Here is a 57,178-nt window from a genome sequence, read left to right on the forward strand (position 1 = left end):
GATGGCTCCGCAACTCCAACGACCTCATGGAGCGGGCCGCCGGCGAACTGCAGTTCTTCGCGTTCCACGACGACGTCGTCGCACCGACCTACGTCGAACGGCTCGTCGGCGCACTCGCGGCGGCCGATGACGCCGTGCTCGCGTTCAGCGACATGCGCGTGCACGAACTCGACGGCCACGTCGAGTTGCACGTGTTCGACGAGCTCGACGGGCTCCGGACGCCCGTCGAGCGCGGCCGGGTCATGGTGCGCAGGCCGGGCTTCTGGTGGGTGCCGAATCGCGGGCTCTTCCGGACGACGGCCTTCCGCGAGGTCGGCGGCATCCACCCGAACGAGCAGGGCGAGTATTCGGCCGATTGGACGTGGCTGCTCGGCCTGTCCCTCGTCGGCGGGTTCGTCCGGGTCCCCGAGGTGCTCTGCACGAAGTACTACACGTCCGGCAGCCTGTCGAAGACGTGGCCGCACGACCTCGACCAGGTCGCGGCACTCCGGAGGTCAGGGGTCGCGGAGATCCGGCGGAGCTCGCTTCCGGCCGGCCGGAAGGCGGTACTGGCCGGCTACCTGATGCGGCGGGTCTACGGGCGGCGCCTCCCCGGGAGCGTGAAGCGCGCCTTCCGCCGACTGGGGCTCTGAGCCCCGCCGAGCGACGATGGCGTCGCCGTCGCGGCCCTGGAGACCTATCGGCCGCGCGAACAATAGCGGATTCCGGCCCCCTCGGGAATGGCTGGACGTCCCTCTGATTTCCGCGGAATGCTGGTCATGTGATCGCGGACAAGGGAACGACCGCTTCGCGGGCGATCACAACCGGGGGGACGACCCCGGGGAGCTGCAGCTCCCCGGGGCCCGAGGGTTCCCGACCCGTCGTGCGCCGCACGGCGTCATCGCCCATCAGAAAGGCACTTCCGTGAACACCCTGCTCATCATCGTCGGCATCATCGCCATCATCCTGCTGTTCACCGGCGGCTTCGTGCAGTCGCTGAACTTCCTGCTCTGGGTCGGCATCGTCCTGCTCGTGCTTGCGGTGATCGTCTGGCTCGTCCGGATGCTCACCGGCAACCGGAGCGTCTGATCCCGGCGCCGGACCGCGTGAGCGGTCCGGCGCTCAGGCTTCGTCCCAAGCCGACCCGCCGCCCGCACCGTCCCGGTGCCGGGCGGCGTCGTCGTTCCCGGGCGGCGCTGCAGCCGCACCGTCGGCCGACTCGCCGGACGTCCCCGACTGCTCGGCGGCGCCCTCCGCCTCGTCGTGCGGGTCGACGAGTTCCAGGGCCTCGATCATCCCGGCGAGGAACCGCGCGACCACGGCCAGCTCCCGTTGGTCGAGCCCGTCCGCGACCGCGATCATCGCCTGGTGCATCCGGCCGAGCGTGGCTCGCACCTCCGCGTCGCTGTCGGTCGTGCTCGCGACCACGAGCGAACGACGATCCGTCGGGTGCGGCCGTCGCACGAGGTGCCCGCTGCGCTCCAGCCGATCGATGAGCACGGTCGTCGACGCGGTCGAGATGCCGAGCAGCTTCGCCAGCGCCCCGGGGGTGAGCATCTCACCGTCGCGCTCGGCGCGAAGCACGTACCGCAGGGCGAGCAGGTCGGTCTCGCCCATGCCCATCGAGTCGCGGGTCCGCCGACGCATCTCCTGGTCGGCCGACCGGTACCGCCGGAGCAGGTTGAGCACGTCGACGCTGCCGAGCCGGGTGTCGTCCGGCCCGTACCAGTAGCCGCTCGACTCGAATCCGCTGGGACGACTGGACACCCTGACACCCTAGCCCCGGCCCCGCGCGGTTCGTGCGCCCACGTCCAAGCGCGCCGCGCGCACGGGCAACGGCGCCGACCGGGCCGCTGCCTACCGTGGAACCCCGACTCAACGTGGAGGTGCCATGAACAGCCCGATCCCAGTCCTCGAGGACACGCGCCCCGATCTGCTCGCCGAGATCACGCCCCAGCACGGCGAACGCCGCGAGATCCTCGACCCGGCGACGGGCGGTCTCGTCGGACACGCCCCGGTGCACACCGTCGAGGACCTCGAGCGGGCGATCGCCCGCGCGAAGGACGCGCAGCCCGCCTGGGTGGCGCTCGGGCACGAGCGTCGGAGCGAGCTGCTCATGCTCGCCGCCGACGCCATCGACGCCGAGGCGGAGGCCCTCGCGCACGTGCTGTCGCGCGAGCAGGGCAAGCCGTTGAACGGTCCCAACGCGCGATTCGAGGTCGGCGCGGCATCCGGTTGGATGCGGGCTGCCGCGGCGACCCCGCTCGAGGCGGAGGTCGTCGTCGACGACGGCGAGACGCGCGCCGAGCTCCACTACCGGCCGATCGGCGTCGTCGGTGCGATCGGTCCGTGGAACTGGCCGCAGATGATCACCGTCTGGCAGGTCGCGCCCGCGCTGCGCATGGGCAACACCGTCGTGGTGAAGCCCTCGGAGTACACGCCGCTCAGCGTGCTCGCGCTCATCGAGGTCATCAACCGCGTGCTGCCCGAGGGCGTCGTCCAGGTCGTCTCCGGGGGCCGCGACGTCGGCGCCGCGCTGGCGTCGCACCCGGCCGTCGGCAAGGTAATGTTCACGGGCTCGACGGCGACCGGCAAGGCGATCATCCGCAGCTCGGCCGACACGGTGAAGCGCCTCACGCTCGAGCTCGGCGGCAACGACGCCGGCATCGTGCTCCCGGACGTCGACCCGAGGGCGATCGCCGAGGGCGTCTTCTGGGGCGCGTTCATCAACACCGGCCAGACCTGCGCGGCGCTGAAGCGCCTGTACGTGCACGACACCGTCTACGACGCCGTGTGCGAGGCGCTCGTCGACATCGCCGGCGCGATGCCGATGGGCGTCGGGCTCGACGAGGCGAACGTGCTCGGGCCGCTGCAGAACCGGCAGCAGTTCGACATCGTCGACGGGCTCGTGGAGTCGGCGAAGGCCGGCGGGGCACGCGTCCTGCTCGGGGGCGACCCGGATCGCACGCAGCCCGGCAACTTCTACCCGACGACGCTGGTGGCCGACATCGACGACCGCGCCCCGCTCGTGCAGGAGGAGCAGTTCGGTCCCGCGCTGCCGATCATCCGCTACCACGACCTCGACGAGGCGATCGCGATGGCGAACGGGGTCGAGGTCGGGCTCGGCGCTTCGGTGTGGTCGACCGATCGCGACGAGGCGCGCCGCATCGCCGCACGCCTCGAGGCCGGCACGGTGTGGATCAACGCGCACGGCGCGGTCCACCCGATGGCGCCGTTCGGCGGCGCGAAGCAGTCCGGCTACGGGCTCGAGTTCGGCGTCGAGGGCCTCAAGGCGCTCGGCGTGCCGCAGGTCGTCAACGGCTGACCCGCGGAACGTCCGCGGGGGCGGGCAGGGGACGGGCCGGGAGCGCGATCGCGCTTCCGGCCCCTCGCCGTGCCGTGGCTGCGCCGCGGCGGCGCCGCGCCTCGGGTCGGAGGGGCGCGACGCGTATCGTTGACCCCGACGCCGCGGCGTCGCGAGAGGGGACCATGCCGAAGATCGTCGACCACGACGCGCGCCGCCTCGAGATCGTGCACGCGACCTGGCGCCTCATCGCGGAGAAGGGCTTCCGCGCGACCACGATGCGCGAGATCGCCAAGGCGTCCGGCGTCGCGAACGGCGGGCTCTTCCCCTACTTCCGCAACAAGGAGGAGCTGATCGGGGCGACGTTCGAGCACGTGTTCGCCGCCACGAACGAGCGCTTCGCGGCCGTGCGCGCCGACCTCGAGGGCATGGCGGCCCTCCGCGAGCTGATGCTGCAGATCTTCCCCCTCGACGACGAGCGGATCCTCGAGGCGCGCATCGTCATCCCGTTCTGGGAGTACGCGGCCAACGAGCCCGAGCTGCTGGCGCTGCACGAGCGCACCATGGACCAGTGGCGCGTCGAGATCGGCGGGCACCTCGACGACGCGAAGCGCCTCGGCGAGATCCGCGACGACGTCGACATCCCGGTCGTCGTCGACCACTTCATGGCGATGCTCGACGGCGTGCAGGTCATCGCCGTCGTCGCTCCGGCGAGCGCCGCCGCCGACCGGCTGACACGATTGCTCGACGGGTACCTCGACCTGCTGCGCTGAGCGCCGACGACGACGGATACCGCGCACACCCCGACCCGGTCGCCGCTACCGGCGTCGAGGCCGCGGACTACGCTGACACCGAACCAGCCCACCGGGTACCCGGCTGCGGAAGGGGACATGCGCCGTGAGCACCTCACAACCGACGTCACGAGAGATCTCCCGCAGGGTCGCGACGCTCTTCACAGGCGCGACCGTCTTCGGCGCCCTGATCGTGTTCCTCTACTTCTCGCTCATCGATCCGATACCGGTGGACGAATCGGCGGTCCGCTCGCTCGACAGCGACGGGATCCTGACCTTCGCCGTCGTGGGAGTCGTGGTCCTCGTCGGCGCGATCGCGATGGTCATCTGGCTCGGGCGACCGATCCGGAGATGGCTGCGCTTGATCGAGGACGGCACGCCCGCCTCGGAGATGCCGCCGAACGTCGCGCGCCTGGTCCTCATCTGGCCCCTCATCGGCGCTTCGCTCGTCGCCGCGGGCAGCCTCGTCGTGGCGGTGTTCTTCTCGATCCTGTACGGCGACCCGGGCAACTTCGTCGGCATCGCCATCGGCGGCGCCGTCGGGACGACCATCGTCTACTTCGGGACCGACCTGATCTGGCGACAGCAGATCCCCACCTTCTTCCCCGACGGCGACCTGAGCGCCGTCCCGGCCTTCCGCCTCCTCGTGCGGAGGCGCTTGCTGGTGGCCTTCGCACTCATCGGCGGGCTCACGCCGACCCTGCTCGTGGTCCTGTCGCAGGTGCGGACCCGAGCCGTGCTCGACGCCGAGAATCCGCGGGCGATCGTGGACAACCTCATCCTGATGCAACTGTTCATCCTCGGCGTCGGCCTGGTCACGGGGGTCATCACGGCCGCGCTCGTCGCGCGGGCCATCATGGGTCCGCTCGAGGCCCTGCAGGCGGCGATGGGGCGCGTGGAGGACCGCGACCTCGACGCGAGAACCGTCGTGACCACCAACGACGAGCTCGGATACCTCGGCGAGCGATTCAACGACATGACGGACGGGTTGCGCCAGGGCGAGCGGCTCCGGGAGCTCTTCGGCCTCTACGTGAGCGCCGAGGTGGCTCAGGCGGCCGTGGAGACCGGGGCCGGCCTCGGCGGCACGCTCGTCGAGTGCTCGGTGATCTTCTCCGACATCCGCGACTTCACGACGCTCAGCGAGCAGATGCCGCCCGAGCAACTGGTCGAGGTGATCAACCGCTACATGACGGCCATGGTGTCGGTCATCGTCGACCACGGGGGTGTGGTCACCCGCTTCGGAGGGGACTCGATCCTGGGGGTCTTCGGCACCCCCCTCAACCCCATGGCCGATCATGCCGGCCGAGCGGTGCGGACGGCCGTCGGGATGCGTCGAGCCCTGGCAGCGTTCAACGACGAGGAGGCCGTCGACCGCCTCCCGATACTCCGGTCGGGGATCGGGATCGCGACCGGACCGGTCATCGCCGGCAACATCGGCGGCAGGGAGCGCATCGAGTACACAGTGATGGGCGATGCCGTGAACCTGGCCGCTCGGTTGGAGGAGAAGACCAAGGATGCCGGCGCGCCCATCCTCATGAGCGCCGAGACCTACCGGGCGTTCGACGGCGTCGACGACTCGCGCGCCTTGGCGCTGACCGACCTGGAGATCAAGGGCAAGCGGGACCGGGTGACCGCCTACGCCCTCTCCGAGCCCTGAACGGGTGCAGGAGCGGAGCGACGTCAACGGGACGTTCACCGTCACCCGATCTCCTCAGCCACACCGGACCGCGCCGGATCGGATCGCTCAGGCGTCGTCGCGGCCCGCAGCCGAGGCGCCACCCGAGTTGCGACCGGGCCCGCTCGAGTCGTCGGCGCCCCGCCCGATGACCTCGAGTGGACACTCGTCGGCGGTCGGCGGCTCGAACTGGTCGAAGTACGCGGTCGCGACTTCCTCTGACAAGGTGAAGTCGTCCCCGTGCTCGAGTCGACGTCTACGCACACGGGCCAGGGCCACCTCCCTCGCGGTGGCGAGGTAGACCGTCTCCGGCTCGATGCCGAACGGCCTGAGCAGCGAGCGATACTCCTCGCGCGCGCGCCGCGACCAGAACGAGAAGTCGAGCACGACGTCCCTTCCTGAATCCACGAGCTCGAGCAGTCGGGCCCTGAGCCCCTGCTCGATCTCGGCGCGGACCTCGTCAGCGAGCGGCATCGAGCGGATTCCCCGGGCCCACGCCACCTCGTCGTAGGAGAGGCGCACCATCCCTCCCCGTTCGAGCCGGCGGGCGACGGTGGACTTCCCGGCGCCCGCCGGCCCGCACATGAAGATCACTCGCGGCGGGTTCGAACTCGACCGGTCGTTCCGTCTCCCCATTCCGCAGATGCTATCCCGCGGCCCGCGCCCGCCACCGCCGCCGCCGCCGGATGCCGCCGCCGCGACATCCGCCCGCCCGCTTCGACACCCCGGGCGTCAGGCCCCGTGCCCGTGCCCCGAGCACGTGCACTCGCCCGCCTCGCAGTGGCATCCGCCGGCCGCGGCATCCGTGTGGCACGCCATGCCGAGCGACTCGGAGGAGGGCACGTTGAGGGTGGGGTTCCGCCCGAAGAAGCCGTAGGGCTTCAGCGTGAACTTGGCGTAGTCGACGGGCATGACGGGCCAGTCCTCCACGCGCGGGAAGTGCGTGGGGCCGAACGTGTGCCAGAGCACGATGTCCTCGCCGTCGATCGAGCGGTCGGCCTCGGTGTAGCGCGGGAGGCCGTCGCCGCCGGGGTTCTGGTTCACGAGGTCGCCCGCCGGATAGCGCTCGCCCTGGTCGTAGCGCGTGACCCAGAGGTGCTTGCGCGTGAAGCCGGCGCGCTTGGCGATGACCGACTCGGGGTCGGCGAGCAGCGTCGGCGAGCCCTGCGCGAGCAGCTCGTAGGCGACGGGGCGACCGAGACGATTCTGCTTCTCGGTGTTGACGATGTGCCAGGCACGGCCGGCGACGGGGTCGGCGTCGCGCGCGCCCTCGGCCTCGGTGCGCAGGCGCGTCGTGCGCTTCGTGAACGCGTTGCCGTAGGCGTTGCCCTCCCCCATCGGCACGCGCACCGCGTCGACCTCCTCGACCGCGTTCGCGACGCCGTCGACCATCATGTCGAGCCGGGCGCTGAACAGGTGCTGGTGGTACGGCGCCCCCAGGCCGGGCGCGACCTCGCTCGCGTGGTCGCCCGCCTCCGGGTCGTACGCCGACGAGAACAGCACGCCCGTGAGCTTCGCCTCGCACTCGATGGTGCCGTCGAGGTAGAGGTACCAGTAGAAGCCGTAGTCGTAGTTGCCGACCGTGGTGAAGAAGCTGATCACGAGTCGCCGCTGGCGGCGCACCTCGTTCGACCCGGTGTAGATGTCGGTGTGCTTCCAGAGGGTGCCGAAGTCCTCCTCGTGCATGCAGATCGCGTTCGGGATGACGCGGGGGTGGCCGAACTCGTCGGCGATCGTCGCGTCGAAGTAGTGGATCTCGCCGAGGCAGTCGCAGCCGAGCTGCAGCGAGTTCGCGTAGCGGCCGAACACGTACTCGCCGGTGTCGAAGTAGTTCTGCCAGAACCGAGCGGGCGACGGGTCGCCATAGGGCACGACCATCTCGGCGATCGAGGCGCGGTAGACGATGTCGCGCTCGGCACCGCCCTGGTCGGCGTCGACGTAGCGGATGCGGCGGAGCACGAGCCCCTCGCGCGCATCGAACGCGAGCGAGAAGCGCCAGTTCGCCCAGCTCACCCGGTCCTCCTCGACGGTGAAGCTCGGCCCCTCGGGCTGAGTGATGCTGATCGGCTTCAGCGTGTCGAGGGGCGCGCCCTGCACCTCGGGGTCGTCGAAGTTCCCCGACTCCGCCGGGATCTCGTAGACCTTGTGGTCGACGAGCTCGAACATGCGGCCCTCGATCATGTCGACGTAGGCGCAGAGGCCGTCGACGGGGTGCGCCCAGCAGTGGTCCTGCTCGTCGTGCCGCATGAAGGCGAGCACGCGGATGACGCGACGCCCGCGCTCGGCCTCGAACCCGTACTCCCCCGCGGAGAGCGGTGCGAGCGCGACCTGCTCGTGGGTGATGCCGCGCTTGGCGAGGGCCTCGTGCCACTCGGGCTCGGCGCCCAGCAGGTCGTAGATCGCCTCGAACTCCACGTCGAGGATGGGCACCTGGCCGTTCGCGCCGTCGATCTCGGTCCGGCCGACGATCTCGCGCGCGGTGATCGACACGCGAACGTCGGCGGACGCCCCCGTGGCACGGTCGAGCAGCAGGACGCGCGCGATGCGGGGCAGTTCGACCCCTGCGAGGATGTCGGGCTTGGCCGGCTCGTCGAGTCCGACGTAGACGAAGCGGGTCTGCTCGGCGAGCAGGCCGGCCTCGGCCAGGATCTCGCGCGTCGCGTCGATCTCGTCGGCCGTGAGGCCGCGCAGCGGATCGGCCGCCGAGTGGCCTTGATCGGGCGACTGGTGCCGCTCAGCGGCTCGGGTGGTCGACATCGTCGTCATGGTGCACCTCGTTTTTCTCTACGTTTGTCGAGTAATATAACCGGACTCGCCGGAACAGGGAAGATTCGGGGAACGAATGGCCGAGATCGCACACGGAGTCATGCTCGCGGGCGCACTCGCCGGCACCGGCGCGACGCTCGCCCGGGGTCGTCGGCTCCGGGCGCTCGACGCCTTCGCCGCGCTCGCGATGCTCGCCGCCATGCTCGACACCGCGTTCGCCGGCATCCTGCCCGGCGTCGCGTGGGCGGGCATCCTCGTCGTCCTGAGCCTCGGGATCGGCTTCCGATCGCGCATCGACCGGTCGCGCCGATCCGGCTCGGGCGCGCCAGGAGCCACCCGGCCGGTCTGCGTCGGCGGCCGCCCGCTGGGCGAGCTGTTCCACGCCCTGTCCCTGATCGCGACCGGATGGCTCGTGGCCGCCGCCGGCCGCCACGACGTCGAGGCGGCGACGGCGGCGCACGGGCACTCGGGCCCGCTGCTCGCCGGCGAGGCGGTCGGCGTGCTCACGGTGGTCGCGCTCGGGGCGTGGGTCGCGGCCCGCGCGATGCGCGACGGCCGCGACGGGATCGGACACGGCGTCGCGGCGGCGAGCATGACCGTCATGCTCGCCGCCATGGCCGCGCCCGGCCTCGTCACCGGGCTCGGCGCCTAGACGCCTCGGTGCGCCGGGGCCTCGACGACGGCCGCCTCGGCCTCCTCGATGCCGTGGCCGACCCGGGCGTACAGCTCCGGGTTCCGGCGACGGATGACGAGGCCCCACACGACGCCGGCGATGCCCGGCACGATGAGCAGTGCGGGCAGCACGAAGGTCACCGCGGTGGTCTCGGCCTGCCCGAGCAGGACGTTGAAGTTCGCGACGATGAGCACGAACACCGCGAACAGCACGACCGCCGAGATCGCCGGCGCGATGAGCGTCTGCCAGGCTCCGAGCCCACGGCGGTCGCGGCGGAAGAACCCGATGACCGCGATGGCGATGATGCCCATCAGCAGCACGAGCCCCATCGCGCCCGTGTTCGTGAGCCAGGTGAACATGGTGAGGACCGGGTAGAGGAACTCGACGGGCGCGAAGTCGGCTTTCAGACCCATGGCCTCGCCTGCGACAACGAAGCCGAGGGTGACCACGATCGCGATCACACTCTGGGCGACCGAGCCGGCCCACGGCGCACGCGAGGCCGCACGCACCGAACCGAGGCTGCGGTGCAGCACGCCCTCGCGCCCGAGCGAGAAGAGGTACCGCGCGACCGCGTTGTGGAAGGACTGCAGCGCCGCGAAGAGGCTCGTGAGGAACAGCACTTGCATGAGGTCGCTCACGATGACCGGCGCGTGCTCGCCCATGAAGACGAACATCAGGTCGGGACCGTAGGTCGCCGAGGCCTCCACGATCTGCGACGGCCCGACGCCGACCGTGAACGCCCACGCGCTGAACGCGTAGAACAGGCCGATGATCGCCACGGCGGCGTACGTCGCGCGCGCGACCGTGCGCTTCGGGTCCTTCGACTCCTCGCCGTAGATCGCCGCCGACTCGAAGCCCATGAACGCGGCGACGCCGAACGACAGGACCGCACCGACACCGGGAACGAGGAACGCGGCCGGCTGGAGCGCGGCGGTGCTGACGCCCTCGGGCGCCACGGCGAACGCGACCAGGTCGAACACGAGCACCGCCGCGAACTCGAGGGTCACGAGGATGCCGAGGACCTTCGCCGACAGGTCGACGCGGTTCACGCCGAGCGCGCCCACGACGACGATGCAGGCGAAGATCCAGAGCCACCACGGCGTGACGATGCCGAGCTTCGCCTCGAGGAACATCGACATCTGGAAGCCGAACAGGCCGTAGATGCCGACCTGCATGGCGTTGTACGCCACCAGCGCGACGAGCGAGGCGCCCACGCCGAACGGGCGCCCGATGCCCTGCGCGATGTAGGCGTAGAACGCTCCGGCGTTCGTGACGTAGCGGCTCATCGCGGCGTAGCCGACGGCGAACACCGCGAGCGCCGCGGCGAGCACGAGGAAGCCGACCGGCACCCCGATCACGCCGGTCACGGCGAAGGTCGTGGTCACGCCGCCGGCGACGACGGTGAGCGGCGCCGATGCCGCGATGATCATGAGGGTGACGGATGGCACGCCGAGGCGCCGGTGGCCGAGCGCACCGGTCGTCGCGGGCGTCGACGTCGTCGTCGTTGAGGAGGTCATGGCTGGGGATCCCTTGGTCGACGGAGGGCGAGCCACGGCGGCATCGCCCGGTTCCGGCCCATGGTTCCGTGTGCGGCCGGCCCGGGCTTGTCGCAGAGCGTATGCCGGTTGACCTCGACCGCAGACCCGCCCTGTCCAATTTCACTCAACGAGCGTAGAGTTTCCTCTCGACCCGGACATCGACGTCCCGCCCAGAGATGAGGTGCATCCCGTGCCCCACGGATCCTCCCCCTCCCCCGCGCTCGCCTCGGACGCGCCCGCCATCGACGCCTCCGCACTCCCACTCGACTTCGCCGAGTTCAGCGCGCTCGCCTCGCAGTCCTTCGTGCCGCTGCGCGTGCGCTCCGACGACCCGGACGCGTTCCGCGGCGAGATCCGCGCCTCGGTCGGCGACGACATCCACCTCTCGGTGGTCACGGCCACCGGACACGAGATCCACCGCACGCCCGAACTCGTCGCGCGGTCCGAGCACCGGTCCTTCAAGCTCGGACTCCAGCTCTCGGGGACGGGCCTGCTCATCCAGGACTCGCGCGAAGCCGTGCTCCGCCCCGGCGACCTCACGATCTACGACACCGATTCCCCGTACACGCTCGTGTTCGAGGAGGCCTTCAGCACGCTGGTGCTGATGGTGCCGCACCGGATGCTCGAACTGCCCACCGGTGCCGTGCAGGGCATGACCGCGGCTCGGATCGCGGGGGACCAGGGTCTCGGCCGCGTCGTCGCGCGGTTCCTCGCCGAACTCGCCGACGACCTCGACCAGCTCGACGGTCCCGTCGGCGGCCGGCTCGCCCGCAACGCCGTCGACCTCGTGACGACCCTCTACGCCCGCGAGCTCGATGTCGCGCGCGATGCCGATCGCCCCCACCGGGCCATGCTCCGCGGCATCCAGGCCTGGCTGGAGGACCGGCTGGGCGACCCCGACCTCACGCCGGCGAGCATCGCCGCGGCGCACTTCATCTCGACGCGCCACCTGCACGCCCTCTTCCACGAGGAGGGCCTCACCGTCTCGAGCTGGATCCGATCACGGCGACTCGACCGGTGCCGCCGTGAGCTGCTGGACCCGCTCGCGGCACGCCGCCCGGTCGGCCAGGTCGCCGGCCGCTGGGGCTTCGCCGACGCCGCGCACTTCAGTCGCGCCTTCCGCGCCGAGTTCGGCGAACCGCCGAGCGCCGTCAGGGCGCGCGCGACGGCCGCGTGACGCGGGCGCGGCACCCGGCGGCCCCGGTCAGACGAGGAAGTCGATCGCCGCGTCCTTGAACGTCCGCGACGTGAGCGTCGAGACGTGGTCGCGGCCCCGGATCGTGATGAGGTCGCTCCCCCAGTCGAGCGCGAGCTGCTGCACGCCCACGGGCACCGGGTCATCCTCGCCGGCGACGAACAGCACCGGGATCCCGCCGGGGATCGCGAGCGGGGCGCCCGAGACGCCCTCGATGCACGCGAGGAGCGCGTCGCGGTCGGCACCGGCCCGGATCGCCGGACCGAGCACCTGGGCGATCACGGGGTTGCGCGGTGGCGTGCCGTCGACGAGGTACCCGCGCGCATCCTCGACGTCCCACGTCGCGAAGAGCTCCGTCGGACCCGCACCGCCCACCACGACGCGGCGCACCCGATCGGGCGCGAGCTCGCAGAGTCCGGAGATGACCCGGTTGCCCATGGAGTAGCCGACCGCGTCGCAGCGTGTCGCGCCGGCGGAGTCGAGCACCGCGACGAGGTCGGCACCGAGCCGGTCCGGCGCGTACGCATCGGCCGTGGCCGGCTTGTCGCTCGAGCCGTGCCCCCGGAGGTCGGTCGTGATCACGCGGCGCCCCGACTCGACGAGCGAGCGCACCCACCCCGTGCCGTCCCACGTGAAGGTCGAGTCCGACGCGAAGCCGTGCACGAGGAGCACGGGCGGGCGGCCCGACTCGGCGTCGTCGCCGTGCACGCGGTAGGCGATGAGCACGCCGTCGGGGGCCTCCGCGTGCAGGACCGGGGCCGACGACCTCGGCGCGATCACGCGCGGTCCGCCTCGTCGTCGGCCGGGGCGCCGGCGGCATCCGCCTCGTCGCCCGCGGCCGCGTCGGCCGCCTCCTCCGCCTCGACGACCTCGCCGGGCGGCAGTTCCGACGAGTCCACGATCGCGGCCCCCGCGTGGCCGAGCTCGGCGATCGCGGCCTCGGACGACTCCGGCGCGACGCCCGCCACCAGGTCGCGGAGCACGCGCACGTGCCGCCCGTGTTCGATGGCGTCGAGCGCACTCGCACGAACGCAGTAGTCGGTCGCGATCCCGGCCACGTCGACATCGGTGATGCCGTGGTGCTCGAGCACCTCGGAGATCGACGCGCCCGAGTCATCCGTGCCCTCGAAGATCGAGTACGCCGGCACCCCCTGGCCCTTGCGGATGTGCACGTCGACGCCGCTCGTGTCGAGCGCGGGGTGGTACTCGGCGCCCGGCGTGCCGGCCATGCAGTGCTGCGGCCACGTGGTCACGAAGTCGGGCGCGGCGTCCGTCGCGAAGTGCCCGCCGTTGTCGTCGTCCGGGTTGTGCCAGTCGCGGGATGCGACGACGAGGTCGTAGCGTTCGCCGTGCTCGGCGAGGTACGCCGTGATGCCGGCGGCCACGGCCGCACCGCCGTCGACGCCGAGGGCGCCGCCCTCGGTGAAGTCGTTCTGCACGTCGATGATGAACAGGGCCCGACTCATGATCGGCTCCTTCGCTCCTCGGGTCTGGGGCGGGGTTCCTCCGGCCGCCGCTTCCATTCTGTCGCGATTCGCGGAGGTCGCGGCGGGCCCTCGGTCACTCGTTCGAGAGTTCGTCGCCGCAGCGGTAGAAGCCGGTCGTGAGGGTGTCGATCGCGACCTTCGCATCGGCCGTGATCTGCGAGACGTCGCCGAGCGCGTAGATCGCGAACGTGAGGGTCGTGCCGTCCTGGGCGTGGATGATGCCCCCGAGGGTGTAGCCCGTGTCGATCCACCCGGTCTTGGCGAACACCGCGCCGTGGGCGGCCGCGTTGTCGCCGGCGAACCGGTCGGCGTACGACAGCGACCCGCGCTGGCCTGCGATCGGAAGCCCGTCGCGGATGACGCCGAGGTTCCCCTCGCGCGCCTCGACCTTCGCGAACAGCCGCGTGAGGTACGCAGGCGGCACCGCGTTGTCGGGCGAGAGCCCCGATCCGTCGACGACGTGGATGCCGCCGCGCGCGATCCCGTACGACTCGAGCGCCTGCCGCACCGCCGGGTCGATCGCCTCGAACGTGTTGCCCGTGCCGACGGCGATCGCGACCTGCCGGGCGAGCATCTCGGCGACGGTGTTGTCGGAGACGACGAGCGACTTGTCGATGAGCTGGGCGACGGTCGGCGACCACACGCGGCCGAGCTCCGTCGCGCCGCCGGGGGCGGTGCCGCGCTCGATGGCCGACACGCCGCCGAGCGCGGCCGCGAACGCATCGCCCGCGCGACCGACCGCGTCGGCGCCGCGGCGCGAGGTGTTCGCGTACGGGTCGTCGCGGTCGCCGTCGACCATGAGCGCGGTGATCTCCGGCATGTAGCCGAGGTCGCGCTCGGTCGGCGCCCAGCTCGCATGCCAGGTCTCCCCGCCGAAGTACGACGCGTCGAGGACGAGCTTCGTGAGGGGCGGGTTCGACGGATCGGCGTCCCACGCCGCGCGCACCTGGGCGGCGAGGTCGTCGAGGTGCGCGGCACCGGGGTAGACGGTCTCGTTGCCGGTCGCGGTGCGCGAGAGCGTCAGGTCGCCGCCGCCGACGAGCACGACCGAGCCCGGTTCGGCGCCCTTCACGACGGTCGTCGCGAAGCGGTCGTCGGGCGAGAAGACGGCGAGCGCGGCCGCAGCCGTGACGACCTTCATGACGCTCGCGGTGCGCGAGGCCTCGAGCCCACCGCGGTCCAAGAGCACCTCCCCTGTCTCGGCGTTCATGACCTGCGCCTGGAGGTTCGCCAGGCGCGGATCGGCGGCGAGGCCCGCGACCGAGCACGTGCGCACGCGTGCCGCCGGTTCCGGCGTCGGGGTCGGCGTCGCGGTGGGGGTCGGCGTGGGCGTGTCGGTCGGGGTCGGTGTCGGGGTGGCCGACGGCGTCGGCGACGCCTCACCGCCCGTCATGGTCGCGGCGAACGCGACGGCCCCTCCGAGCAGTCCGACGGCGGCGACCGCGGCGACGGCGGCGAGCACCCGATGCTCGGCGATCAGCGAGCGGATGCCCCGTGGCCGGCCGGGCGTCGTCGCGGCGTCCGGGTCGCGTGGCGATCGGGCCGCCGCGGGGTCGCCCGGCGACGCGGGCTCCCCCTGCGCGGACGTCGCGCCCACGGCATCCGTCTCGTCACTCACCCGGGCATTGTACGGACGCCGTCCGGGCGCCTCCCGAGTGCCGGCGCCCGGGCGGCGTCGACGGAGGCCGGCTCAGGGCGCGGATGCCCCGGAGCAGAACTCCCGGATGACCTGCGCGATCACGCCCGCCAGCGTGCGCAGCGACGCGATCGAGACCCACTCCAGGTCGGCGTGCGCGCCGCCGCCGACGGGACCGATGAGCACGACGGGGATGCCCGCTTCGGCGATGAGGCCGGCGTCGGTCCACCACGGGTCGCCCCGGAGGACGGCGGGTACGCCCGTGACGCCCTCGACCGCGCCGACCACGGCGCGCGCGATGCGCGCCTCGGCCGACGCCTCCATGGCGGGCCGCACCACGAGCGGCACGATGCGGCCCGGTTCCGATGCCGCGAGCACGCGCTCGAGCTCGGCGCCCGGGTCCGGGTCGCCGGGCAGCGTACGCCGCTCGACCACCAGGACGCAGCGGTCGGCGACCGTCGCGGCGTCCGTCCCGCCGTCGACGGTGGCCACGCGCACGCTCCCCGATCCGAGCAGCGGATGCGCCCGGCGCGCGGCGAGCTCGGCGCCGAGTCCTCGCAGGGCGACCAGCCCGTCGAGGGCGCGATCGATCGCATCGACGCCGAGCCCCGGTTGCGAGCCGTGCGCCGCCACGCCGTCGTACTCGACGCGGTACCAGGCGAAGCCGCGATGGGCGAGCGTCACCTGGAGGTCCGTCGGCTCGAGCACGACCGCGCCGTCGGGACGCCGCCGGGCCGGGCCGGAGCGCCCGTCCGCATCGATCGCCGCGAGCAGCTCCTCCATCCCGCGCGAGCCGAACTCCTCGTCGGCGGCGAACGCCAGCACGATGTCGCCGGCGAGGTCGTCGGGTGCCGTCGCAGCGGCGATCATCGCCGCGGCGAGCCCACCGGCCATGTCGTACGCGCCGCGGCCCACGATGCGATCGGGCTCGGCGCCGGACGCGTCGTCCGCTCCGCTCCCGGCGCCGCCGACCGTGTCGAGGTGTCCGGCGAGGAGGAGGGTCCGGCCGCCGCCTCGACCGCGCCGGCGAGCGAGGACGCTCGGGCGCGCGGGGTCGGCGCCCACGTGGCGCACCTCGAAGCCGCGTTCGTCGAGCCAGGTCGCGATGACGCCCGCGAGCTCGCGCTCCCCCGCACCGCCGACGACCAGCGACGGGTTCGTCGCGTCGATCACGACGAGTCGCCGCGCCAGGGCGGCGACGTCACCGTCGAGGGACACCTCGTTCCCGTTCGCGCCGACCGGCTCAGCCCTCGCCCGGGTAGCGCAGGCCGATCTCCGCCCGGATGCGGTCGAGCGTGCCCATGATCGCGACGGACTCCTCGGTCGGCAGGACGTCGCCGCCGTCGAGCCGACCGTCGGCGACGAGCTGCTCGAGCGCGGCCGCCTGGTAGTGCATGCCGCGGCCGTTCACGTCGGAGGCGAACTCCTCGATCACCGTGTCGTCGTGCCCGATGACGCGGAAGCTCGTGGGCGTGTACCAGACCCCGTCGATCTCGATGCGCGCCTCGGTGCCGAGGACGAGCGCGCGATTCGGCCCGCGCGCGTCGCTCGCGGAGAACGTCGAGGCGATCCGGCCCTCGGCGTAGCCGAACTGCACGGCGATCTGGGCATCCGCGCCGGTCTCCTTGAAGATCGCGGTGGACTGGATGACGGCCGGTGCGCCGAAGAGGTCCCACGCGAACGAGACCGGGTAGATGCCGAGGTCGAGCAGCGCGCCGCCGCCGAGGTCGAGGGCGTTGAGGCGATGGCCCGGATCGTCGGAGAGCTTCTGCGTGTGGTCCGCGATCATCGAGCGCACCTCGCCGATGGCGCCCGACGCGATGACCTCGCGGATGCGCACCATGTGCGGGAGGTACCTCGTCCACATCGCCTCGAGCACGAGCACGCCGCGTTCGCGGGCCGCATCGGCCACGACGCGGGCCTCCGCCTCGTTGAGCGTGAACGGCTTCTCGACGAGGACGTGCTTGCCGGCCTCGATCGCCGCGAGGGCCGACGCCGCGTGCCACGGATGCGGCGTGGCGACGTAGATCGCGTCGACCTCGGGGTCGGCGAGCAGTGCGTCGTAGCTGCCGTGCGCGGTGGCGATGCCGTACTCGTCGGCGAACGCCCGCGCCGACTCGGTCGACCTGGACCCCACGGCCCGGACGTCGAAGCCGTTCAGTCGGAGGTCGGAGGTGAAGAGGCGGGCGATGCCGCCGGTCGCGAGGATTCCCCATCGCAGTCGTGCCGTCATGCGCGCCAGCCTATCGACGACGCCCATCCGGCGGATCCGGAGTCGCGTGTCCAGATGACACCTGTTCTGGGATATGCGGGAACCTCGCCATCTCGCTAGGTTTCGGCCATGTCGGCACATTCGAACCGAAGGAGCCGCATCGTCGGCTCGATCGCCGGGGCCACCGTCGCCCTCGTCGCCGTCTTCTTCGGCGCCGCACCATCCGCCCTCGCCGCCAAACCCGATCCGGTCAACAGGTACGTCGCGCTCGGCGATTCGTATGCCGCAGGGCAGGGCGCCGGGATCCCGCTCGACTCGTGCCTCAGGTCGGATGCCGCGTATCCGGTCCTGCTCGACGCGGTTCCGCGGACCAACCTCCTCCGCCAGGCCGCGTGCAGTGGTGCGACGATCTCGGATGTCGCGACGACGCAACTCTCGCAGGTGAACCGCGGAACGACCCTCGTGACGCTGACCGTCGGGGGCAACGACCTCGGCGCCGGCGAGGTCTTCGCGATCTGCGCACCCGACCCGGAATCACTCGCCTGTGCGATGGCCGTCGCCGAGGCGGAGCAGCTCCTCGCCTCCGGAGTCATCGGTCAGCAGCTCGGTGCGCTGTTGCTCGCGATCGCCGAGCGCGCACCCAACGCGCGCATCGTCGTGACCGACTACCCGGTGCCGTTCGTGAGCGGGTTCAGCGCCCTGACCGACACCGTGAACGCCGCGACCCTCGCGCTCGACGCCCAGATCGGCGCCGCGGCGACCGGGGCGGCCGCCGCCGGCGCGAACGTCCACTACACGAGCTTGGAGCTCGCCTACCTCGGCCACCAGGTCGGCGATCTCGACCCGTGGCTCGGCGCCGACCAGTTCGACCCGCTGACCTTCCTGCACCCGACGGTGGTCGGCCAGGGCGTCTACCGCGACGCGATCCTCGTCACGCTCGGATGAGTCGGACGATGACCTCGCACACGCGGCACGATGCCGCCGTTCCGGCCCACGCGCGACGCGTCGCGCTCCTCGCCGCCGGCCTGCTCGCGGCGCTCGCCCTGCTCCTCGGCTCGGCGCTCGCCGGGCCGGCGGACACCGCCCACGCCGCGGTCCCCATGGCCAAGCCCGACAAGCCGGGCAAGCCCGGCGGAGGGAGCGGGGGCGGTGGCGGCGGCACGACCGAGCTCGAGTACGCCGCACTCGGCGACTCGTTCGCCGCCGGCGTCGGCGCCGGCAGCTACATCGAACGGACGTGCTACACGAGCTCGAAGAGCTATCCCAAGCTGCTCGACGGCGACGCGGACAAGGCACTCGTCGCGTTCCCCGCCTGCTCGGGCACGGACACCGTCGACGTGCTCGACCGGCAGATCGCGGCGATCCCGACCACGGCGAAGCTCGTCACGCTCACCGTCGGCGGCAACGACGTCGGCTTCGCCGACGTGATGCAGAACTGCTTCGTGCTCGTGAGTTCGTCGTGCTCGTCGAAGATCGCCGCAGGCGCGGCCATCGCGGCCTCTCCGGAGTTCACCGCGAGCATCGTCGCGGTCGTCGACGGGATCCAGGAGCGGGCACCGGGCGCGAAGGTCATCGTCGCCGGCTACCCGCTGCTCTTCTGGGAGAACAGTTCGGGCGTGAACCCGAAGTACGCCTGGGCCGACGAGGTGAACGACGAGACGGTCGAGCTCAACGACGTGGTCGAGGCGGCCGCGACGTCCGCCGGTGCCGTGTTCGTCGACGTCGAGGACGACTTCGCGGGGCACGGCATCGGCAGCTCGAGCCCGTGGATCAACGACTGGAAGTGGCTGACGACCACGACGGTCAACGCCTTCCACCCGAACGCCACCGGGCACGCCGCCTACGCGAAGGCGATCCGGTCGGTTCCGCTCTCGTAGTCCGCCACCTGGACGGAGGGCCCGGACGTCGTCCGGGCCCTCCGCATTCCCGGCTCGGGCACCGATCGGGGCGGGCCGGGCCGAGTCAGCGGTCGGTCAGGGCGCTGCGGCAGCGCCGACCGAGGGCGTCTCGCTTCGATCGTCGGCTGCGGCCTCGAGCACCGTCGTCCATGCGCCCGACCCACCGCGCAGCACCGCCACCGCCGCGCCGGTGAACGCGATCAGCCCGAGCACGAGCGAGGCGTACCCGATCCAGGCGCCGGAGAGGAAGTTGGGCAGCACGAACTCCGTCACCGTCCAGGCGAGCAGCGCGATCGCGACCCAGCGCGGCGCGACGGCCGAGCGGAGCAGGGCGACCGCGACGAGGATCACGCCGAGCACCGTGCCGCCGAGCCCGGCGAGGAGGTACGGGATGAAATCGCCGCCCTGCGTGGCCGCGAACGCGGCCTGCGCCGCGTCGAGGTCGCCCGACTCGACGGCGTACCGCGCCATGCCGAGCGTGACGAGGCTCGCCCCGCCGTAGGCGGCGTGGCCGAACGCGCCGAGCCCGCTGAACACCGCGCCGAGCGTGGCGAGCGCGGGTGAGCGGTGACTCGCCGCGTGCGCGAGCCCGACCAGGCCGATCGCCCAGAACACCTGGGACCACAGGAAGAGCTGGAGCCCGATCGCGGCGGACGTCGAGCCGGCGAGGAGCTCGACGTACCGGGACGGGTCGTCGGGGAACTCGGGTTGCAGCAGGATCCCGGCGACGGCGGTGGCGATGGCGACGACGAGCGATCCGGCGACGAGCACGCGGCGGACGGACGGCAGTGCACGGGACGTGGACATGGGCGGATTCCCCCTCGGTTCGGCCGCGGCCCTTCCGCGGCGACGGCTCGACGGTACGAGCGGCGCGACGTCGGGGGCATCCGTCGTGGGTGCCGTCGCCGATCACCGGAAGTCGATTCGCCGATCACCCGACGGTGATTCCCCCGGCGGCGTGCGGACCGCTAGCCTGCGGTCGTGGACCGCCGCACGCGCTGGCATCTCGCCCAGGACATCGCCGTCGCCGCGCTCATCGCAGCGCTGGGCCTCGCCGAGGTCTGGGTGCCGTTCGAGTCCGTGCAGGGCACGGGCTCCCCGGTGCTGAGCACGGCGGCGATCCTCGCCTGCGCGGTCCTGCTCGCGCTGCGCCGAGTCGCCCCGCTCGTCCTCGTCGCGGTCCCGCTGACGTGGGTCCTGTGCTTCGTCGCGACCGGCGGCGACGCCCAGGTGCTGTTCTTCGGGGGATTCCTCCCCCTCGCACTCGCCCTCTACACGGGCGCGCGGCACGGCGGCGTCCGGGCCTCGGCGGCCATCTGCGGTTCGGTGTTCGCGGCCGTGATCCTGGCCGACGTCTTCGTTCCCGAACTCCAAGGTCCGAGCGAGGTGTTCTTCCACTGGGGCGTGCTCCTCACGATCTTCCTCATCGGCATCGGCATGCGCGTCTCCGAACGCCGGGCGGCGGATGCCGCGACGCGGGCCGCGGTCGCGGAGACCGAGGCCCGCGAGGCCGCCCTCCGCGCGGTCGCGGAGGAACGTGCCCGGATCGCCCGAGAGCTGCACGACATCCTCGGGCACTCGGTGAGCGTCATGGTCGTCCAGGCCGGTGCGGCAGCAGAGGTCGTCGACGTCGACCCGGGTGCCGCCCGGCAGGCCCTGGAGGCGATCCGGACGACGGGCACCGAGGCACTGGCCGAGGTGCGCCGGGTCGTCGAGCTGCTGCGCGACGACGACCCGGAATCGCTGTCGCCGCAGCCCGGCATCGCCCGCATTCCCGAGCTGATCGAGCAGGCACGCGGTACTGGGCTCGTCGTGGACTTCCGGGCCGACGATACGAGCGACCTGTCGGCGGGTCGACAGCTCGCCGTCTACCGGGTCGTGCAGGAGTCGCTGACCAACGTGCGCCGTCACGCGCGTGCCGCGTCGGCGTCCGTCGCCATCGATCGCTCGGCCGACCGAGTCGACATCACCGTGACGGACGACGGCGATGCCGCGGGCGACGCGCATCCGGCCGGACACGGGCTGCTCGGCATGCGCGAGCGCGTCACGCTGTACGGCGGCACGCTCGACGCCGGTCCGGGTCCGAGCGGTTGGCGCGTCCACGCGTCGCTCCCGACCGGGGCGGGATCGTGACCGCATCGACCGCGACCCGGGTCCTGCTCGTCGACGACCAGGAACTCGTCCGCGTCGGGTTCCGGCTCATCCTCGAGCGCGCAGGGCTCGACGTCGTCGGCGAGGCGGGCGACGGAGCCGCCGGCGTGGCGGCGGCCGCCCAACTCGCCCCCGACGTCGTGCTCATGGACATCCGCATGCCGGTCATGGACGGCATCGAGGCGACACGGCTCATCCTCGAGGCGGACCCCTCCCGTCGCGTGCTCGCGCTGACGACCTTCGACCTCGACGAGATCGTCTTCGCCGCGGTCCGGGCCGGGGCATCCGGGTTCCTGCTCAAGGACGTGCCGCCCGCCGACCTCGTGCACGCGGTCGGGGTCGTGTCCCGCGGCGAGGCGATGCTCGCACCGGCGGTGACGGCACGCATGCTCGAGCGCTTCGCCTCGTCCCCCTCCCCCGATTCCGCCCTGCCGCCCGGCGTCGAACTCACCGAGCGGGACGTCGAGATCGTCCGGCTCGTCGCGCGCGGCCGGTCGAACGCCGAGATCGGCGCCACGCTCTTCCTGAGCGAGTCGACGGTGAAGACGTACGTGTCGCGCCTGCTCACCAGGCTCGGCGCCCACGACCGCGTGCAGATCGCGATCCTCGCCTACGAGTCCGGCCTCGTCCGGCCCGGCGAGCGGACGGACTGACGGGCCGGGTCCCGGACCACCCCGATCGGCCGCGACCACCGTCCGAAGGCGCGCGAACCTCCATCATCGTCCGGTTCACCGTCGTCGCCGGACGCGAAGCCGCCTCGACGACCTGTGCGGGTTGAGGCCGTCTGCCTTCGAAGGTTCCCTCGATCGCTCGCGAGGCGTACGATGGTGCTAATTACAATAGCGCCATTACGTCAGGAGGCGAACATGTCGATCTCCGCCCCGCCCCGCAAGCCGGACGCCACACCGCGGACCGACGTCGACGACCCACCGCCGATCGAACACGAGGCGGAGTTCCGTCCGGAAGCGTCCCGCTCCGTGCGAACCAGCAGGGTGCGAGCGCTGATCGAGGAGGCGTGGCGGCGCACCGGCCGCCGTCGAGTCCTGATCGCGTCGGCCGCGATCGCCCTGTCGGTCGGCGTGGTCGCGCTCGCGCTCGGAGCCCTCAGCCCGACCGAGCTCCCCGACGGAGTTCCCGAGCGATCCATCAGCCTGGGCGGCCGATCGGCCGCGGCGCCGGCGACGACGGGGGAGAACGGTACCCTCGCAACCGTGGCAACGTCGACGGCAGACGCGCCGAGCGACATCTACCTCCTCGAGTCCGGAAGCACGGTTCCGCGGCAGCTGACCTCGACGCCGGAGTTCGACGAGTACGCGCCGGCGTGGTCGCCGGACGGCACCATGCTCGCGTACATCCGGTCGGACCCGCCCGACGACGAGCAGGCAGACGCCTCGATCGGGTCCCTCGGGTTCGCGCAGGCAGCGGCGTGCGTGGACGTCTGCGAGCTGGTCATCGCGGACGGCGCGACTGGCGTGCCGGTCCTCTCGTCGGGCATCGGGCATGCGTATCCGCGCGCGCAGGATGGCTTCGACCGTTCCATGGTGCCCTCCTCGATCGCATGGGCGCCGGACGGCAAGTCGATCATCGTCAACCGGAGCTTCTGCGGGATCGGGGGCTGCGGCGGCACCGCGGCCGTCGGATCGGTGCTCGTGGACGTGGAGACCGCACGCACCGTCGAGATCGCGCCGGGGCTCTCCGTCCTCGGCTGGTCGCCCGACGGACGCTGGCTCGCAGTCGCCGAAGAGCGTGGCGTGAACGGCCACTCGGTCGTGGCGGTGCCGACCGGCGCCCTGGATGAGTCGGCCCTCGCCGATCCGCCGGAGCGAGACGGATGGATCGTGCTCTCCGACACCCTGTGGTGGGCGAACGACATCGGCTGGGCGGCGGACTCCTCGACGGTCTTCCTCAACGAGGGGCGGATCTTCGGGCCCGGGTCCGGCGAGCAGTGGCGGCCCGCCACGATCGACGCGGTCACGGTTCCGGACCGGATCCGGCACACGGTCATCGCCGACGGGGCGGGTCCATTGGTCTCACCCGACGGTCGGCACCTCGCGTACCACACCGACTACGGGCTCGAGGGGGACGACGGGATCCTGACCGACATCTGGGTCGCCGACATCGACGGTGCAGGCGCCCTCCGGATCGCCGAGAACGCCACTGCGGACTCCTGGTCACCGGACGGCCGTCTCCTGGTCGCCCACGACGACCGATCCTGGTTCACCATCGCCTCGGACGGCACCAGCCGGACCGACCTGGCGGTCCGGGCCACCGGAGACGGGGTGCCGTGGGGCCCCACCGCATCGTGGCAACGTCTCCCGGCCACCGAGTGACCGACGGACGCGTCCCGGCGCGAATCCCGGGTCGGCGGTTCGAGACGCCGAAGGCCCCCTCCGTGTGGAGGGGGCCTTCCGAGTGGAGCCGCCTGAGGGAATCGAACCCTCGACCTATTCATTACGAGTGAATCGCTCTGCCGACTGAGCTAAGGCGGCGTGGCATCCGTTGCGAATCGCACCGAACGGCACGAGAGACCATGTTAGCGGGTTTTCGGAGCGCTCATGACCACTCGGCGGGCCGCGTCAGCACCGGGGATCGGCGGAGGGGACGATGCCGTCGACGAGGAAGTCCTCGACGGTGTCGTCGATGCACGCGTTCGACTTCCGGTATGCCGTGTGGCCCTCTCCGTCGTAGCTGACGAGGAACCCGGAGTCGAGTTGCTCGGCGAGCGCCTCGGCCCACTGGTACGGCGTCGCGGGGTCGCCGGTGGTGCCGATGACCATGATCGGGGCCGCCCCTGCGGCCGTGATCGCACTGCGGTCCGCCTCGCTCACGACCGGCCACTGCGCACACCCGATGTCGCCGTAGCCGAAGTACGGGCCGATGATCGGCGCGGCCTCGGCGAGCTCGGTCGCATCGGCGCGCATGCTCGCGGGGTCGTCGTCGTACGTGTAGTCGAGGCAGTTCACCGCCCGGAACGCCTCGGTCGAGTTGTCGCGGTAGGTGCCGTCCTGGTCGCGGCCGTTGTAGAGGTCGGCGAAGGCGAGCGCAGTTCCGGCCTCGCCGAACATCACGGACTCGAACATGTCGCTGAGGTACGGCCAGCTCTCCGCGCTGTACAGCGGGTAGATGATCGCCGTGACGAGTGCGTCGGCCCCCAGCATCCGCCCGTCGGTCGCGCGCAGCGGACTCGCCTCGACCGAGGCGAGGAGTCGCGACACCTCGGCCGCAGCGGAGTCGACCGACCCCGAGAAGGGGCACGCATCGCCCGCGAGGCAGTCCGCGAGGTAGGCCTTGAGGGCGTCCTCGAAGCCCACCGACTGCGCGACGTTGACCTCCTGGTTGCTCGCCGTCGGGTCGATCGCGCCGTCGAGCACGAGGCGCCCGACCTTCTCGGGGTAGAGCCCGGCGTAGGTCGCGCCGAGGTACGTCCCGTAGGAGTACCCCAGGTAGTTCAAGCGCTCGTCGCCGAGGATCGCGCGCAGGAGGTCGAGGTCGCGCGCGGCGCTCTCGGTGTCGACGTTGGCGAGCAGTTCGCCGGTCTCGTCGGCGCATGCTTGGCCGAACTCGCGGTTCGCCTCGGTGACGTCGGCGATCCACTCGTCGCTGCCGCGCTCGGCCGGCGCGATGCCGTAGAGGAACTCGTCCATCCGCGCCGCGTCCAAGCAGGTCACCGCGCTCGATCGGCCGACGCCGCGCGGATCGAACCCCACCACGTCGAACCGCTCCTGCAGCCGCGGCCCCGCCGCGTAGTCGACGGAATCGGCGATGAAGTCGTACCCGGAGCCGCCCGGCCCGCCGGGATTCACGAGCAGCGACCCGACCTTCTCCCCGCTCGCCGGTCGGCGGACGAGGGCGAGCTCGATCTCGCCCGCCCCCGGGTCGCTCCAGTCGAGCGGGGCGGTGGCCGTCGCGCACAGCTTGTCGTCGCATCGATCCCACTCGAGCACCTGCGCGTAGAACGGCTCGAGCTCGGGCGCGACGGTCTCGCCGGTCGGCTCGGACCGCTCGGCGCCGCCGCCGAAGAAGGAGGGCACGGTGCAGCCTGCGAGCAGCAGCACCGAGGCGACCACGACGGATGCCGCCGCGGTGAGCCGCCGCCGACCCATCACGAGCGGACTCCGCGGACCGGTTCCGGCCGGCGGATCGCCGAGACGAGCATCGCCTCGAGGGCGAGCGCGGGCTGGACGTTGGCGTCGATTCGGATGCGGGCCTCCTGGATGGCGTCGAGCGTCGCGAGCGACTGCGACGGAGTGGCGGATGCCGCGGCGCGGGCGATGTCGGCGGCGATCTCGACGTTCACGAGCTCGACCTCGGCGCCGAGCTGGGTGACGAGGATGTCGCGGTACAGCGATGCGAGGTCGACGAGGATCCGGTCGATCCCGTCGCGGAGGCTGCGCGTCGCACGTCGCTTCTGATCCTCCTCGAGCGCGCGGAGCTGCGACCGGAGCGCGGCGGGCACCGCCTGGCCGGGTGCGACGCCGAGCGAGCGGAGCGTGTGCTCGCGCTCCTCGGCGTCGCGGAGTTCGGTGATCGCCTTCGCGTCGTCGCCGGCGATCTCGAGCAGCCGCGCCGCGGTCAGCACCGCACTCGGCGTCGATCGCACCTGGAGCGCGAGTCGGAGGGTCTCGTCGCGGCGGTCACGGGCCTCGACGCTCGTCGCGAGTCGGTGCGCCATGCCGATGTGGCTCTGCGCTTCGCGCGCCGCGCGCTCGGCGAGGGCGGCGTCGACGCCGTCGCGGCGGACGAGGAGGTCGGCCACGGCCGCGATGTCGGGGACCTGGAGGCGGACCGACCGCACCCGGGAGCGGATGGTGGGGATCAGGTCGGCCTCGCTCGGGGCGCAGAGGATCCAGACGGTGCGCGCTGGGGGTTCCTCCAGCTCCTTCAAGAGCACGTTCGACGTCTGCTCGGTCATGCGGTCGGCGTCCTCGACGACGATGACGCGGTGGTGGCCGACGGATGGCGCGTAGTGCGACCGCTCCACGATCTTGCGCACGTCGGCGACCTTGATGATCACGCCCTCGGTCGCGAGGACGTGCAGGTCGGGGTGGCTGCGCGCGCTCACCTGCGCCCGCGTAGCCTCTTCGCCGTCGGGTCGGCCCGAGAGCAGCGCCTCGGCGAACGCGTAGGCGAGGTTCGACCGCCCCGAACCGGGCGGGCCGGTGATCAGCCACGAGTGGGTCATGTCTGCGGAGGCGCGCCCGTCGGCCGCCGCCTCCGCGGCGGAGCGCAGCACCGCGATCGCGGCATCCTGACCCGTCAGGTCGCTCCACACGGTCACGATTCCACGCTACCTTCGGCCGCGGACAGCGGCGCTGTGAGGCCCCTGACCATGTGCCGAGCGGACGCCCCGGGGCGGGCGAACGGCACGCTCACGCGAGTGTCTCGACCCGCGCCCGGATTCTGGCGTGGATGTCGTCGATCGGCAGCGTCGCGTCGACGACGAGGAAGCGGTCGGGCTCGGCATCGGCGAGCGCGAGGTAGGCCTCCCGGACCCGACCGTGGAACTCCGCCGCCTCGGCCTCCAGCCGGTCGTAGCGCGTCCGGGCGCCGTCGAGGCGGCGTCGGGCGACGTCGGAGGGGAGGTCGAGGAGGATCGTGAGGTCGGGCACGAGCCCCTCGGTCGCCCACTCGGAGATCGAGCGGACCTCGTCGGCGTTGAGCACGCGCCCGGCGCCCTGGTAGGCGACCGACGAGTCGATGTATCGGTCCTGCACGACGACCTCGCCGCGCGCGAGGGCCGGTCGCACGACCGTCGCCACGTGGTGGGCGCGGTCGGCCGCGTAGAGCAGTGCCTCGGCGCGCGGCGCGATGTCGCCGCGGTGGTGCAGCACGATCTCGCGCACCTCGACGCCGACCTCGGTGCCGCCGGGCTCGCGCGTGCGCACCACCGTGCGGCCCGCGGCCGTGAACCACTGCTCGAGCAGCTCCGCCTGGGTGGTCTTGCCCGATCCGTCGCCGCCCTCGAGGGTGAGGAACAGCCCCCGGCTCACGAGGACTTCTTCGCCGTACGCGTGGTCGTGCGCTTCGCCGGCGCCTTCGCGCCCGACTTCGCGGCGGTCGTGCGCGTGCCGCGCGCGGGCGCCGGGCCCTTGTCCCGCTTGATCTGGAGCAGTTCGACCGCACGCTCGAACGTGATGTCCTCGACCGACTCGGCGCGCGGGATCGTGGCGTTCGTCGTGCCGTCGGTCACGTACGGCCCGAAGCGGCCGTCCTTGACCTTGATGGGCTTGCCGCTCACCGGGTCCTCCGCGAACTCCTTGAGCGCGCTCGACGCGCGACGCGCACCGTACTTCGGCTGCGCGAAGAGCTCCTGCGCGCCCGCGAGGTCGATGTCGAAGATCGCGTCCTCGCTCGGCAGGGTCCGGGTGTCGGTGCCCTTCTTCAGGTACGGGCCGTAGCGCCCGTTCTGGGCCGTGATCTCGTCGCCCGACTCGGGGTCGAGCCCGACGACGCGGGGCAGGTCGAGCAGTTGGAGGGCCGTCGCGAGGTCGACCTCCTCGATCTGCATGCTCTTGAACAGCGACGCGGTGCGCGGCTTCGGCGCGGCGGCCTTCTTGGTGCCGCGCTTCGCCGGCTTCGCCGGCTTCGCCTCGACGACCTCGCCCGTGGCCGGGTCGACGGACGCCTCCGGCTCGGGCTCGAGCTCGGTCACGTACGGACCGAACCGGCCGTCCTTCACGACGACCTGCTTGCCGTTGTCGGGGTTGACGCCGAGGACGCGGTCGGTCTGCACGGGCGCGTCGATGAGCTCCTGCGCCTTCTCGGCGGTGAGCTCGTCGGGTGCGAGGCCCTCCGGGAGGTTGACGCGGCGCGGCGGCGCGTCGGCGGCCGCCTCGGGGTCGACGGTCTCGAGGTACGGGCCGTACCGTCCGATCCGGAGCGTCACGCCGGGGCCGATCACGATCGAGTTGATCTCGCGCGCGTCGATGTCGCCGAGGTTGTCGACGACCTGGCGGAGGCCCGTGTGGCGGTCGCTGCCGAAGTAGAACTCGTTCAGCCAGTCGACGCGGTCGGCCTCGCCCGAGGCGATGCGGTCGAGGTCGTCCTCCATCTCGGCAGTGAAGTCGTACTCGACGAGGTCGCCGAAGTGCTCCTCCAGGAGTCGCACGACGGAGAACGCGACCCAACTCGGCACGAGCGCCTGGCCGCGCTGCGTGACGTACCCGCGGTCGAGGATCGTGGAGATGATCGACGCGAAGGTCGACGGGCGGCCGATGCCGAGCTCCTCGAGTCGCTTGACGAGGCTCGCCTCGGTGTAGCGCGGCGGCGGGCTGGTCTCGTGGCCCTTGGCCTCGAGCTCGGCGAGCCCGACGGCCTCGCCCTCGGCGAGCTGCGGCAGCTTCGCCTCACCCGGCGCCTCCTCGGCGTTGCGCTCCTCGTCGCGGCTCTCCTCGTACGCGGCGAGGAAGCCGCGGAAGGTGATCACGGTGCCGCTCGCGGTGAACTCGGCGGTCGTGCCGGCGACCGCGGCCGTCGGCGACTCGGGCGCCGGAGCATCCGTCGCCGTCGGACCGACCTCGATGGTGACGGTCGCGGTCTGCCCCTTGGCATCGGCCATCTGCGAGGCGACCGTGCGCTTCCAGATGAGGTCGTACAGCTTGAACTCGCTGCCGCGGAGCACGCTCTGCAGCTCGGCGGGCGTGCGGAAGACCTCGCCCGACGGGCGGATCGCCTCGTGCGCCTCCTGCGCGTTCTTCGACTTGCCGGCGTAGGCGCGGGGCTTCTCGGGCACGCTGTCGGCGCCGTACAGCTTCACGGCCTGGGTGCGCGCGGCCTGGATCGCCTGCTGCGAGAGCGACACCGAGTCGGTGCGCATATAGGTGATGTACCCGTTCTCGTACAGCGACTGCGCGACGCGCATGGTGTCGCGCGCCGACAGCCGGAGCTTGCGCGCCGATTCCTGCTGCAGCGTCGAGGTCGTGAACGGCGCGGCCGGGCGGCGCGAGTACGGCTTCGACTCGACGCGGCTCACGCGCCGGGCCACGGTGTCGTCGCGGAGCGCCGCGGTCAGCGACTGCGCGGTCGCCTCGTCGAGCACGACGGCCTTGCCGGTGAGCCGGCCCGAGTCGTCGAAGTCGCGACCGGTGGCGATGCGGTCGCCGCCGACCCGCACGAGCCTGGCCTCGAACGACGAGGACTCCTTGGTGAAGCGGCCGATCAGGTCCCAGTAGGAGGCGGCGACGAAGGCGAGGCGCTCGCGCTCCCGGTCGACCACCAGTCGCGTCGCGGCCGACTGCACGCGGCCGGCCGACAGGCCGGGCCCGACCTTGCGCCAGAGCACCGGCGAGACCTCGTAGCCGTAGAGCCGGTCGAGGATGCGACGGGTCTCCTGCGCGTCGACGAGGGCGGTGTCGAGCTCGCGGGTCTGGTCCTTGGCCTTGAGGATCGCGTCCTTCGTGATCTCGTGGAACACCATGCGCCGCACGGGCACCTTGGGCTTGAGCTCCTGCAGCAGGTGCCACGCGATGGCTTCGCCCTCGCGGTCCTCATCGGTGGCGAGCAGGAGTTCGTCGGCGCCCTTCAGTGCGCGCTTGAGTTCGGCGACCGTCTTCTTCTTCGCGTCGGAGACGACGTAGTACGGCTCGAACCCGTTCTCGACGTCGACGGAGAACTTGCCGAGCGAGCCCTTCTTCAGCTCGGGCGGCAGGTTCTTGGGCTCGACGAGGTCGCGGATGTGCCCGACCGAGGAGAGCACCTCATAGCCGTCGCCGAGGTATTGGGCGATCGACTTCATCTTGGTCGGCGACTCCACGATCACGAGTTTCTTCGCGCCAGACACCGGACTCCTCTTGCTCATGGACGGTAACGGGGGACGCACATCATCGCCGCGCCCCCGAGCGGTGTGCCATCGGCCGGCTGGTGACGCCGACATGGCACACCATACACATATCGACCGTGAGGACACCCCTCATGGCGCGGTGCGACGCGGGGAGGAAAGTCCCTTGCGGCCGTGCAGGACGAGTGGAGAATGGCCGCATGGACACGTCATCCGGCACCTACACCGCCAAGCTGATCGACGGACCACTCGAGGGGAAGACGGTCTCGACCGGCTTCCTCGACACCGGCGATCCGCAGCCGAGGATCAGCTTCCCCGGCGACGGCGGCAAGCACTACGTCTACTCCCGCGGCGCGGGGCTCGAGTTCGACGCACCGGGCGACGACCGGCCGTCGGCGGTCGAGTACCGCTTCATCGAGACCGTCTTCGACTGAGGCGGATGACCGAGGCGTGACGCACCACGTCGGTGCGCCACGCCTCGGCTCCACGTGCCGTCGCGGCTACACGTGCCGCTCGTCGACGCCGTCGTAGTGCGAGAGCGGGCGGATGAGCGCGTTCGACGCGGCCTGCTCGATGATGTGCGCGGTCCAGCCCGTGACCCGCGACGCGACGAACAGCGGCGTGAACGTCTCGGTGTCGTACCCCATCAGGTGGTAGGCGGGGCCCGACGGATAGTCGAGGTTCGGGTGGATGCCCTTGCGCTCGACGAACTCGCCCGACAGCGTGTCGTACAGTTCGGCGAGGTCGGGCCGCTCGTAGTGCGCGATGAGGGTGTCGAGCGAGGCCTTCATCGTCGGCACGCGCGAGTCGCCGTTCTTGTACACGCGGTGGCCGAATCCCATGATCTTGCGCTTCTCGGCGAGCGCGGCGTCGAGCCACGGCACGACGTTGCCCGCGTCCCCGATCTCGTCGAAGATGCGCATGACCGCCTCGTTCGCCCCGCCGTGCAGCGGGCCCTTGAGCGCGCCGATCGCGCCGGTCACCGCCGAGTACAGGTCGGACAATGTCGAGGTGATGACGCGGGCCGTGAAGGTCGACGCGTTGAAGGAGTGCTCCGCGTACAGGATCATCGACACGTCGAACGCGTCGACGACGACCTGGTCCGGGACCTCGCCGAACGACATGTGCAGGAAGTTCGCGGAGTAGCCGAGGTCGTCGCGCGGCGGAACGAGGTCCTGGCCGCGCCGCCGACGCTGGTCGTACGCGACGATCGCGGGCAGCGCCGAGAACAGCGCCATCGACTTGGCGAGGTTCGCCTCGCGGCTGGCGTCATCGGTCGTCGGGTCCGAGGCGCCGATGACGCTGACGGCCGTGCGGACGACGTCCATCGGGTGCGCGGTCGTCGGAAGCAGGTCGATCGCGGCCTTCACGTTCGGCTGCAGCGCCCGCCCGGCGCGCTCGGCGGCCCGGAACTCCGCGAGCTCCGCGGCATCCGGCAGCTCGCCGTGCCAGAGCAGGTACGCGACCTCCTCGAAGCGCTTCGTCGCGGCGAGCTGCTGCACCGGGTACCCGCGGTAGAGCAGCGAGTTCGTCTCGGGGTTCACCTTCGAGATCGCGGTCGTGTCGACCACGACGCCCGCGAGGCCCTTGCGGATCTCGGGTACGGGCGCCGGAGCGGTCATCGTGTCGGTCATGTCGTGCTCCTCTCCGGACCGCGCCTCAGCGCGCGACCGTGAAGTTGAAGATGGACGTGTCGAAGTGGTTGTAGCCCTCGTAGTCGATGAGCTCGTAGAGCTCGGCCCGGTGCTGCATCTGCGGGAGGAGGCCGGTGAGGGCGCCGGCATCCGTCAGCTCGTCGAGGCCGCGCTCGGCCGCGCCCATCGCGAGGCGCAGGAGCGAGACGGGCCAGATGACGAGGTTCATGCCGACGTCGGCGAGCTGCTGCACGGTGAAGAGCTCGCTCTTGCCGAACTCGGTCATGTTGGCCAGGAGCGGCACGTCGACCGCGGCGCGCATGGCCGCGAACTCCTCGAGCGAGCGCATCGCCTCGGGGAAGATCGCGTCGGCGCCCGCGTCGACGAGCGCCTTCGCGCGGTCGATCGCCGCGTCGAGGCCGTCGACCGCCGCGATGTCGGTGCGCGCCATGATCAGGAAGTTCGGGTCGCGACGGGCGTCGACCGCGGCGCGGATGCGCTGCAGCGCCGTGTGCTCGTCGACGACCTGCTTGCCGTCGAGGTGGCCGCACCGCTTCGGGTTGACCTGGTCCTCGATGTGGAGGCCGGCGAGACCCGCGTCCTCCATCTCCTGGACGGTGCGGGCGACGTTCATGGGCTCGCCGAAGCCGGTGTCGGCGTCGACGATCGCGGGCAGTTCCGTCGTCCGCGCGATCTGCTTCGCGCGGCCGGCGACCTCGGTGAGGGTCGTCAGGCCGATGTCGGGCAGGCCGAGGTCGGCGGAGAGCACGGCGCCCGAGATGTAGACGCCGTCGAAGCCCTTGCGCTCGATGAGTCGGGCGGAGAGCGGGTTGAACGCACCGGGGAAGCGGAGCAGCTCGCCGCTCGCGAGACGCTCGCGGAAGCCGGCTCGCTTGTCGGCCGGGGTGGTCTGGGCGTACAGCATGGGTCCTCCTAGAAGATGCCGCGGGGCGTCTCGAACTGGGCGAGCACGCCGGGTGCGGCGACGATCGTGAGTTGGCCGAGCTCGTCGGGGCCGAGCTGCGGGAGCCGCTGGGCGACGTCGAGGAAGCGCTCGATCTCGGCCGCCTCGAGCACGCCATCGGCGAGCGTGCGGAACTTCTCGACGTACTGCTCCCGGCCGAACGGCCGGGCGCCGAGCGGGTGCGCGTCGGCCACCGCGATCTCGTCGACGATGGTCTCGCCGCCGTCGAGCGTGATGACGACGCGGCCGCCGAAGGCCTTCTCGGCGATGTCGAGCGAGTGGTAGCGACGCGTCCACTCCGGGTCCTCGACCGTGGTGACCTTGCGCCACAGCTCGACGGTGTCGGGTCGGCCGGCGCGCTCCGGGGCGTACGAGTCGACGTGGTGCCACGTGCCGTCCTGCAGGGCGACCGTGAAGATGTACGGGATCGAGTGGTCGAGCGTCTCGCGCGAGGCGGTCGGGTCGTACTTCTGCGGGTCGTTCGCACCGGAGCCGATCACGTAGTGCGTGTGGTGCGACGTGTGGATGACGACGCTCGCGATGCGCGACGGGTCGCCGACGAGCTCGGGGTGCTCGCGGTGGAGCTTGCGGGCGAGGTCGATCCACGCCTGCGCCTGGTACTCGGCCGAGTGCTCCTTCGTGTAGGTGTCGAGGATGGCGCGCTTCGCCTCGCCGGCCACGGGCAGCGGCACCTCGTACGAGGCGTCGGGCCCGTCGAGGAGCCACGCGATGACGCCGTCCTCGCCCTCGTAGATCGGCACCGGGCTCGTCTGCCCGCGCATCGCGCGGTCCACGGCCTCGACGGCCATCTTCCCGGCGAAGGCGGGCGCGTGCGCTTTCCACGTCGAGATCTCGCCCTTGCGGGACTGGCGGGTCGCGGTGGTGGTGTGCAGCGCCTGGCCGACGGCCTGGAAGATCGTCTCGGGGTCGAGGCCGAGCAGCGTGCCGATGCCCGCGGCGGCCGACGGGCCGAGGTGGGCGACGTGGTCGATCTTGTGCTTGTGCAGCGAGATGGCCTTAACGAGGTCGACCTGGATCTCGTAGCCCGTCGCGATGCCGCGCACGACCTCGCGGCCCGTGAGGCCGCGCTGCGATGCGAGGTGCTGCGCGACGGCGACGATCGCGGGGATGTTGTCGCCCGGGTGCGAGTACTCGGCCGCGAGGAAGGTGTCGTGGAAGTCGAGTTCGCGGACCGCGACCCCGTTCGCCCACGCCGCCCACTCGGGGCTCGTGCGGCGTGCCGGCTCGAGTCCGAACACGGTCGCACCGTCGCCGCCGACCGACACCGGGTGCGCGGTCGCCTGCGAGCGGGCCGCGACGATCGGCGCGCGCGTGAGCGACGCCGCGGCGACCGAGGCGTTGTCGATGACGCGGTTGACGACCATCTCGGCGACCTCGTCGGTCACCTCGACGGGGTCGGCGGCGACCTCGGCGATCTTCCAGGCGAGCTGGTCGGGGCGGGCGAGGTTCTCCTCGCTGCGGTGGACGCGCACGTGGTGGAGCTGCACGGTTCGGCCTTTCGGTTCGGTGTTCGCTTCGGTCGTTCGAGTGGTCGCCTGGCCCGGCGCGGGCCGGGCCGCGTCGACCGGGTGGTCGTGGGGGCGAGCGGATGCCTCGCTCACGCGACTCGCGGACCGTCGCCGACGTCGGCCGGCGGGGCGACCTCGTCGACGGGGGCGCTCGCGAGCGCGTTGGTGAGGCTCCGGTGGAGGTGGACGTGGGTCGCGTGCGACGCGAGTTCGGCGTCGCCCGCGAGGATCGCGTCGACGATGAGCTCGTGCTCGCCGGCGGCCGCCCGGAGTCGGTCGGGGTTGTGCCGGGAGAGACGGCGCATGCGCGCGGAGTGGAGCTGGACGCTTCGGAGCGCTCCACCGAGGAACGGGTTCGCGGCCGCCTCCTCGATGGCCCGGTCGAGGTCGTCGACGATCTCGAAGTAGCGCGTGAGTCCGGCCTCGCCCTCGGCGAGGAGTCGGGGCGCGTCGTGGAGCCGGTCGCGGATCGCGAGGAACGGGGCATCCGCTCGCCGTCTCGCCGCGAGGCCGGCAGCGCGGGCCTCGAGCGCCTCGCGGAGCTCGTAGAGCGCGACGATGTCCGAACGCGAGATCGCGGTGACGATGGTGCCGCGTGCGGTCGGCTCGACGAGGCCGTCGGCGGCGAGCCGGCGCAGCGCCTCGCGCACCGGCGTGCGGCTGACGCCGAGGCGGACCGACTGCTCGACCTCCTGGAGCACCGTGCCCGGGCCCAGCACGCCGTCGAGGATCTCGCCGCGGAGGGTGCCGTATGCCCGCTCACCAGCTCGCATGCGTTCCTCCCGTCTTCGTCGGCGACGACTCATGTATACACGGATCCCACTTCAGCCGCAATGCGCGGCGATATTCCTGCGAAGTTCCCGAGCGAGTCTCGACGATTCGGCGTTTCGTGTATACATTGGGCGCAAGTCCGTACCAGAGCCGGCACGGGCACGACCGCACGTCCCGAGGGCCCGCACCGGTGCCGACCTCGAGGGAGGAACGCGATGAGCACGACGACGAGCTACGCCGACGAGTACCGCCGCAGCATGGAGGACCCCGAGGGGTTCTGGTTGGACGCGGCCGACCTCGTCGACTGGATGCGCGCTCCCGCCCGTGCGCTCGACGCCGGCGCCGCCCCGCTCTACCGCTGGTTCCCGGACGGCACGCTGAACGTCAGCGCCAACGCGCTGGACCGCTGGGTCGCGGCCGGGCGAGGCGACCAGGTCGCACTCGCGTACGACTCCGCGATGACGGGTTCGAAGCGCAGCTTCACCTACTCGGAACTGCTCCACGAGGTCGAGCTGTTCGCGGGTGTGCTCGGGCGCAACGGCATCGAGCAGGGCGATCGCGTCGCGATCTACCTCCCCATGACGCCCGAAGCCGTCATCGCGATGCTCGCGTGCGCCCGGATCGGCGCGGTGCACTCGGTGATCTTCGGCGGGTTCGCCGCGAACGAGCTGGCCGTGCGCATCCAGGACGCGGCGCCGAAGCTCATCGTCACCTCCTCCGGCGGCCTGGAGCCCGGCCGGGTCGTCGAGTACCTCCCGATCGTCGAGAAGGCGCTCGCGATGATCGTCGGCGACCGATCCGTCGCGGGCACGCCGACGAGCTCGATCACCGTGGTCTCGGAGGACGAGCTGAGCGTCGAGGCCGTGATCGTTCGCAACCGCGAGGCGGTGCCCGGCGATGCCGCGGCGTTCGACGGACGCGTGGGCGTCCGCTGGCTCGACTGGGAGGACGAGCTCGCCCACGCCGAGCCGGTCGCGCCCGTCGAGCTCGCCGCGACGGATCCGCTCTACATCCTCTACACGTCGGGCACCACGGGCACGCCCAAGGGCGTCGTGCGCGACAACGGCGGCTATGCCGTCGCGCTGGCCTGGTCGATGAGGAATATCTACGACGTGCACCCGGGCGACGTGATGTGGACCGCGTCCGACGTGGGCTGGGTCGTCGGTCACAGCTACATCGTCTACGGCCCGCTCCTCGCAGGCGCGACGACCGTGCTGTACGAGGGCAAGCCGATCGGCACGCCCGACGCGGGCGCGTTCTGGCGGATGGTCGAGGAGTACCGCGTCAAGGTGCTGTTCTCGGCACCCACCGCCGTGCGCGCCATCCGTCGCGAGGACCCGTCGCTCGAGCACCTCGCCGGCTACGACACCTCGAGCCTCCAGGCCCTCTTCCTGGCGGGCGAACGACTCGACACCGAGACGTACCACTGGATCGACGAGGCGCTGCACTGCCCGGTGGTCGACCACTGGTGGCAGACCGAGACCGGCTGGGCGATCGCCGCCAATCCGCGCGGCATCGAACCGCTGCCCGTGAAGCCCGGCTCCCCCACCGTCCCCGTGCCCGGCTACCGCGTGGGCATCGTCGACGGGAAGGGCCGCCCCGTCCCGACCGGCGTCGAGGGCAACATCGTGCTCGAGCTGCCCCTGCCGCCCGGGAGCCTGCCGACCCTGTGGGGCGGCGACGAGAAGTACGTCGCCTCCTACCTCACCGCGTTCCCAGGGCACTACGCCACGGGCGATTCCGGGTACCTCGACGACGACGGGTACGTCTACGTCATGGGCCGCACCGACGACGTCATCAACGTCGCCGGCCACCGCCTCTCGACGGGCGGGCTCGAGGAGGCGATCAACGGCCACCCCGCGATCGCCGAGGTCGCCGTCATCGGCATCAGGGACGAGCTCAAGGGCCAGCGCGCGGCGGGCTTCGTCACGCTCAAGCACGGCACCGTCATCGAGCACGACGTCCTCGTCCGCGAGGTCGTCGCGCTCGTGCGCGAGACGGTCGGCCCGGTCGCGGCCTTCCGCGACGTCACCGTGCTCGACCGCCTCCCGAAGACGCGCTCCGGCAAGATCCTGCGGAAGACCATGCGGCAGATCGCCGACGGCGAGCCGTACAAGGTCCCCGCGACCATCGAGGACCCCGCCGTGCTCACCGCGCTCGAGGCCGCGCTCGGGCGCTGACCGGCCCGCGGAGGGGCCGCTCGGCGGACGGAGGCCGCGGGACGAAGGACCCCGCCCCCGCGGCATCCGCCCTGCCTAGGCTCGGGGCATGGAGGCGACGACGCCGTCATCGATCCACTGGCCCGTGATCCGGAAGGACGCCGCGGAGGCGGCCGTGCGCCCGAACCTCGTCGACTACGACGAGTCCCGGGCGAGCTTCGACTGGACGGACGCGCGGCGCGCGCTGTCCGGCCTGCCGGGCGGCGGGATCAACATCGCCCATGAGGCCGTCGACCGGCACGCCGCCGGACCGCTCGCCGAACGCGAGGCGCTCCGCTTCATCCGGGCGGACGGCTCGGTCCGCGCGCTGACGTATGCGCAGCTCGCGCACGAGGCCGGCCGGTTCGCGAGCGTGCTCCGAGGACTCGGCGTCGAACGCGGCGAGCGCGTGTACTCGCTGCTCGGCCGGCGCCCCGAGCTCTACGCCGCCGTGCTCGGCACCCTCAAGCACGGCGCGGTCTTCTGCCCGCTGTTCTCGGCGTTCGGACCCGAGCCGGTCAGGCAGCGCATGGAGATCGGCTCGGGACGCGTGCTCGTGACCACTCGGGCGCTCTACCGCCGGAAGGTGGCGCCCATCCGCGACGAACTGCCCGAGCTCCGGCACGTCCTGCTCGTCGACGACGGCGGTGCGACGGATGCCGCGCCCGAGCCCGGCACGCTCGACCTCGCCCGGCTGCTCGCCGAGGCGGCCGACGACGGCCCCACCGCGTCGACCGGTCCGGAGGACATGGCGCTGCTCCACTTCACGAGCGGCACGACCGGCCGCCCGAAGGGCGCCGTCCACGTGCACGAGGCCGTCGTCGCCCACTACGCGACGGGTCGGTTCGCGCTCGACCTCCACCCCGACGACGTGTACTGGTGCACCGCCGACCCCGGCTGGGTGACCGGCACCTCGTACGGCATCATCGCGCCGCTCGTGCACGGCGTGACCGCGATCGTCGACGAGGAGGAGATGGACGCCGACCGCTGGTACCGCATCCTCGCCGAGCAGCACGTCACCGTCTGGTACACGGCGCCGACCGCGCTGCGCATGCTCATGAAGGCGGGCACCGAGCGCATCGCCGGGTACGACCTGTCGGCGCTGCGATTCGTCGCGAGCGTCGGCGAGCCGCTGAACCCCGAGGTCGTCGTGTGGGGGCAGGAGGCATTCGGCCTGCCGGTGCACGACAACTGGTGGCAGACCGAGACCGGCGGCATCATGATCTCGAACTACCCGGCGATGGACATCCGACCCGGTTCGATGGGCCGGCCGCTGCCCGGCATCGAGGCGGCCGTGCTCGCCCGCGACGAGTCGGGGGCGGTCGTCGTGCGCGACGGCGAGGCCGTGCCCTGCGAGCCGGACGCCACCGGCGAGCTCGCACTGCGACCCGGCTGGCCGTCGATGTTCCGCGGCTACCTCCATGAGGAGGAGCGCTACCGGAAGTGCTTCTCCGGCGGCTGGTACCTCACGGGCGACCTCGCGCGCCGCGACGCGGACGGGTACTTCTGGTTCGTCGGTCGCGGGGACGACGTGATCAAGTCGTCGGGCCACCTCATCGGCCCGTTCGAGGTCGAGAGCTGCCTCATGGAGCACGAGGCCGTCGCCGAGGTCGCCGCGATCGGCGTGCCCGACCCGGTGGCCGGCGAGGTCGTGAAGGCGTTCGTCGAGCTGAAGCCCGGCCACGAGGCATCCGACGCCCTGCGCCTCGAGCTCATCGGCTTCGCCCGCAAGCGGCTCGGGCCGGCCGTCGCCCCTCGACTGCTCGACTTCGCGCCCGCGCTGCCGAAGACGCGCAGCGGCAAGATCCTGCGCCGGCTGCTCAAGGCCCGCGAGCTCGGCCTGCCCGAGGGCGACACGTCGACGCTGGAGGCCGGACGATGAACCCGCCGATGACCGCGGAGGAGCGCTCCGCCCTGATCACCGCCCGCCCCGATCGGGCTCTGGACCTGCTGCGGCAGATGCTGCGCGTGCGCCGGCTCGAGGAACGGTGCGTCGAGCTCTACTCGGCCTCGAAGATCCGCGGGTTCCTGCACGTGTACATCGGCGAGGAGGCGGTCGCGGCCGGCGTGATGTCGGCGCTGCGGCCCGACGACGCGGTCGTCGCCACGTACCGCGAGCACGGCCACGCGCTGCTGCGGGGCGTGCCGGCGACCGCGATCATGGCCGAGATGTTCGGGCACGCCGAAGGGTGCTGCCGGGGCCGCGGCGGATCGATGCACCTCTTCGACGCCGAGACGCGGTTCTACGGCGGCAACGCCATCGTCGCGGGCGGCCTGCCGCTCGCGGTCGGGCTCGCGCTCGCCGACAGGATGCAGGGCCGCGACCGGGTCACCGCCTGCTTCTTCGGCGAGGGCGCGATGGCGGAGGGCGAGTTCCACGAGAGCCTCAACCTCGCGGCCCTCTGGGACCTGCCGGTGCTCTTCTGCTGCGAGAACAACCTCTACGCGATGGGAACCGCGCTCGAGCGGTCGGAATCGCAGACCGACCTCGCGCTCAAGGCCGCGTCGTACGAGGTCGCCTCGTGGGCCGTGGACGGCATGGACGTGCTCGCCGTCGAGGAGTCGGCCCGCCGGGCCGTCGATGCGGTGCGGTCGGGAGGCGGGCCGCACTTCATCGAGTTCCGGACCTACCGCTTCCGCGCCCACTCGATGTTCGACCCCGAGCGGTACCGCGAGAAGGCGGAGGTCGAGCACTGGATGGAGCGCGACCCGATCGAGTCGCTGAAGGACGAGCTCGAGGCATCCGGCCACCTCGACGCCGACGCCTGGGCCTCGATCGGACGCGAGGTCGACGCCGAGGTCGACGCGGCGGTCGAGTTCGCCGAGGCGGGCTCGCTCGAGCCGGTCGCCGACCTCGCACGCTTCGTCCACAGCGAGCCGAGCGCGCCATGAGGACCACGTATCGCGAGGCGATGCGCGCGGCGATGCGCGACGCGATGGAGCGCGACGAACGCGTCTTCCTGATGGGTGAGGACGTGGGCCGGTACGGCGGCGGCTTCGCCGTGAGCCTCGGCCTGCTCGAGGAGTTCGGCCCGCAGCGCGTGCGCGACACGCCCCTCTCGGAGGCCGGGTTCGTCGGCGCCGGCATCGGCGCGGCGCTCGGCGGCATGCGGCCCATCGTCGAGGTCATGACCGTCAACTTCAGCCTGCTCGCGCTCGACCAGATCGTGAACAACGCCGCGACGCTGCTGCACATGTCTGGCGGGCAGTTCAACGTGCCGCTCGTCATCCGGATGACGACGGGCGGCGGACGCCAGCTCGCCGCGCAGCACTCGCACAGCCTCGAGGGCTGGCTCGCGCACGTGCCCGGCCTGCGCATCGTCGCCCCGGCGACGCTCGAGGATGCCCGAGGCATGCTGTGGACCGCGCTCGAGGACCCGGACCCGGTGCTGGTCTTCGAGCACGGCTCGCTGTACAACGTCGCGGGCGAGTTGGCGGATGACGCGGGGCCGGTCGACATCGACCGCGCCGCGCTGCGCCGAGACGGCGCCGACGTCTCGATCATCACGTACGGCGGGACGCTCCCGATGGTGCTCGCGGCGGCCGACGCCCTCGCCGACGACGGCATCGAGGCGGACGTGCTCGACCTGCGCACGCTCCGGCCGCTCGACGACGAGGCGATCCTCGCCACGGTGGCGAAGACCCACCGCGCCGTCGTCGTCGACGAGGGATGGAGGAGCGGCAGCCTCTCGGCCGAGATCAGCGCACGGATCACGGAGTCGGCCTTCTACGACCTCGACGCACCCGTTGCGCGGGTGTGCAGCGAGGAGGTGCCGGTGCCGTACGCCAGGCATCTCGAGGAGGCCGCGCTCCCGTCGGTGGCGCGCGTGGTGGCGGCCGCGCGGGCGGCGGTCGGTGCGGACGAGGCGGTGGCCGGACGTGCCTGAGCTGCGGATGCCGTCGCTCGGCGCCGACATGGAGCACGGCAAGGTCGTCGAGTGGCTCGTGAAGCCCGGCGACTACGTGCACCGCGGGGATCTCGTCGCAGAGGTCGACACCGAGAAGACCGTCATGGAGATCGAGTCGTTCGAGGATGGCGTCATCGCCGAGTACCTCGTCGACCTCGGCGAGACGGTCCCCGTCGGCACGCCGATCGCGAGGATGACGGGCACGCCGGCGGACGTCCCTGTCGAACCGGCCGCGTCGGGCGAGGACGGCGCCGAGCCGACGGACGGCACCGTCGGGACTCCGGCGATCGCACCGCCGATCCGGCATCTCGCCCACCAGCTCGGCGTCGAGGTCGAGGGGCTGCACGGGACCGGGCGGCACGGCTCCGTGACCCGGGCGGATGTCGAGGCTGCGGCCGCCGCGATCGCACGGGACGCCGGGCCGGAGCCGCCGCCGGTCGAGCCGGTTGCGGCGACCGCTCCCGGTCGGGCGTCGCGCGTGCGCTCGTCGCCGCGCGCCCGCCGACTCGCCGCCGAGCTCGGCATCGACCTCGGTGCCGTGGTCGGCAGCGGCCCGGGCGGCGCGGTCACCGAGGCCGACCTGCACCGCGAGGCGGGGACTCGCGGCGCGGCGGATGCCTCGCTGCCGCCCGCGTCTGCATCGGCGGAGACGCCGTCGGCGGGCGCGCCGTCGGCGGGGGCGCCGTCGCAGGCGGAGCGTGGTCGCCGTCGCCCCGGCGGCTCGGGGACCGACCGAGCGAGTGCGGCGCGCGCCGACGCGGGCGCGACCTCAGCGGCCGAGCGCACGGCGAGCCTCCGCCGGGCGATCGGTTCGCTCATGGCGCGTTCGAAGCGCGAGATCCCGCACTACTACCTCAGCACGACGATCGACCTGGGTCGGGCCCTCGACTGGATGCGCGAGGCGAACGCGGGCCGCCCGCTCGCCGAACGGCTGGTCCCCGCGGCACTGCTCCTGGCCGCGAGCGCGCGCGCCGCGCGCGACGTGCCCGAGATGAACGGATTCCTCGTCGAGGGCGAGTTCCGGCAGAGCCCTGAGGTGCACCTCGGCGTCGCCGTCGCGCTGCGCGGCGGCGGACTCGTTGCGCCTGCGATCCACGACGCGGACCGCCTCCACCCCGACGAGGTGATGGCCGCACTGCGCGATCTCGTCGCACGCGCGCGGGCCGGGCGCCTGCGGCGTGCGGAGATGACCGATCCGACGATCACGGTCACGAACCTCGGCGAGCTCGGCGTCGAGTCGGTCTTCGGCGTGATCTACGCGCCGCAGGTCGCCCTGGTCGGCTTCGGTCGTGTCGTCGAGCGGCCGTGGGCCGAGGGCGGGCTGCTCGGTGTTCGCCCCGTCGTCACGGCGACCCTCTCGGCGGACCATCGCGTGAGCGACGGGCTCCAGGGCGGGCGATTCCTCGCCCGCATCGACGAACTGCTCCAGAAGCCGGAGGACCTGTGAACCGGATGGATGCCCGGGCGGCCGTGCTCGCCGCCCTCCACGAGATCGCCCCGGACGTCGAGGCCGACGACCTCGACTCGAACGCCCGACTGCGGCAGGACCTGGAGCTCGACTCGCTCGACTTCCTCCGGCTGCTCGAGGTGCTCGCCGGCTCGACGGGCGTCTCGACGCCCGAGGACGACTACCGGGACCTCACCACCGTGCAGTCGCTCGTCGACTACGTCGCGGCCCGCGGCTGAGGCGTCCGCGGCGGCGCCCCCGCCGCTCGTGCCGGCGATCGGCCCGCCGAGCGACGCCACCCCGACCGATCGGTCGCGGCGCTCGCCGTCGGCATCCGGCATCCGGCATCCGGGCGTCCGTCAGCCTTCCCATCCCGGCGGCCCGGCGCGTGCCGACGCCGTCGCGCGAATCGGACCGTGGGCGACCGCGACCGAGACGACCGCGACGGGCCCTTCGACCCGGCAGTCCACGAGCGTCGCGGCGTTGCGCCGCGCGAGCTCGCCCGCCAGCGGGCACGGCTCGCCCGCCACGGCGCCGCTCAGCGCGTCCGCCGCGGCGAGCGCCGACGCGTCCGCCGCGTTCGCAGCCCGCTGCGAGGCCACTGACGTACCGAGCATGCCCACCGACGCGACGGCGAGGGCCACGACGACCCCGAGGATCGCGACGGCGGCGACCGTCGCCGACCCCGAGTCGTCCGTGAACGCACCGTTGCGACGGACGCCGGATGCGACGTCGGCTCTCACAGTCCGCCCCGCATCGCACACGACGTGGCGCGGACTTCGAGCGCGCCGAGCACCCCGCTCGGGCTCGCCGACAGGGTCGCGCAGACGAACGCGCCGTCGACGACGACGCTCAGGCTCGATCCGCCCACCAGCCGCCCCGCGATGCCGGTCGCCGTGTCGACCGAGTCGCCGCGCCCGAGGGCGCGGGCGGCGTCGGCGGCGGCGTCCTCGAGGCGCACCTGCAACGCGACCGCGTGCACCGAGGCCAGCGCGGCAGCGAGCACGAGGGCGATCGCGGGCAGCGCGACGGCGAACTCGGCCGTCACGCTGCCCCGCTCCGGGTCAGCCGACCGTGAGCGCATTCCGCACGAGGTCGGTGAGGATGCCCCGGACCTCGTCACCACGGAGGATGACGACGAGGAGGCCGGCGAAGCCGACGGCGGCCATCGTCGCGACGGCGTACTCGGCCGTCGCGGCGCCGCGCTCGCCGGCGACGCGAGACGCGAGCGCCGTGAGCCACCGGCGTGCGGCGCCCCTGAGCGGGCGGAGCGCCGTGAGCCACCGGCGTGCGGCGCCCCTGAGCGGGCGGACCTCCCCGGCCGGACGGGTGATGGACGGTTCCTGGTGCATGCGGTACTCCTTCTCTCTGCCGCGCACGGCGGCGACGGGGGCACGAGTCGGGACGTCCTCACGCGGCACCGCCGAGCGTGCCGGAGACGACGGAGAACATGAGCGGGGCTACCCCGAGCAGCACGAACGCCGGGAGGACGCAACATCCGAGCGGGAGCATCAGCCGCACCCCGAGGCTCGCCGCACGGGCCGCCCCGTCGGCGCGCGCCGAGCCTCGGAGACGGGCCGCCTCGGCGCGGAGCAGGTCGGCGACGGGCGCCCCCGCACGCTCGGCGAGCGCGACGACCGGTGCGGCCGTACCCTTCGTCGCGGCACCGGGCAGGTGCTGCGCCGTCGCGTCATGCACGATCCGCTCGGCCCTGGCGACCGACGCGCCGCTCGCGAGGGCCATGGCGAGCAGTTCGAACTCGAGCCCGGCCGCGGGCTGCGCGACCTGGGCCCGCCGGATGAGCGCGCGGTTCCACCTCGCCCCGCCCCAGAGCAGCGCTGAACCGAGCGCGAGGCAGGCGAACCCGATCGGCCCTCCGAGGAGCACGCCGAGCGTGTCGAACCCGAGCAGTGCTCCGAACGCGATGGAGACCAGCGGCAACGACGCGACGAGTCGGGCGCTCGCCGCGGGCCCGGCGAGGAGCGCAGCGGCCTCGCGACGGAGTTGGGCCTCGTCGCGGAGGCTCGCGGCGATCATCGCGAGGCACCGCGCCAGCGGCGCGCCCGAGGCGTCCGCGACGGCCCATGCCGCGGCGAGGACGGCCCACGCCGGTGCGGCGCCGTCCGTCGCGGATCCGGCCGTGCCGATCGCCTCGGCGACCGACCTCCCGTCGGCGGCCGCGCGCGCCGCTCGGGCGACGAGCACGGCGTCGGCGGCACCGGCGGGGTCGCGACGACGCGCCTCGTGCCCGTCGGTCGTCGACACGTCGATCGCGGCCCATGCCGTCGCCGGGGCGAGCCCGGCCGAGAGCAGCGCGGCCACCCGCTCGGCGATCGCCGCCACCCGGTCGGGACCGACCGATTCGTCCGTGCGCTCCCGCGCGACCACGTGGGCGACGAGCCACGGCTTCCGGAACGTCAGCATGCGTCCACCTCCAGCCGGTCGCCGTCGAGGCGCAACCTGCCGATCCCGGCGACGCGGCGCCGCCCGCCGACGCGCTCGAGGTGGACGACCATGTCGAAGGCGCTCACCGCCTGCCGGGCGACCGCCACCGCGGCCATTCCGACCGTGGCGCCGAGCGCCTCCAGCCGCGCCGGCACGTCGGCCAGCGAGTTCGCGTGGAGCGTGCCGGCACCACCGTCGTGCCCCGTGTTCAGCGCCGCGAGGAGATCGCGGAGCTCCGGGCCGCGGCACTCCCCCACGACCAGGCGGTCGGGTCGCATGCGGAGCGCCTCGCGGAGGAGCACGTCGAGGCCGATGCGTCCTGAGCCCTCGAGGTTCGCCTGCCTGGCCTCGAGCGACACCACGTGCGGATGGGCCGGCCGGAGCTCTGCGACATCTTCGAGCAGCACGATGCGATCACCGCGGGGCGCCTCGGCGAGCAGGGCGCCGAGCAGCGTCGTCTTGCCCGTTCCGCCGGCCCCGGTGATGAGGAGGTTCCTTCGCTCCGCCACCGCGTCGCGCAATCGTCGTTCCTGGTCCCCGTCGAACATGCCGGTGCGGGCCAGCGCGGCGAGGCTCGACCCCGCGTCGCGGGGCACGCGGACCGACAGCAGCGTGCCGCCGACCGACAGTGGCGGCAGCACCGCGTGGACGCGGATGCCGTCGCCCAGTCGGACGTCGACCGCCGGGGTCGCCTCGTCGATGTGCCGTCCGCCCCGGGCGATGAGGTGCACCGCGAGCGCGCGGACCTCGGCCTCGTCGGCCCGCCAGCCGGCATGGTGCTCGGGCCCGGCGCCTCGGTCCACCCAGAGCCCGCGCTCGCCGTTCACGAAGAGGTCGGTCACGCCGTCGGCCGCGGCGAACGGCGCGAGGGGGCCCAGCGCCGCGACGTCGGGCGCGGTCGCCGGCTCCGTGCGCGAAGCCGTCGGAGAATCCACCGACCGCTCCGCTCCCCCGCGCCTCCGCTCGGAGTCGGGCGGCGCCCACTCGCTCGCGGCCGCGCTCTCCCAGGAGGGGACGGGGACGAACGCGGCGGGCATGGGCACGACGCTAGGCGCGTCCCGGATCGGTTCCGGCCCGGGATGGCCGGAGACGAGACGAGCTCCCCGCCACGCCGTTGTGGAGGAGAGCTCGTGCTGTCGGCATCGCACGCCGATTAAAAGAAGGGGGCGGCACCCATTGGGGGGAACAGGTGCCGCCTCGGCAGCGCACGGATTGGGGGGAATCGCGAGCGCTGCAGGCCTCGAATCGAATTTGTTCGGGCGTACATCAGTGTATGGGGTGGAGATCCATGCGCAAGTACTTTTTGTCCTCATTTGTGCGGACGCACAGAAATCTCTGCGAGATCCTCCAGTCGCTGGTCGGATATCGACGGAAACGAGTGTGGAACGGACCCCAGACGACGGTTTCCGCACCCGGTCGGACCCGTCACCGGAAAGCGACCTGATCGCCGGGCTGCACGCGCGGCCCCCTCGCGCCCCCTCGCGCCAGCCCAGCGTACGCCCGCCGACACCGTTCCGCACGCGACACACGCAGCGAAACATCGGGGAGCGGGCGCTATGGTGCTGTGTGGGGCAGGCGACCCGTCATCTGAACACTTCGCGAAGGAGCGATCGCACCACTATGAACGCGCAGATCGATCACGCGCTCGAGGAGATCCGGCGCTTCCGCCCGAGTCCCGAGTTCGCCGCCCAGGCCGTCGCCGACGAGGGCCTCTACGACGCCGCTCGTGCAGACCGGCTCGCATTCTGGGCCGACCAGGCCCGCACGCTGCTCGACTGGGAGAAACCGTTCACCCGCACGCTCGACTGGTCGAACCCGCCGTTCGCGAAGTGGTTCGACGACGGCGAACTCAACGTCGCCGTGAACTGCCTCGACCGCCACGTCGACGCCGGTCTCGGAGACCGGGTGGCCCTGCACTGGGAGGGCGAGCCGGGCGACTCCCGTGACATCACCTACGCCGAACTGACCGACGAGGTCAAGCGCGCGGCGAACACGCTCACCGACCTCGGCGTCCGCGAGGGCGACCGCGTCGCCATCTACCTGCCGATGATCCCCGAGGCCGTCGTGTCGATGCTCGCGGTGGCGCGCCTCGGCGCGATCCACTCCGTCGTGTTCGGCGGGTTCAGCGCCGACAGCCTCGCGTCGCGCATCGACGACGCCGAGGCATCCGTCGTCATCACCGCCGACGGCGGCTACCGCAAGGGCCGCGTGTTCCCGCTGAAGCCGGTCGTCGACGAGGCGCTCGAGAAGTCGGCCGGCAGCGTCCGGAACGTGCTCGTCGTCCGTCGCGGCGAGAACGAGGTCGATTGGAACGCCGACCGCGACGTGTGGTGGCACGAGAGCGTCGCGACCGCGTCGAACGAGCACCAGGCGCAGGCATTCGAGGCGGAGCATCCGCTCTTCATCCTCTACACCTCGGGGACGACCGGGAAGCCGAAGGGCATCCTGCACACCTCGGGCGGGTACCTCACGCAGGCGGCCTTCACGCACAAGAACGTGTTCGACCTGCACCCCGAGCGCGACGTGTACTGGTGCACGGCCGACGTCGGCTGGATCACCGGCCACTCCTACGTCGTGTACGGCCCGCTCGCGAACGGAGCGACCCAGGTGCTCTACGAGGGCACGCCCGACACGCCGCACCCCGGCCGCTGGTGGGAGATCGTCGAGAAGTACGGCGTCACGATCCTCTACACGGCGCCCACGGCCATCCGCTCGTTCATGAAGCTCGGCCGCCAGATCCCCCACGAGTTCAACCTCCGGACGCTGCGCCTGCTGGGCTCGGTCGGCGAGCCGATCAACCCCGAGGCGTGGATCTGGTACCGCCACGTCATCGGTGGCGGGTCCATCCCGGTCGTCGACACGTGGTGGCAGACCGAGACCGGCGCGATCATGATCTCGGCCCTGCCGGGCGTCACCGACCTGAAGCCCGGATCGGCGCAGGTCCCCGTCCCGGGCATCTCGATCGACATCCTCGACGACGACGGCACCGAGGTCGAGGGCGAGGGCGGAGGCCTCCTCGTCGCGACCGAGCCGTGGCCGTCGATGCTCCGCGGCATCTGGGGCGACCCGGAGCGGTTCAAGGAGACCTATTGGGAGAAGTTCGGCGACAAGTACTTCGCCGGCGACGGCGCCCGTCGGGACGAGGACGGCGACATCTGGCTGCTCGGCCGCGTCGACGACGTCATGAACGTCTCGGGCCACCGCCTGTCGACCGCCGAGATCGAGTCGTCGCTCGTCGCCCACCCGTGGACCGCCGAGGCCGCGGTCGTCGGCGCCTCCGACGAGACCACCGGCCAGGCGGTCGTCGCGTTCGTGATCCTCAAGGCCAGTCAGGTCTCGCACGCCACCGACCCGTTCGAGGCGAGCGAGGAACTGCGCAAGCACGTCGCGACGCAGATCGGTGCGATCGCGCGACCGCGGCAGGTCTTCATCGTCAACGAGCTGCCGAAGACGCGCTCGGGCAAGATCATGCGGCGTCTGCTGCGCGACCTCGCCGAGGGCCGCGAGGTCGGCGACACGACGACCCTCGCCGACACCTCGATCATGGAGGTCATCAGCGCCCAGGTGCGCTGACCCGTACGAACAGCGGATGCCGCGGCCGGGGTTCCGGCCGCGGCATCCGTCGCCCCGGCGGGCACGGTGCCCGCGGGCGCCTACGCGAACTCGACCACGATCTCGACCTCGACCGGCGCATCGAGGGGCAGCACGGCCACGCCCACCGCCGAGCGGGCGTGCCTGCCGGCATCCCCGAAGACGTCGCCGATGAACTCCGACGCGCCGTTCACGACGCCGGGCTGGCCCGTGAAGGCCGGGTCGGACGCCACGAAGCCGACGACCTTCACGACGCGCGTGACGCGCTCCAGCGACCCGAGTTCGGCCTTGACCGCGGCGAGCGCGTTCAGCGCGCAGAGGCGCGCATACTCCTTCGCGTCGTCCGCGGGCACGAGGCCGTGGCCGTCGCCCACCTTCCCGGTCGCGGGCAGGGCGCCCGCGACGAAGGGCAGCTGGCCCGAGGTGAAGAGCAGGTTGCCCGTGACGACGGCGGGCACGTAGGCGGCGACCGGAGCCGCGACGGCGGGAAGCTCGACGCCGAGCTCGGCCAGGCGGCTCTCGACGGCGCCCATCAGGCGTCGCCCTCGAACTGCTTGGCGGCCTGCGCGGCCGCCGCCTGGCCTGCGGATGCCGCAGCCGACGACTCGCCGCCAACGGGGCGCTTGAGGTAGGCGACGAGCCCGCCCTCCGGACCCTGCACGACCTGCACCAGCTCCCAGCCTTCGGAGCCCCAGTTGTTCAGGATCGCTGCGGTGTTGTGGATGAGCAGCGGGGTGGTGATGTACTCCCATGCGAGCATGGCGACTCCTCGGTGTCGGAACGGGCGGCTATTCTGAGGCTCGAGGCCGTGGGCGCTGCGGCCCCTCGGCATGCCGGATTTTGCCAGCCTTCCTCAGTTAGGCTCCACTCTATGTCTGCCCAAAATCGAACGATGAGCGATGCCGCCGCGGGAATCCTCGGCTTCGTCGGCATGAGCGCACTCGCCGGTGTCCTGGTCACCGCCGCGGTCACCCCTGCGCTCGCCGTCACGGGCATGGCCGCGAACAACAGCATCAACATGTTCGAGAACCTCCCGGCGTACCTCAAGATCGGCGCGCTCTCGGAGAAGACCGACATCTACGCGATCCGCTCCGACGGCTCGGAGGCGCACCTCGCGTCGTTCTTCGACGAGGACCGCGAGGAGGTCGAGTGGGACGCGATCAGCCAGTACGCGAAGGACGCCGCGGTCGCCGGTGAGGACCCGCGGTTCTACGAGCACGGCGGCATCGACATCCAGGGCACGGTGCGCGGCGCGGTGAGCACCGTGACCGGACGCGACGTCCAGGGCGGGTCGTCGATCACGCAGCAGTACGTCAAGAACGTGCTCATCAACAACGGCGTGAACGCGGCGCAGACCGAGGAGGAGAAGGACGCGGCCTACGCCGAGGCGACCGAGGTCTCCGCCGAGCGCAAGCTCAAGGAGATGCGCTACGCCATCGCGCTCGAGAAGGAGTCGACGAAGGACGAGATCCTCCGCGGCTACCTGAACATCGCCGCGTTCGGCGGTCGCGTCTACGGCATCGAGTCGGCCTCGCAGTACTACTTCGGCACCACCGCGAAGGACCTCACGCTCGCCCAGGCGGCGAGCCTCATCGCGATCGTCAACCACCCCGAGAAGTTCCGCCTCGACCGCCCCGACAGCGAGGACAACGGCGCGAAGACCGTCGTCGACGGCGAAGAGGTCCCGTACGCCGCGAACAAGCAGCGCCGCGACTACATCATCGACGAGATGCTCGAGTACGGGAAGATCACGCAGGAGGAGCACGACGCGGCGCTCGCCGAACCGGTCGCCCCGAAGATCACCGAGCCGAGCACCGGCTGCCAGACCGCAGCAGGATCCGCGTACTTCTGCGACTACGTCGCGAACGTGATCCGCAACGAGTACGACGACCCCGAGACGGAGGACGTCAACGAGGGCTCCGTGCTCCTCCAGCAGCGCGGCCTGAAGATCTACACGACGCTCGACCTCGACCTCCAGAACCGCGCGGAGACGGCCATCGCCGAGAACATCCCGTTCAGCGACCCGCGGTTCGACGTCGGATCGGTCGCCGTGAGCGTCGAGCCCGGCACCGGCCGGATCCTCGCGATGGCCCAGAACAAGAAGTACTCCGCCGACCCCGAGGTGCTCGAGAGCAGCGCCGAGTACTCGGCCGTCAACTACAGCACCGACTACGACTACGGCGGGTCGAGCGGCTTCCAGCCGGGCTCGACGTACAAGGTCTGGACGCTCGCCGAATGGCTGAACGAGGGTCACTCGCTGCTCGAGTCGTTCAACGGGTCGAAGCGCGCCTTCACCCAGTTCACGAACTCGTGCGACGGCGACTTCGTCGGCTCGTACGAGCCGAACAACGACGACTCGACGAACGCGAACAACGCCGTCGAGGCGACCAAGTGGTCGGTCAACTCGAGCTTCATGGCGATGGCCCAGCAGATGGACCTCTGCAACATCAAGAAGACCGCACAGGCCTTCGGGATGCACCGTGCCGACGGCGGCGACCTGCAGATGAACCCGTCCGACGTGCTCGGCACGCAGGAGATCGCCCCCCTCACGATGGTCGCGGGATTCGCGGGCATCGCGAACGACGGCAAGACGTGCACCCCGATCGCGATCGACCGGATCGTCGCATCCGACGGCGAGGAGATCGCCCCGCCGAAGTCCACGTGCACCCAGTCGGTGACGGCCGATGTCGCCCACGCCATGCAGTACGCGATGCAGCAGACCTTCGCAGGCGGCACCGCCTCGCAGTCGGAGACCTACACGGGCGTGCCGCACATCGGCAAGACCGGTACGACCGACTACGCGTTCGACACGTGGATGAACGGTGCCAGCAAGGAGGTCGCGACGGCGGTCTGGGTCGGCAACGTGACGGGTGGCGACAACCGCACGAGCCTGCGCTCGATCGACTTCGCGAGCGGGTACGGCGCGTCGGCACGTCACCGCATCTGGAGCTCGATCATGACGGTCGCCGACAACAAGTACGGCGGCGGCGGGTTCACCGAGCCGAACGCCGAGTTCTTCAAGCAGGTCCTCGTCGACATCCCGAACGTCGCGGGTCTCAGCGTGGACGCCGCGAAGCAGGCGATCGAGGCCGCGGGCTTCCAGTTCGAGCAGGGCCCCGAGGTCGACAGCGACCAGCCCAAGGGCATGGTGGCGGGGACCGACCCGTCCGGTCAGGCCGGGCGCGGTTCGCTCATCCGGGTCCTCATCAGCAACGGCAAGGTGTCCGGCGTCCCCGACGTCAGGGGCATGGACCGCGACTCGGCCGAGTCGACGCTGAAGGATGCCGGCTTCAAGGTCCAGGTCCGCGAGGAGGACACCACCGATCCGAACCAGGACGGCGTCGTCATCTCCCAGTCGCCGGACGCGGGAGCGCAGGCCAAGTCCGGTGATCGCGTGACCATCGTGGTGGGCAAGCTCTCCGCAGGTGGCCCGACGCCACCCGGCGGGAACGATGGCGGGGGCAACGACGGGTGAGCCCTCGAGCCTCCGGCGCCGCCACGCAGATCGCCACGGCGGTCGGCGTGGCGGCGCTCGCCGCATTCGCATGGGGAAGCCTCGTCGAGCGCACGCGCTGGACGCTCCGCCGGGTCGACGTCCCGGTCCTCCCCGCCGGGTCCGAGCCGATCCGCGTCCTGCACGTCTCCGACCTGCACATGGCGCCCTGGCAGACCTCGAAGCAGGAGTGGGTCGCCTCGCTGGCGGCGCTCCGACCCGACCTCGTCGTCAACACGGGTGACAACCTCGGGCACGAACGCGGCATCGAGGGCATCCGACGGGCGTTCGCGCCGTTCGGCGGCGTGCCCGGAGTCTTCGTCAACGGCTCGAACGACTACTTCGGGCCGGTGGTGAAGAACCCGTTCGGGTACTTCGGCGGCCCCTCGCGCCAGGTCGCCCGCGCGAAGCGACTCGACACCGCGGCGCTCCACGAGTTCTTCGGCGAACTCGGCTGGACCGACATCGACAACGCCGCGACCAGCCTCGACCTGCGTGGCACCCATCTCGAGTTCTTCGGCGTCGACGACCCGCACCGCGGCTACGACCGCCTCGACCTCATCACCGCCGCGATCGACGACCTGCGTTCGGAGGATCCGCTCGGTGACGAGGAATGGCCGGACCGGCCGACCGCAGCCGCGCCCAGGCCGACCGTGACGGTCGGGGTCACCCATGCGCCCTACCAGCGCGTGCTGAACTCGTTCGTGACGCACGGCGCGCAGCTCATCCTCGCCGGCCACACCCACGGCGGACAGGTCTGCCTGCCGGGATACGGCGCGCTCGTCGCCAACTGCGACATCCCGCGTAAGCAGGCGAGCGGTATGAGCGTGTGGCGCCACGGGCTCCGCACGGCGTTCCTCAACGTGTCCGCCGGCCTCGGCACGTCGATCTTCGCTCCCGTGCGATTCGCCTGCCCGCCGGAGGCGACGCTGCTCACGCTGACGGCCGCTCGCTGACGGCTTCAGCCGTCACCCGGGGCGGTCCGCGGGTGGTCAGCGGCGCCGGAAATATCCGCTATCCTTGTTGAGGCCCACGGGCCACCGGGGTGTGGCGCAGCTTGGTAGCGCGCTTCGTTCGGGACGAAGAGGTCGCAGGTTCAAATCCTGTCACCCCGACCAGCTGGAAGCCCCTCCTGCGGGAGGGGCTTCCGTCGTCTCCGGAGCGCATCGGGGCGCAGCCGGGCCCGGTCGGATCGCAGCGTGCGGCGGCGTCCCACCCCGCATACGGCCTCAGCGGTCGCCAGCGCCCGTCTCACGGCCGCGGGAGCCGCCCGCCGGGCCGAGGTTCCGATCGCGCCCGCTCGCCGCCCTGAGCAGCATCTCGAGCGGGCCCCGGCCGACGGAACGCCGCCACAGCCACGCGAACGCCATCGAGCCGACGACCAGGCCGATGAGCAGCTCCCACGAGTCATCCGTCGCGACACCGCCAGGGCCGACCCGCTTCGACATCGAGAGGACCACGAGCTGGCCGGTGTAGATCGTGAGCGGCATCGTCCCCATCGCGATGATCGGCGAGAGCAGCGTCGAGGTGACCCGACGCACGGGCTCGACGGCGAGCGCAGTGAGCGCGACGGTTCCGGCGAGGACGACGAGCCCGACCCCGACGTTGCCGATCGTCTCGAGGGAGGCTCGCGCCGGAATCGCCCAGTCGGCCGCGGGGTCCGCGCCGAGCACCCGGGTCCCGGGCAGCACGGCGGCGAGCGGGAGGCACACCGACGCCGCCAGCAGGCCGGCGAGCGCGTACCAGCGCACCGTGCGCGCCGCATCGACCTCCAGCCGCGCGAGCCCGAGTCCGATGAGCATGACCGGCACCCAGATCACGACGGGATACGAGCCGGTGAGGAACCACTCGACGACGATGCCCAGGTCACCGGATGCCGCGGCCTGGAGGGTCGGGTCGCGCTCGGCGAGCGCGGCGACCGCCGGCGCGACGGCGAGGGAGACGGCACCGGCCGCCAGCGCCGCTCGTGCTGGGATGAACAGCAGCGGCACCATGACGAGGAACGCGATCCCGTACACGTCGAGGATCACGACCGCGAGCGGTCGCAGCACCGCGATCGCGAACAGGCCGATCGCCAGGAGGATCGACGCACGGATGGCGACCTGGCGCCTGAGCTCTCCCCGGTCGTTCGTGCGCGGCCCGGCGGCCCCCGTGATCAGCCCGAGGCCGATACCCGCGGTCAGCGCGAAGAGCAGGCGCGGCCGCTCATCGGCGATCGCGATGAGCTCCGTGACCGGTGCGGATGCCACGGCGGGCGCCACGTGCGCCACGAACATGCCGATGAGCGCGACGCCTCGAGCGGCATCGACCCCGGCGATGCGCGACGCCGGGCGGCGTCGGACCGCGATGCGGGAGTCGGCCTCCTCCGGCATGCGACCCGATCGGCGTCTCGTCAGGGGCGGCCGAGGCCGCGATAGGTCCAGCCGGCGGCGCGCCACGATGCCGGATCGAGCACGTTGCGCCCGTCGATCACCGTCGGATTCGCGACGAGGCCGCGCGCCTCGGCGGGGTCGAGGCCGCGGTACTCGGCCCACTCGGTGACGAGGACGACGAGGTCGGCGCCGCGGAGCGCCTCGGTGGTGGACGCCTCGTAGTCGAGCTGCGGATGGCGGAGCCGGGCGTTGTCCAGTCCCTCGGGGTCGGTCGCGATGACCTCTGCGCCGAGCCCCTTCAGCTGCACCGCGACATCCAGTGCCGGCGAGTCCCGCACGTCGTCGGAGTCTGGCTTGAAGGTGACGCCGAGGACCGCGACGCGGCGCTCGTTCACGGATCCGCCCATCGCCTCCACGGCGAGGTCGACGACGCGCTGGCGGCGTCGCAGGTTGATCGAGTCGACTTCCTTCAGGAACGCGACGGCGTCGCCGCGGCCGAGCTCCTCGGCACGGGCGGAGAACGCGCGGATGTCCTTGGGCAGGCAGCCGCCGCCGAAGCCGACACCGGCGTTGAGGAACCGGCGGCCGATGCGCGCGTCGTGTCCGATCGCGTCCGCGAGCTGCGTGACGTCGGCCCCGGTCGCCTCGGCGATCTCGGCCATGGCGTTGATGAAGCTGATCTTCGTCGCGAGGAAGGCGTTCGCGGCGACCTTGACCAGTTCGGCCGTCGCGTAGTCGGTGATGATGCGCGGGGTGCCCGCGTCGAGCGCGGCACGGTAGATCTCGTCGAGCGTCGCCGCGGCCGCGTCATCGGCCACGCCGTACACGAGGCGGTCGGGCTCGATCGTGTCCTTCACCGCGAAGCCCTCGCGGAGGAACTCGGGGTTCCACGCGAGGGTCGCGTGCGGCGCGACCTCGGCGAGTCGCTCCGCGAGGCGGGTGGCGGTGCCGACCGGCACCGTGCTCTTCCCGACGATGAGGGCGCCCTCGGCGAGGTGCGGGAGCAGGCTCTCGAACGCCGCGTCGACGAAGCGGAGGTCGGCGGCGTGGCTGCCCGCCGTCTGCGGGGTGCCGACCGCCAGGAAGTGCACCTCTGCGCCCGCGGCATCCGCCATGTCGGTGCTGAAGCGCAGGCGTCCGGAGGCGGTCGCGGACGTCAGGATCTCGGGGAGCCCCGGCTCGAAGAACGGCGGACGGCCCGCGGCGAGTTCGCCGATCTTGCGCTCGTCGACGTCGATGCCGATCACGTCGTGGCCGAGTTCCGCCATCGCCGACGCGTGCACTGCGCCGAGGTAGCCGCAGCCGATGACCGAGATCTTCATGGGGTCCTTCCGGTGGGGATCGCGCGCGCGGCGGAGGGTCGCTCCGCGAGCGCGATGGTGTCATGCCGGCACTCGACGGCCGGGACGGCGACATCGAGTGCAGTCACAGGATAGTCGCTGCCGCCTGCGTGGAGGCTGCGCTGCCCGGCGGGCACGCTCAGCCGCAGGTCGCCTCGACCAGTTCGACGCCGGTGCGGTTGATCATCGGCGTCGTCCGCACCTCGACCGGGGCGTCATCGGGCGTCCCCGCGAAGGTCGCGCGAACCACGGCGGTCTGCCCGTTGACCATGTCGACCGTGAACTTCTCGGCCGGACGCCCGAGATCGGTCACGGACGGTCCGGTCGTCGCACCGTTGGCCGGATTCGGGACGGCGACCTCCGTCGTCGAACCACCCGCCGGACCGTAGAGGAAGACCTCGGTGCGGTAGGCACCGGGCTCGCGAGAGTCGATGTACTCGGGGAGGCCGAACTGCAGGTCGACCGGGATGTCCATGCGCAGCGTGACCTCGACGGTGTACGTCGGAGCATCCGGCGTGCACGTGTCGACCGTGACGTCGGCGTCGGTGTGCAGGTAGTAGTCGATCTTCGAGATCGAGCGGTCGCGGAAGTACACCCCGAGGACCGTCGCGCCGAGGTTCGTCTGCGGGAGCGTGCCGTCGAGCCTGGAGCCCTCGAAGAGCTGCTGCGTGGGCTCGTTCTCGGTCCACATCATGAGGCTGCCCGAGTTGGTCACGTCGATGAGCGCCTGCGCCATCTTCCAGACGTCGTAGTCGCCCGCCATCATCTTGTCGAACATCGCCGCGGACGCCGCCGCGAAGTAGGCGTCCGACTCGGGTCCGCCCTCCGGGTACCGGAAGTAGATCTCGTTGAGCAGCTTCGACACGACGTTGTCGCTCGTCAGCTTCTCGCCACCCGGCAGGCTGACCGGACCGGTCACCTCGAGGATGCGGGAGACGGCGATCGGGTCGGTCATCACGACGGTGTTCGGGGTGATGCCGAGGTCGCGGTCCCAGCGCGAACGGAGGAGGGCCGCCGCGGTCGGGAAGTCGGGGCGGCTCGTCGTCGCGTTGATCTCCGTGCGCAGGATGTCGTTGTAGAGCTGGTCGGCGCTCTCGTCGATCGGGGTGCCGATCGGGGCCTGCGTGTCGAGCTCGGTGCTGGAGACCTGGCGGTCGATCTTCACCGTGCCCTCGTCGACGCTCAGCAGCGTCTGCGCCGCCGGCCCCCCGCCGAGCGCGGTGGCCTCCGCGTTGTTCTCGAACGCGAGGAGCACGGTCTGCGGGCCGTCGATGCCGAGCATCGCGCCCGCGCCCGCCAACGCGGCGTTGATCCCCGGCAACGTGCCCTGGGCGCTCGCGACCACGTCGCCGAACTGCGTGACGGCGTCGGAGACCGGCGCGATCGTCGCGTCCGTGTCGATGCC

General features: G+C 72.0%; 50 protein-coding genes and 2 tRNA genes (2 of these 52 cut by a window edge). 23 read left to right on the forward strand and 29 right to left on the reverse strand.

The features are described 5' to 3' along the window. On the forward strand, positions 1-632 hold the 3' portion of the coding sequence (locus ABME02_RS00255; RefSeq protein ID WP_353813260.1) for a glycosyltransferase family 2 protein. 247 nt of this gene lie to the left of the window's left edge; only the last 632 of its 879 coding nucleotides appear in the window; its start codon lies beyond the left edge, outside the window; the stop codon is at positions 630-632. Between the two features lie 271 nt (positions 633-903). Beyond that, a complete protein-coding gene (locus ABME02_RS00260) occupies positions 904-1,068 on the forward strand; it encodes a hypothetical protein (protein WP_154344684.1) in 165 nt (54 codons plus the stop codon). 33 nt (positions 1,069-1,101) lie between these two features. Here ABME02_RS00260 and ABME02_RS00265 read toward each other — a convergent pair whose 3' ends face one another. Continuing rightward, positions 1,102-1,746, reverse strand: coding sequence for a MarR family winged helix-turn-helix transcriptional regulator (locus ABME02_RS00265; RefSeq protein WP_353813261.1), 645 nt, complete (start codon positions 1,744-1,746; stop codon positions 1,102-1,104). A 124-nt stretch (positions 1,747-1,870) separates the two neighbouring features. On the opposite strand from ABME02_RS00265, the gene ABME02_RS00270 reads away from it, so the two are divergent. The 3 genes from ABME02_RS00270 to ABME02_RS00280 all read left to right on the forward strand — a co-directional run bounded on the left by ABME02_RS00270 (position 1,871) and on the right by ABME02_RS00280 (position 5,731). Further along, positions 1,871-3,304 carry an aldehyde dehydrogenase family protein gene (locus tag ABME02_RS00270; protein WP_353813262.1) on the forward strand — a complete coding sequence of 478 codons (1,434 nt, stop codon included), beginning with the start codon at positions 1,871-1,873 and terminating at the stop codon, positions 3,302-3,304. A 164-nt stretch (positions 3,305-3,468) separates the two neighbouring features. Continuing rightward, positions 3,469-4,056, forward strand: a complete 588-nt coding sequence (locus ABME02_RS00275) for a TetR/AcrR family transcriptional regulator (protein ID WP_353813263.1) — start codon at positions 3,469-3,471, stop codon at positions 4,054-4,056. 124 nt (positions 4,057-4,180) lie between these two features. Further along, a complete protein-coding gene (locus ABME02_RS00280) occupies positions 4,181-5,731 on the forward strand; it encodes an adenylate/guanylate cyclase domain-containing protein (RefSeq protein WP_353813264.1) in 1,551 nt (516 codons plus the stop codon). An 87-nt stretch (positions 5,732-5,818) separates the two neighbouring features. On the opposite strand, the gene ABME02_RS00285 is transcribed toward ABME02_RS00280, so the two are convergent. Further along, positions 5,819-6,385, reverse strand: coding sequence for a P-loop nucleotide/nucleoside kinase family protein (locus ABME02_RS00285; protein ID WP_353813265.1), 567 nt, complete (start codon positions 6,383-6,385; stop codon positions 5,819-5,821). Positions 6,386-6,481: 96 nt separating this feature from the next. Further along, entirely contained in the window at positions 6,482-8,515 is a 2,034-nt protein-coding gene (locus ABME02_RS00290) for a primary-amine oxidase (RefSeq protein ID WP_495532346.1), read from the reverse strand. A gap of 76 nt (positions 8,516-8,591) precedes the next feature. Between ABME02_RS00290 and ABME02_RS00295 the strand changes: the two genes are divergently transcribed. Continuing rightward, positions 8,592-9,167, forward strand: a complete 576-nt coding sequence (locus tag ABME02_RS00295) for a hypothetical protein (protein ID WP_353813267.1) — start codon at positions 8,592-8,594, stop codon at positions 9,165-9,167. On the opposite strand, the gene ABME02_RS00300 is transcribed toward ABME02_RS00295, so the two are convergent. Then, positions 9,164-10,705, reverse strand: coding sequence for an APC family permease (locus tag ABME02_RS00300; protein WP_353813268.1), 1,542 nt, complete (start codon positions 10,703-10,705; stop codon positions 9,164-9,166). The genes ABME02_RS00295 and ABME02_RS00300 overlap by 4 nt on opposite strands. 262 nt (positions 10,706-10,967) lie before the next feature. On the opposite strand from ABME02_RS00300, the gene ABME02_RS00305 reads away from it, so the two are divergent. Next, entirely contained in the window at positions 10,968-11,903 is a 936-nt protein-coding gene (locus ABME02_RS00305) for an AraC-like ligand-binding domain-containing protein (protein WP_436408231.1), read from the forward strand. Positions 11,904-11,930: 27 nt separating this feature from the next. Here ABME02_RS00305 and ABME02_RS00310 read toward each other — a convergent pair whose 3' ends face one another. From ABME02_RS00310 to ABME02_RS00330, 5 genes are all read right to left on the reverse strand, one after another. Then, positions 11,931-12,701, reverse strand: coding sequence for an alpha/beta fold hydrolase (locus ABME02_RS00310; RefSeq protein ID WP_353813270.1), 771 nt, complete (start codon positions 12,699-12,701; stop codon positions 11,931-11,933). Further along, on the reverse strand, positions 12,698-13,387 hold the full coding sequence (locus ABME02_RS00315; RefSeq protein ID WP_436408221.1) for an isochorismatase family protein: 690 nt from the start codon (positions 13,385-13,387) through the stop codon (positions 12,698-12,700). Before ABME02_RS00315 ends, ABME02_RS00310 begins: the two co-directional genes overlap by 4 nt. Positions 13,388-13,481: 94 nt before the next feature. Continuing rightward, positions 13,482-15,026 carry a D-alanyl-D-alanine carboxypeptidase/D-alanyl-D-alanine-endopeptidase gene (locus ABME02_RS00320; RefSeq protein ID WP_353813271.1) on the reverse strand — a complete coding sequence of 515 codons (1,545 nt, stop codon included), beginning with the start codon at positions 15,024-15,026 and terminating at the stop codon, positions 13,482-13,484. Positions 15,027-15,098: 72 nt separating this feature from the next. After that, positions 15,099-16,262 (reverse strand): M20/M25/M40 family metallo-hydrolase, encoded by a 1,164-nt coding sequence (locus ABME02_RS00325; protein ID WP_353813272.1) that lies wholly within the window; start codon positions 16,260-16,262, stop codon positions 15,099-15,101. 25 nt (positions 16,263-16,287) lie between these two features. After that, positions 16,288-17,277: a Gfo/Idh/MocA family protein gene (locus ABME02_RS00330; protein ID WP_353813273.1), complete on the reverse strand. Its 990-nt coding sequence runs from the start codon at positions 17,275-17,277 to the stop codon at positions 16,288-16,290. Positions 17,278-17,385: 108 nt separating this feature from the next. Here ABME02_RS00330 and ABME02_RS00335 point away from each other — a divergent pair, with 108 nt between their 5' ends. After that, positions 17,386-18,201, forward strand: coding sequence for an SGNH/GDSL hydrolase family protein (locus ABME02_RS00335; RefSeq protein WP_353813274.1), 816 nt, complete (start codon positions 17,386-17,388; stop codon positions 18,199-18,201). A gap of 8 nt (positions 18,202-18,209) precedes the next feature. Beyond that, positions 18,210-19,133, forward strand: coding sequence for an SGNH/GDSL hydrolase family protein (locus ABME02_RS00340; RefSeq protein WP_353813275.1), 924 nt, complete (start codon positions 18,210-18,212; stop codon positions 19,131-19,133). A gap of 96 nt (positions 19,134-19,229) precedes the next feature. Here ABME02_RS00340 and ABME02_RS00345 read toward each other — a convergent pair whose 3' ends face one another. Beyond that, entirely contained in the window at positions 19,230-19,961 is a 732-nt protein-coding gene (locus tag ABME02_RS00345; RefSeq protein WP_353813276.1) for a hypothetical protein, read from the reverse strand. Between the two features lie 174 nt (positions 19,962-20,135). Between ABME02_RS00345 and ABME02_RS00350 the strand changes: the two genes are divergently transcribed. The 3 genes from ABME02_RS00350 to ABME02_RS00360 all read left to right on the forward strand — a co-directional run bounded on the left by ABME02_RS00350 (position 20,136) and on the right by ABME02_RS00360 (position 23,635). Continuing rightward, a complete protein-coding gene (locus tag ABME02_RS00350) occupies positions 20,136-21,287 on the forward strand; it encodes a sensor histidine kinase (RefSeq protein ID WP_353813277.1) in 1,152 nt (383 codons plus the stop codon). Further along, complete coding sequence (locus tag ABME02_RS00355; RefSeq protein WP_353813278.1) at positions 21,284-21,958, forward strand: response regulator; 675 nt, start codon at positions 21,284-21,286, stop codon at positions 21,956-21,958. The genes ABME02_RS00350 and ABME02_RS00355 overlap by 4 nt, the downstream gene beginning before the upstream one ends. 324 nt (positions 21,959-22,282) lie before the next feature. Further along, entirely contained in the window at positions 22,283-23,635 is a 1,353-nt protein-coding gene (locus ABME02_RS00360; protein WP_353813279.1) for a TolB family protein, read from the forward strand. 83 nt (positions 23,636-23,718) lie between these two features. Here ABME02_RS00360 and ABME02_RS00365 read toward each other — a convergent pair. The 5 genes from ABME02_RS00365 to topA form a co-directional block, all read right to left on the reverse strand. Further along, positions 23,719-23,794 (reverse strand) — tRNA-Thr (locus ABME02_RS00365). Positions 23,795-23,881: 87 nt separating this feature from the next. After that, a complete protein-coding gene (locus tag ABME02_RS00370) occupies positions 23,882-25,408 on the reverse strand; it encodes an alpha/beta hydrolase (protein ID WP_353813814.1) in 1,527 nt (508 codons plus the stop codon). Then, complete coding sequence (locus tag ABME02_RS00375) at positions 25,408-26,583, reverse strand: DNA polymerase III subunit delta' (RefSeq protein WP_353813280.1); 1,176 nt, start codon at positions 26,581-26,583, stop codon at positions 25,408-25,410. Before ABME02_RS00375 ends, ABME02_RS00370 begins: the two co-directional genes overlap by 1 nt. A gap of 91 nt (positions 26,584-26,674) precedes the next feature. Further along, complete coding sequence (gene tmk / locus ABME02_RS00380) at positions 26,675-27,295, reverse strand: dTMP kinase (protein WP_353813281.1); 621 nt, start codon at positions 27,293-27,295, stop codon at positions 26,675-26,677. After that, positions 27,292-30,084: a type I DNA topoisomerase gene (gene topA, locus ABME02_RS00385; protein ID WP_353813282.1), complete on the reverse strand. Its 2,793-nt coding sequence runs from the start codon at positions 30,082-30,084 to the stop codon at positions 27,292-27,294. Before topA ends, tmk begins: the two co-directional genes overlap by 4 nt. A gap of 197 nt (positions 30,085-30,281) precedes the next feature. Here topA and ABME02_RS00390 point away from each other — a divergent pair, with 197 nt between their 5' ends. Continuing rightward, complete coding sequence (locus ABME02_RS00390; RefSeq protein ID WP_154344670.1) at positions 30,282-30,515, forward strand: hypothetical protein; 234 nt, start codon at positions 30,282-30,284, stop codon at positions 30,513-30,515. A 66-nt stretch (positions 30,516-30,581) separates the two neighbouring features. On the opposite strand, the gene ABME02_RS00395 is transcribed toward ABME02_RS00390, so the two are convergent. The 4 genes from ABME02_RS00395 to ABME02_RS00410 all read right to left on the reverse strand — a co-directional run bounded on the left by ABME02_RS00395 (position 30,582) and on the right by ABME02_RS00410 (position 34,981). Beyond that, entirely contained in the window at positions 30,582-31,715 is a 1,134-nt protein-coding gene (locus ABME02_RS00395; RefSeq protein WP_353813283.1) for a bifunctional 2-methylcitrate synthase/citrate synthase, read from the reverse strand. A 25-nt stretch (positions 31,716-31,740) separates the two neighbouring features. Beyond that, entirely contained in the window at positions 31,741-32,640 is a 900-nt protein-coding gene (prpB, locus tag ABME02_RS00400; protein ID WP_353813284.1) for a methylisocitrate lyase, read from the reverse strand. An 8-nt stretch (positions 32,641-32,648) separates the two neighbouring features. Beyond that, entirely contained in the window at positions 32,649-34,187 is a 1,539-nt protein-coding gene (locus ABME02_RS00405) for an MmgE/PrpD family protein (RefSeq protein WP_353813285.1), read from the reverse strand. Positions 34,188-34,297: 110 nt separating this feature from the next. After that, positions 34,298-34,981: a GntR family transcriptional regulator gene (locus tag ABME02_RS00410; protein ID WP_353813286.1), complete on the reverse strand. Its 684-nt coding sequence runs from the start codon at positions 34,979-34,981 to the stop codon at positions 34,298-34,300. A 213-nt stretch (positions 34,982-35,194) separates the two neighbouring features. On the opposite strand from ABME02_RS00410, the gene ABME02_RS00415 reads away from it, so the two are divergent. The 6 genes from ABME02_RS00415 (at position 35,195) to ABME02_RS00440 (ending at position 42,771) form a co-directional block, all read left to right on the forward strand. Further along, positions 35,195-37,159 (forward strand): AMP-binding protein, encoded by a 1,965-nt coding sequence (locus tag ABME02_RS00415; RefSeq protein WP_353813287.1) that lies wholly within the window; start codon positions 35,195-35,197, stop codon positions 37,157-37,159. An 88-nt stretch (positions 37,160-37,247) separates the two neighbouring features. After that, entirely contained in the window at positions 37,248-39,059 is a 1,812-nt protein-coding gene (acsA, locus tag ABME02_RS00420) for an acetate--CoA ligase (protein ID WP_353813288.1), read from the forward strand. A gap of 8 nt (positions 39,060-39,067) precedes the next feature. Continuing rightward, entirely contained in the window at positions 39,068-40,069 is a 1,002-nt protein-coding gene (pdhA, locus tag ABME02_RS00425) for a pyruvate dehydrogenase (acetyl-transferring) E1 component subunit alpha (RefSeq protein ID WP_353813289.1), read from the forward strand. Then, positions 40,066-41,064: an alpha-ketoacid dehydrogenase subunit beta gene (locus tag ABME02_RS00430; protein ID WP_353813290.1), complete on the forward strand. Its 999-nt coding sequence runs from the start codon at positions 40,066-40,068 to the stop codon at positions 41,062-41,064. Before pdhA ends, ABME02_RS00430 begins: the two co-directional genes overlap by 4 nt. Continuing rightward, positions 41,057-42,532 (forward strand): dihydrolipoamide acetyltransferase family protein, encoded by a 1,476-nt coding sequence (locus ABME02_RS00435; protein ID WP_353813292.1) that lies wholly within the window; start codon positions 41,057-41,059, stop codon positions 42,530-42,532. Before ABME02_RS00430 ends, ABME02_RS00435 begins: the two co-directional genes overlap by 8 nt. 5 nt (positions 42,533-42,537) lie before the next feature. Next, complete coding sequence (locus ABME02_RS00440; protein WP_353813293.1) at positions 42,538-42,771, forward strand: acyl carrier protein; 234 nt, start codon at positions 42,538-42,540, stop codon at positions 42,769-42,771. 120 nt (positions 42,772-42,891) lie between these two features. Here the strand turns inward: ABME02_RS00440 and ABME02_RS00445 are convergent, their stop codons facing one another. Genes ABME02_RS00445 through ABME02_RS00465 form a run of 5 tightly spaced genes read right to left on the reverse strand, consistent with a single transcriptional unit; the run spans position 42,892 to position 46,014 of the window. Then, positions 42,892-43,275, reverse strand: coding sequence for an Rv3654c family TadE-like protein (locus ABME02_RS00445; RefSeq protein WP_353813294.1), 384 nt, complete (start codon positions 43,273-43,275; stop codon positions 42,892-42,894). Beyond that, the gene (locus ABME02_RS00450; protein WP_353813295.1) at positions 43,272-43,580 is read right to left on the reverse strand and encodes a TadE family type IV pilus minor pilin; all 309 of its coding nucleotides are present in this window, start codon (positions 43,578-43,580) and stop codon (positions 43,272-43,274) included. Before ABME02_RS00450 ends, ABME02_RS00445 begins: the two co-directional genes overlap by 4 nt. A 16-nt stretch (positions 43,581-43,596) precedes the next feature. Next, positions 43,597-43,884 carry a DUF4244 domain-containing protein gene (locus ABME02_RS00455; protein ID WP_353813296.1) on the reverse strand — a complete coding sequence of 96 codons (288 nt, stop codon included), beginning with the start codon at positions 43,882-43,884 and terminating at the stop codon, positions 43,597-43,599. A gap of 58 nt (positions 43,885-43,942) precedes the next feature. Further along, positions 43,943-44,956 carry a type II secretion system F family protein gene (locus tag ABME02_RS00460; RefSeq protein WP_353813297.1) on the reverse strand — a complete coding sequence of 338 codons (1,014 nt, stop codon included), beginning with the start codon at positions 44,954-44,956 and terminating at the stop codon, positions 43,943-43,945. Further along, complete coding sequence (locus ABME02_RS00465) at positions 44,950-46,014, reverse strand: TadA family conjugal transfer-associated ATPase (RefSeq protein WP_353813298.1); 1,065 nt, start codon at positions 46,012-46,014, stop codon at positions 44,950-44,952. The genes ABME02_RS00460 and ABME02_RS00465 overlap by 7 nt, the downstream gene beginning before the upstream one ends. 583 nt (positions 46,015-46,597) lie before the next feature. Between ABME02_RS00465 and acs the strand changes: the two genes are divergently transcribed. After that, positions 46,598-48,550, forward strand: coding sequence for an acetate--CoA ligase (acs, locus tag ABME02_RS00470; protein WP_353813299.1), 1,953 nt, complete (start codon positions 46,598-46,600; stop codon positions 48,548-48,550). Between the two features lie 80 nt (positions 48,551-48,630). On the opposite strand, the gene ABME02_RS00475 is transcribed toward acs, so the two are convergent. Together ABME02_RS00475 and sp36 are read right to left on the reverse strand one after the other, a co-directional pair. Next, complete coding sequence (locus tag ABME02_RS00475) at positions 48,631-49,101, reverse strand: RidA family protein (protein WP_353813300.1); 471 nt, start codon at positions 49,099-49,101, stop codon at positions 48,631-48,633. Continuing rightward, a complete protein-coding gene (gene sp36, locus ABME02_RS00480) occupies positions 49,101-49,328 on the reverse strand; it encodes a Sp36 family protein (protein ID WP_353813301.1) in 228 nt (75 codons plus the stop codon). The genes ABME02_RS00475 and sp36 overlap by 1 nt, the downstream gene beginning before the upstream one ends. A gap of 132 nt (positions 49,329-49,460) precedes the next feature. Between sp36 and ABME02_RS00485 the strand changes: the two genes are divergently transcribed. The 3 genes from ABME02_RS00485 to ABME02_RS00495 all read left to right on the forward strand — a co-directional run bounded on the left by ABME02_RS00485 (position 49,461) and on the right by ABME02_RS00495 (position 53,179). Beyond that, positions 49,461-52,043 carry a transglycosylase domain-containing protein gene (locus ABME02_RS00485; RefSeq protein WP_353813302.1) on the forward strand — a complete coding sequence of 861 codons (2,583 nt, stop codon included), beginning with the start codon at positions 49,461-49,463 and terminating at the stop codon, positions 52,041-52,043. Beyond that, entirely contained in the window at positions 52,040-53,017 is a 978-nt protein-coding gene (locus ABME02_RS00490; RefSeq protein WP_353813303.1) for a metallophosphoesterase, read from the forward strand. Before ABME02_RS00485 ends, ABME02_RS00490 begins: the two co-directional genes overlap by 4 nt. A gap of 85 nt (positions 53,018-53,102) precedes the next feature. Further along, a tRNA-Pro gene (locus tag ABME02_RS00495) sits at positions 53,103-53,179 on the forward strand. A gap of 111 nt (positions 53,180-53,290) precedes the next feature. Here ABME02_RS00495 and ABME02_RS00500 read toward each other — a convergent pair. The 3 genes from ABME02_RS00500 to ABME02_RS00510 all read right to left on the reverse strand — a co-directional run. Then, positions 53,291-54,433: a DUF418 domain-containing protein gene (locus ABME02_RS00500; RefSeq protein ID WP_353813304.1), complete on the reverse strand. Its 1,143-nt coding sequence runs from the start codon at positions 54,431-54,433 to the stop codon at positions 53,291-53,293. A 20-nt stretch (positions 54,434-54,453) separates the two neighbouring features. Then, positions 54,454-55,755 carry a UDP-glucose dehydrogenase family protein gene (locus ABME02_RS00505; RefSeq protein WP_353813305.1) on the reverse strand — a complete coding sequence of 434 codons (1,302 nt, stop codon included), beginning with the start codon at positions 55,753-55,755 and terminating at the stop codon, positions 54,454-54,456. Positions 55,756-55,912: 157 nt separating this feature from the next. Continuing rightward, positions 55,913-57,178 carry the 3' portion of a DUF4012 domain-containing protein gene (locus ABME02_RS00510; RefSeq protein ID WP_353813306.1) on the reverse strand. The gene runs 564 nt beyond the window's last position, so the window shows 1,266 of its 1,830 coding nt (coding positions 565-1,830); its start codon lies beyond the right edge, outside the window; the stop codon is at positions 55,913-55,915.

The sequence above is a fragment of the Agromyces zhanjiangensis genome, from assembly GCF_040496055.1.
Taxonomy (GTDB): Bacteria; Actinomycetota; Actinomycetes; order Actinomycetales; family Microbacteriaceae; genus Agromyces; species Agromyces zhanjiangensis.

Coding starts and splice junctions, on each gene's coding strand:
- ABME02_RS00270 (WP_353813262.1), top strand. CDS start 1,871: ATGAACAGCCCGATCCCAGTCCTCGAGGACACGCGCCCCGATCTGCTC.
- ABME02_RS00275 (WP_353813263.1), top strand. CDS start 3,469: ATGCCGAAGATCGTCGACCACGACGCGCGCCGCCTCGAGATCGTGCAC.
- ABME02_RS00285 (WP_353813265.1), bottom strand. CDS start 6,385: ATGGGGAGACGGAACGACCGGTCGAGTTCGAACCCGCCGCGAGTGATC.
- ABME02_RS00290 (WP_495532346.1), bottom strand. CDS start 8,515: ATGACGACGATGTCGACCACCCGAGCCGCTGAGCGGCACCAGTCGCCC.
- ABME02_RS00295 (WP_353813267.1), top strand. CDS start 8,592: ATGGCCGAGATCGCACACGGAGTCATGCTCGCGGGCGCACTCGCCGGC.
- ABME02_RS00300 (WP_353813268.1), bottom strand. CDS start 10,705: ATGACCTCCTCAACGACGACGACGTCGACGCCCGCGACGACCGGTGCG.
- ABME02_RS00315 (WP_436408221.1), bottom strand. CDS start 13,387: ATGAGTCGGGCCCTGTTCATCATCGACGTGCAGAACGACTTCACCGAG.
- ABME02_RS00330 (WP_353813273.1), bottom strand. CDS start 17,277: ATGACGGCACGACTGCGATGGGGAATCCTCGCGACCGGCGGCATCGCC.
- ABME02_RS00335 (WP_353813274.1), top strand. CDS start 17,386: ATGTCGGCACATTCGAACCGAAGGAGCCGCATCGTCGGCTCGATCGCC.
- ABME02_RS00340 (WP_353813275.1), top strand. CDS start 18,210: ATGACCTCGCACACGCGGCACGATGCCGCCGTTCCGGCCCACGCGCGA.
- ABME02_RS00345 (WP_353813276.1), bottom strand. CDS start 19,961: ATGTCCACGTCCCGTGCACTGCCGTCCGTCCGCCGCGTGCTCGTCGCC.
- ABME02_RS00370 (WP_353813814.1), bottom strand. CDS start 25,408: ATGGGTCGGCGGCGGCTCACCGCGGCGGCATCCGTCGTGGTCGCCTCG.
- ABME02_RS00390 (WP_154344670.1), top strand. CDS start 30,282: ATGGACACGTCATCCGGCACCTACACCGCCAAGCTGATCGACGGACCA.
- ABME02_RS00395 (WP_353813283.1), bottom strand. CDS start 31,715: ATGACCGACACGATGACCGCTCCGGCGCCCGTACCCGAGATCCGCAAG.
- prpB (WP_353813284.1), bottom strand. CDS start 32,640: ATGCTGTACGCCCAGACCACCCCGGCCGACAAGCGAGCCGGCTTCCGC.
- ABME02_RS00410 (WP_353813286.1), bottom strand. CDS start 34,981: ATGCGAGCTGGTGAGCGGGCATACGGCACCCTCCGCGGCGAGATCCTC.
- ABME02_RS00415 (WP_353813287.1), top strand. CDS start 35,195: ATGAGCACGACGACGAGCTACGCCGACGAGTACCGCCGCAGCATGGAG.
- acsA (WP_353813288.1), top strand. CDS start 37,248: ATGGAGGCGACGACGCCGTCATCGATCCACTGGCCCGTGATCCGGAAG.
- pdhA (WP_353813289.1), top strand. CDS start 39,068: ATGACCGCGGAGGAGCGCTCCGCCCTGATCACCGCCCGCCCCGATCGG.
- ABME02_RS00430 (WP_353813290.1), top strand. CDS start 40,066: ATGAGGACCACGTATCGCGAGGCGATGCGCGCGGCGATGCGCGACGCG.
- ABME02_RS00440 (WP_353813293.1), top strand. CDS start 42,538: ATGGATGCCCGGGCGGCCGTGCTCGCCGCCCTCCACGAGATCGCCCCG.
- ABME02_RS00455 (WP_353813296.1), bottom strand. CDS start 43,884: ATGCACCAGGAACCGTCCATCACCCGTCCGGCCGGGGAGGTCCGCCCG.
- ABME02_RS00460 (WP_353813297.1), bottom strand. CDS start 44,956: ATGCTGACGTTCCGGAAGCCGTGGCTCGTCGCCCACGTGGTCGCGCGG.
- ABME02_RS00465 (WP_353813298.1), bottom strand. CDS start 46,014: ATGCCCGCCGCGTTCGTCCCCGTCCCCTCCTGGGAGAGCGCGGCCGCG.
- acs (WP_353813299.1), top strand. CDS start 46,598: ATGAACGCGCAGATCGATCACGCGCTCGAGGAGATCCGGCGCTTCCGC.
- ABME02_RS00475 (WP_353813300.1), bottom strand. CDS start 49,101: ATGGGCGCCGTCGAGAGCCGCCTGGCCGAGCTCGGCGTCGAGCTTCCC.
- sp36 (WP_353813301.1), bottom strand. CDS start 49,328: ATGCTCGCATGGGAGTACATCACCACCCCGCTGCTCATCCACAACACC.
- ABME02_RS00485 (WP_353813302.1), top strand. CDS start 49,461: ATGAGCGATGCCGCCGCGGGAATCCTCGGCTTCGTCGGCATGAGCGCA.
- ABME02_RS00500 (WP_353813304.1), bottom strand. CDS start 54,433: ATGCCGGAGGAGGCCGACTCCCGCATCGCGGTCCGACGCCGCCCGGCG.
- ABME02_RS00505 (WP_353813305.1), bottom strand. CDS start 55,755: ATGAAGATCTCGGTCATCGGCTGCGGCTACCTCGGCGCAGTGCACGCG.